The sequence below is a fragment of the Streptomyces sp. NPDC055099 genome, from assembly GCF_053607685.1.
Window position 1 is genome coordinate 143,026 of the sequence record NZ_JBSGUA010000001.1, and the last position, 55,348, is coordinate 198,373.

The 55,348-nt window shown below is 71.2% G+C and carries 56 protein-coding genes (2 of these 56 running past the window's edge); 23 read left to right on the plus strand and 33 right to left on the minus strand.

The features are described from left to right. The 7 genes in view from ACWFRU_RS00600 to ACWFRU_RS00630 are tightly spaced (at most 20 nt apart) and all read left to right on the plus strand, a layout consistent with a single transcriptional unit that may run on beyond the window. Positions 1-54, plus strand: partial view of an ADP-ribosylglycohydrolase family protein gene (locus ACWFRU_RS00600; protein ID WP_453683576.1) — the 3' end only. Its footprint begins 936 nt before the window's first position; the window shows 54 of its 990 coding nt (coding positions 937-990); its start codon lies beyond the left edge, outside the window; its stop codon occupies positions 52-54. Continuing rightward, positions 51-1,295 carry an ADP-ribosylglycohydrolase family protein gene (locus ACWFRU_RS00605; protein WP_453683577.1) on the plus strand — a complete coding sequence of 415 codons (1,245 nt, stop codon included), beginning with the start codon at positions 51-53 and terminating at the stop codon, positions 1,293-1,295. The genes ACWFRU_RS00600 and ACWFRU_RS00605 overlap by 4 nt, the downstream gene beginning before the upstream one ends. Further along, the gene (locus tag ACWFRU_RS00610) at positions 1,252-2,448 is read left to right on the plus strand and encodes an ADP-ribosylglycohydrolase family protein (RefSeq protein ID WP_453683578.1); all 1,197 of its coding nucleotides are present in this window, start codon (positions 1,252-1,254) and stop codon (positions 2,446-2,448) included. The genes ACWFRU_RS00605 and ACWFRU_RS00610 overlap by 44 nt, the downstream gene beginning before the upstream one ends. Further along, complete coding sequence (locus ACWFRU_RS00615; RefSeq protein ID WP_453683579.1) at positions 2,445-3,884, plus strand: ADP-ribosylglycohydrolase family protein; 1,440 nt, start codon at positions 2,445-2,447, stop codon at positions 3,882-3,884. The genes ACWFRU_RS00610 and ACWFRU_RS00615 overlap by 4 nt, the downstream gene beginning before the upstream one ends. Beyond that, the gene (rbsK, locus tag ACWFRU_RS00620) at positions 3,881-4,789 is read left to right on the plus strand and encodes a ribokinase (protein WP_453683580.1); all 909 of its coding nucleotides are present in this window, start codon (positions 3,881-3,883) and stop codon (positions 4,787-4,789) included. Before ACWFRU_RS00615 ends, rbsK begins: the two co-directional genes overlap by 4 nt. Continuing rightward, positions 4,786-5,973 (plus strand): CaiB/BaiF CoA transferase family protein, encoded by a 1,188-nt coding sequence (locus ACWFRU_RS00625; RefSeq protein ID WP_453683581.1) that lies wholly within the window; start codon positions 4,786-4,788, stop codon positions 5,971-5,973. Before rbsK ends, ACWFRU_RS00625 begins: the two co-directional genes overlap by 4 nt. A 20-nt stretch (positions 5,974-5,993) precedes the next feature. Next, complete coding sequence (locus tag ACWFRU_RS00630; RefSeq protein ID WP_453684463.1) at positions 5,994-6,824, plus strand: HpcH/HpaI aldolase/citrate lyase family protein; 831 nt, start codon at positions 5,994-5,996, stop codon at positions 6,822-6,824. Positions 6,825-6,890: 66 nt separating this feature from the next. On the opposite strand, the gene lgt is transcribed toward ACWFRU_RS00630, so the two are convergent. The 10 genes from lgt to ACWFRU_RS00680 all read right to left on the minus strand — a co-directional run bounded on the left by lgt (position 6,891) and on the right by ACWFRU_RS00680 (position 15,269). Continuing rightward, positions 6,891-7,829 carry a prolipoprotein diacylglyceryl transferase gene (lgt, locus tag ACWFRU_RS00635; protein WP_453683582.1) on the minus strand — a complete coding sequence of 313 codons (939 nt, stop codon included), beginning with the start codon at positions 7,827-7,829 and terminating at the stop codon, positions 6,891-6,893. Between the two features lie 111 nt (positions 7,830-7,940). Then, positions 7,941-8,717 (minus strand): DsbA family protein, encoded by a 777-nt coding sequence (locus ACWFRU_RS00640; RefSeq protein ID WP_453683583.1) that lies wholly within the window; start codon positions 8,715-8,717, stop codon positions 7,941-7,943. Positions 8,718-8,781: 64 nt separating this feature from the next. Further along, positions 8,782-9,606 (minus strand): tryptophan synthase subunit alpha, encoded by an 825-nt coding sequence (trpA, locus tag ACWFRU_RS00645; RefSeq protein WP_453683584.1) that lies wholly within the window; start codon positions 9,604-9,606, stop codon positions 8,782-8,784. After that, positions 9,603-10,889, minus strand: coding sequence for a tryptophan synthase subunit beta (trpB, locus tag ACWFRU_RS00650; RefSeq protein ID WP_453683585.1), 1,287 nt, complete (start codon positions 10,887-10,889; stop codon positions 9,603-9,605). The genes trpA and trpB overlap by 4 nt, the downstream gene beginning before the upstream one ends. Positions 10,890-11,041: 152 nt before the next feature. Beyond that, entirely contained in the window at positions 11,042-11,206 is a 165-nt protein-coding gene (gene trpM / locus ACWFRU_RS00655; protein WP_453683586.1) for a tryptophan biosynthesis modulator TrpM, read from the minus strand. Between the two features lie 8 nt (positions 11,207-11,214). Beyond that, the gene (gene trpC, locus ACWFRU_RS00660; protein WP_365822628.1) at positions 11,215-12,024 is read right to left on the minus strand and encodes an indole-3-glycerol phosphate synthase TrpC; all 810 of its coding nucleotides are present in this window, start codon (positions 12,022-12,024) and stop codon (positions 11,215-11,217) included. A 184-nt stretch (positions 12,025-12,208) separates the two neighbouring features. Continuing rightward, positions 12,209-12,652 carry a DUF2752 domain-containing protein gene (locus ACWFRU_RS00665; protein ID WP_453683587.1) on the minus strand — a complete coding sequence of 148 codons (444 nt, stop codon included), beginning with the start codon at positions 12,650-12,652 and terminating at the stop codon, positions 12,209-12,211. 96 nt (positions 12,653-12,748) lie between these two features. Continuing rightward, positions 12,749-12,988 carry an HGxxPAAW family protein gene (locus ACWFRU_RS00670; RefSeq protein ID WP_453683588.1) on the minus strand — a complete coding sequence of 80 codons (240 nt, stop codon included), beginning with the start codon at positions 12,986-12,988 and terminating at the stop codon, positions 12,749-12,751. A 102-nt stretch (positions 12,989-13,090) separates the two neighbouring features. After that, positions 13,091-13,759: a TIGR02234 family membrane protein gene (locus ACWFRU_RS00675; protein WP_453683589.1), complete on the minus strand. Its 669-nt coding sequence runs from the start codon at positions 13,757-13,759 to the stop codon at positions 13,091-13,093. Positions 13,760-13,766: 7 nt separating this feature from the next. After that, positions 13,767-15,269 carry an anthranilate synthase component I gene (locus ACWFRU_RS00680; RefSeq protein ID WP_453683590.1) on the minus strand — a complete coding sequence of 501 codons (1,503 nt, stop codon included), beginning with the start codon at positions 15,267-15,269 and terminating at the stop codon, positions 13,767-13,769. 78 nt (positions 15,270-15,347) lie between these two features. Here ACWFRU_RS00680 and ACWFRU_RS00685 point away from each other — a divergent pair, with 78 nt between their 5' ends. Then, complete coding sequence (locus ACWFRU_RS00685) at positions 15,348-15,818, plus strand: hypothetical protein (RefSeq protein ID WP_453683591.1); 471 nt, start codon at positions 15,348-15,350, stop codon at positions 15,816-15,818. Here ACWFRU_RS00685 and hisI read toward each other — a convergent pair. Continuing rightward, positions 15,799-16,179: a phosphoribosyl-AMP cyclohydrolase gene (hisI, locus tag ACWFRU_RS00690; RefSeq protein WP_453683592.1), complete on the minus strand. Its 381-nt coding sequence runs from the start codon at positions 16,177-16,179 to the stop codon at positions 15,799-15,801. The two genes, ACWFRU_RS00685 and hisI, sit on opposite strands and share 20 nt — an antisense overlap. Before the next feature lie 82 nt (positions 16,180-16,261). Here hisI and ACWFRU_RS00695 point away from each other — a divergent pair, with 82 nt between their 5' ends. Then, the gene (locus tag ACWFRU_RS00695; protein ID WP_453683593.1) at positions 16,262-16,897 is read left to right on the plus strand and encodes a TIGR03085 family metal-binding protein; all 636 of its coding nucleotides are present in this window, start codon (positions 16,262-16,264) and stop codon (positions 16,895-16,897) included. After that, entirely contained in the window at positions 16,897-17,292 is a 396-nt protein-coding gene (locus tag ACWFRU_RS00700) for a VOC family protein (protein WP_453683594.1), read from the plus strand. Before ACWFRU_RS00695 ends, ACWFRU_RS00700 begins: the two co-directional genes overlap by 1 nt. A 13-nt stretch (positions 17,293-17,305) precedes the next feature. Here the strand turns inward: ACWFRU_RS00700 and ACWFRU_RS00705 are convergent, their stop codons facing one another. From ACWFRU_RS00705 to hisD, 10 genes are all read right to left on the minus strand, one after another. After that, positions 17,306-18,550, minus strand: coding sequence for an MFS transporter (locus tag ACWFRU_RS00705; RefSeq protein ID WP_453683595.1), 1,245 nt, complete (start codon positions 18,548-18,550; stop codon positions 17,306-17,308). Positions 18,551-18,564: 14 nt separating this feature from the next. Then, the gene (locus ACWFRU_RS00710; RefSeq protein WP_453683596.1) at positions 18,565-19,164 is read right to left on the minus strand and encodes an ArsR/SmtB family transcription factor; all 600 of its coding nucleotides are present in this window, start codon (positions 19,162-19,164) and stop codon (positions 18,565-18,567) included. A gap of 122 nt (positions 19,165-19,286) precedes the next feature. Continuing rightward, positions 19,287-20,042 carry an imidazole glycerol phosphate synthase subunit HisF gene (hisF, locus tag ACWFRU_RS00715; protein ID WP_453683597.1) on the minus strand — a complete coding sequence of 252 codons (756 nt, stop codon included), beginning with the start codon at positions 20,040-20,042 and terminating at the stop codon, positions 19,287-19,289. Next, positions 20,039-20,449, minus strand: coding sequence for a RidA family protein (locus ACWFRU_RS00720; RefSeq protein WP_453683598.1), 411 nt, complete (start codon positions 20,447-20,449; stop codon positions 20,039-20,041). Before ACWFRU_RS00720 ends, hisF begins: the two co-directional genes overlap by 4 nt. Continuing rightward, positions 20,446-21,174: a bifunctional 1-(5-phosphoribosyl)-5-((5-phosphoribosylamino)methylideneamino)imidazole-4-carboxamide isomerase/phosphoribosylanthranilate isomerase PriA gene (gene priA, locus ACWFRU_RS00725; protein WP_453684465.1), complete on the minus strand. Its 729-nt coding sequence runs from the start codon at positions 21,172-21,174 to the stop codon at positions 20,446-20,448. Before priA ends, ACWFRU_RS00720 begins: the two co-directional genes overlap by 4 nt. Before the next feature lie 17 nt (positions 21,175-21,191). Next, positions 21,192-21,845 (minus strand): imidazole glycerol phosphate synthase subunit HisH, encoded by a 654-nt coding sequence (gene hisH, locus ACWFRU_RS00730; RefSeq protein WP_453683599.1) that lies wholly within the window; start codon positions 21,843-21,845, stop codon positions 21,192-21,194. A gap of 14 nt (positions 21,846-21,859) precedes the next feature. Further along, positions 21,860-22,024 (minus strand): hypothetical protein, encoded by a 165-nt coding sequence (locus ACWFRU_RS00735; protein ID WP_453683600.1) that lies wholly within the window; start codon positions 22,022-22,024, stop codon positions 21,860-21,862. Between the two features lie 4 nt (positions 22,025-22,028). After that, positions 22,029-22,622 (minus strand): imidazoleglycerol-phosphate dehydratase HisB, encoded by a 594-nt coding sequence (gene hisB / locus ACWFRU_RS00740; RefSeq protein ID WP_135330188.1) that lies wholly within the window; start codon positions 22,620-22,622, stop codon positions 22,029-22,031. Further along, the gene (locus ACWFRU_RS00745) at positions 22,619-23,734 is read right to left on the minus strand and encodes a histidinol-phosphate transaminase (RefSeq protein WP_453684467.1); all 1,116 of its coding nucleotides are present in this window, start codon (positions 23,732-23,734) and stop codon (positions 22,619-22,621) included. Before ACWFRU_RS00745 ends, hisB begins: the two co-directional genes overlap by 4 nt. Before the next feature lie 14 nt (positions 23,735-23,748). After that, the gene (hisD, locus tag ACWFRU_RS00750) at positions 23,749-25,074 is read right to left on the minus strand and encodes a histidinol dehydrogenase (RefSeq protein ID WP_453683601.1); all 1,326 of its coding nucleotides are present in this window, start codon (positions 25,072-25,074) and stop codon (positions 23,749-23,751) included. Between the two features lie 265 nt (positions 25,075-25,339). Here hisD and ACWFRU_RS00755 point away from each other — a divergent pair, with 265 nt between their 5' ends. From ACWFRU_RS00755 to ybaK, 4 genes are all read left to right on the plus strand, one after another. After that, on the plus strand, positions 25,340-26,854 hold the full coding sequence (locus tag ACWFRU_RS00755) for an oxidoreductase (RefSeq protein WP_453684469.1): 1,515 nt from the start codon (positions 25,340-25,342) through the stop codon (positions 26,852-26,854). 136 nt (positions 26,855-26,990) lie between these two features. After that, on the plus strand, positions 26,991-27,998 hold the full coding sequence (locus ACWFRU_RS00760; protein ID WP_453683602.1) for a hypothetical protein: 1,008 nt from the start codon (positions 26,991-26,993) through the stop codon (positions 27,996-27,998). An 11-nt stretch (positions 27,999-28,009) separates the two neighbouring features. Then, positions 28,010-28,750, plus strand: a complete 741-nt coding sequence (locus tag ACWFRU_RS00765) for an LON peptidase substrate-binding domain-containing protein (RefSeq protein ID WP_453683603.1) — start codon at positions 28,010-28,012, stop codon at positions 28,748-28,750. Positions 28,751-28,767: 17 nt separating this feature from the next. Next, complete coding sequence (gene ybaK / locus ACWFRU_RS00770; RefSeq protein ID WP_453683604.1) at positions 28,768-29,280, plus strand: Cys-tRNA(Pro) deacylase; 513 nt, start codon at positions 28,768-28,770, stop codon at positions 29,278-29,280. A gap of 160 nt (positions 29,281-29,440) precedes the next feature. On the opposite strand, the gene ACWFRU_RS00775 is transcribed toward ybaK, so the two are convergent. From ACWFRU_RS00775 to ACWFRU_RS00790, 4 genes are all read right to left on the minus strand, one after another. Continuing rightward, complete coding sequence (locus ACWFRU_RS00775; protein WP_453683605.1) at positions 29,441-30,115, minus strand: DUF2567 domain-containing protein; 675 nt, start codon at positions 30,113-30,115, stop codon at positions 29,441-29,443. A gap of 56 nt (positions 30,116-30,171) precedes the next feature. Then, positions 30,172-30,975, minus strand: coding sequence for an ABC transporter permease (locus ACWFRU_RS00780; RefSeq protein ID WP_363208679.1), 804 nt, complete (start codon positions 30,973-30,975; stop codon positions 30,172-30,174). A 58-nt stretch (positions 30,976-31,033) separates the two neighbouring features. Next, on the minus strand, positions 31,034-32,068 hold the full coding sequence (locus ACWFRU_RS00785) for an ABC transporter ATP-binding protein (RefSeq protein WP_453683606.1): 1,035 nt from the start codon (positions 32,066-32,068) through the stop codon (positions 31,034-31,036). Positions 32,069-32,179: 111 nt separating this feature from the next. Further along, positions 32,180-33,451 carry an NYN domain-containing protein gene (locus tag ACWFRU_RS00790; protein ID WP_453683607.1) on the minus strand — a complete coding sequence of 424 codons (1,272 nt, stop codon included), beginning with the start codon at positions 33,449-33,451 and terminating at the stop codon, positions 32,180-32,182. A 248-nt stretch (positions 33,452-33,699) separates the two neighbouring features. On the opposite strand from ACWFRU_RS00790, the gene ACWFRU_RS00795 reads away from it, so the two are divergent. Then, on the plus strand, positions 33,700-33,885 hold the full coding sequence (locus ACWFRU_RS00795; protein WP_365822676.1) for a hypothetical protein: 186 nt from the start codon (positions 33,700-33,702) through the stop codon (positions 33,883-33,885). Positions 33,886-34,009: 124 nt separating this feature from the next. On the opposite strand, the gene dnaE is transcribed toward ACWFRU_RS00795, so the two are convergent. Beyond that, complete coding sequence (gene dnaE, locus ACWFRU_RS00800) at positions 34,010-37,546, minus strand: DNA polymerase III subunit alpha (protein ID WP_453683608.1); 3,537 nt, start codon at positions 37,544-37,546, stop codon at positions 34,010-34,012. 190 nt (positions 37,547-37,736) lie between these two features. Between dnaE and ACWFRU_RS00805 the strand changes: the two genes are divergently transcribed. The 5 genes from ACWFRU_RS00805 to ACWFRU_RS00825 all read left to right on the plus strand — a co-directional run bounded on the left by ACWFRU_RS00805 (position 37,737) and on the right by ACWFRU_RS00825 (position 43,972). Beyond that, positions 37,737-39,065: a DUF2252 domain-containing protein gene (locus tag ACWFRU_RS00805; protein WP_453683609.1), complete on the plus strand. Its 1,329-nt coding sequence runs from the start codon at positions 37,737-37,739 to the stop codon at positions 39,063-39,065. 79 nt (positions 39,066-39,144) lie between these two features. Further along, positions 39,145-39,831, plus strand: coding sequence for a hypothetical protein (locus tag ACWFRU_RS00810; protein WP_453683610.1), 687 nt, complete (start codon positions 39,145-39,147; stop codon positions 39,829-39,831). Positions 39,832-39,877: 46 nt separating this feature from the next. Next, positions 39,878-40,696, plus strand: a complete 819-nt coding sequence (locus ACWFRU_RS00815) for a thioredoxin domain-containing protein (protein ID WP_453683611.1) — start codon at positions 39,878-39,880, stop codon at positions 40,694-40,696. 104 nt (positions 40,697-40,800) lie between these two features. Further along, the gene (locus ACWFRU_RS00820) at positions 40,801-42,480 is read left to right on the plus strand and encodes an alkaline phosphatase D family protein (RefSeq protein WP_453683612.1); all 1,680 of its coding nucleotides are present in this window, start codon (positions 40,801-40,803) and stop codon (positions 42,478-42,480) included. Positions 42,481-42,526: 46 nt separating this feature from the next. Beyond that, the gene (locus ACWFRU_RS00825; protein WP_453683613.1) at positions 42,527-43,972 is read left to right on the plus strand and encodes a serine/threonine-protein kinase; all 1,446 of its coding nucleotides are present in this window, start codon (positions 42,527-42,529) and stop codon (positions 43,970-43,972) included. A gap of 19 nt (positions 43,973-43,991) precedes the next feature. Here ACWFRU_RS00825 and ACWFRU_RS00830 read toward each other — a convergent pair whose 3' ends face one another. After that, entirely contained in the window at positions 43,992-44,561 is a 570-nt protein-coding gene (locus tag ACWFRU_RS00830) for a dienelactone hydrolase family protein (RefSeq protein WP_453683614.1), read from the minus strand. A 30-nt stretch (positions 44,562-44,591) separates the two neighbouring features. Here ACWFRU_RS00830 and ACWFRU_RS00835 point away from each other — a divergent pair, with 30 nt between their 5' ends. Continuing rightward, positions 44,592-45,683: a mechanosensitive ion channel family protein gene (locus ACWFRU_RS00835; protein ID WP_453683615.1), complete on the plus strand. Its 1,092-nt coding sequence runs from the start codon at positions 44,592-44,594 to the stop codon at positions 45,681-45,683. 13 nt (positions 45,684-45,696) lie between these two features. On the opposite strand, the gene ACWFRU_RS00840 is transcribed toward ACWFRU_RS00835, so the two are convergent. From ACWFRU_RS00840 to ACWFRU_RS00860, 5 genes are all read right to left on the minus strand, one after another. Next, positions 45,697-47,286: a Na+/H+ antiporter gene (locus ACWFRU_RS00840; protein ID WP_453683616.1), complete on the minus strand. Its 1,590-nt coding sequence runs from the start codon at positions 47,284-47,286 to the stop codon at positions 45,697-45,699. A 141-nt stretch (positions 47,287-47,427) separates the two neighbouring features. Then, on the minus strand, positions 47,428-47,898 hold the full coding sequence (locus tag ACWFRU_RS00845; RefSeq protein ID WP_453683617.1) for a GNAT family N-acetyltransferase: 471 nt from the start codon (positions 47,896-47,898) through the stop codon (positions 47,428-47,430). Beyond that, positions 47,895-48,836, minus strand: a complete 942-nt coding sequence (locus tag ACWFRU_RS00850) for an RluA family pseudouridine synthase (protein WP_249590444.1) — start codon at positions 48,834-48,836, stop codon at positions 47,895-47,897. Before ACWFRU_RS00850 ends, ACWFRU_RS00845 begins: the two co-directional genes overlap by 4 nt. Before the next feature lie 60 nt (positions 48,837-48,896). Continuing rightward, the gene (gene lspA / locus ACWFRU_RS00855) at positions 48,897-49,526 is read right to left on the minus strand and encodes a signal peptidase II (RefSeq protein WP_453683618.1); all 630 of its coding nucleotides are present in this window, start codon (positions 49,524-49,526) and stop codon (positions 48,897-48,899) included. Between the two features lie 78 nt (positions 49,527-49,604). Continuing rightward, a complete protein-coding gene (locus ACWFRU_RS00860) occupies positions 49,605-50,465 on the minus strand; it encodes a TraR/DksA family transcriptional regulator (RefSeq protein ID WP_453683619.1) in 861 nt (286 codons plus the stop codon). A gap of 316 nt (positions 50,466-50,781) precedes the next feature. Between ACWFRU_RS00860 and ACWFRU_RS00865 the strand changes: the two genes are divergently transcribed. Together ACWFRU_RS00865 and ileS are read left to right on the plus strand one after the other, a co-directional pair. Then, a complete protein-coding gene (locus ACWFRU_RS00865) occupies positions 50,782-50,973 on the plus strand; it encodes a DUF1059 domain-containing protein (RefSeq protein WP_363208222.1) in 192 nt (63 codons plus the stop codon). A gap of 349 nt (positions 50,974-51,322) precedes the next feature. Further along, on the plus strand, positions 51,323-54,463 hold the full coding sequence (ileS, locus tag ACWFRU_RS00870) for an isoleucine--tRNA ligase (RefSeq protein ID WP_453684471.1): 3,141 nt from the start codon (positions 51,323-51,325) through the stop codon (positions 54,461-54,463). Positions 54,464-54,631: 168 nt separating this feature from the next. On the opposite strand, the gene ACWFRU_RS00875 is transcribed toward ileS, so the two are convergent. Further along, positions 54,632-55,348: the 3' portion of a DivIVA domain-containing protein gene (locus tag ACWFRU_RS00875; protein WP_365822703.1), read on the minus strand. The gene runs 378 nt beyond the window's last position; the window shows 717 of its 1,095 coding nt (coding positions 379-1,095); the start codon falls outside the window, past its right edge — the gene reads right to left on this strand; its stop codon occupies positions 54,632-54,634.

Consider the following 55,348-nt stretch of genomic DNA (forward strand, 5'->3'; position numbering starts at 1 on the left):
CATCACGTACTGGACGTGGCGGAGTTGCTTGTCTCTGACCTGGGGGTCTCATGACGGAGGACAAGCCCGCCGCTTCGCGGCGGATCTTTCCCACCCACCCACCCGTCTACCCCGCAGCCGTCTCCGCCACGGAGATCGAGGGACTTCTCCTCGGCCTCGCGGCAGGCGACGCCGCAGGTTGGCCCGCGGCCAGGCATCGCGCCGCCCGCATGCCCGAGTGGACACGGCGACTCACCCGTGAACTGGACACCTTCGCCGAGCAGAACGCCACCACCACCCTCCCCGTCCCCATCGCGCTCAACCAGCCCCCGGAACCCCTCCGCCTCGGCCCCTCCGACGACGCCGAATGGGCGGCCTTCGCCGCCGAGTCGCTGCTCCGCGCGGCGGACGGGACGCTCGGCCCCCAGCTGTCCCCGGACCGCCGGGTCCGCGCGGCCCTCGACCTCGCCTGGAACACCCTCGCCAGCGAGATCGCCGCCGCGGCGGCCCGAGCCCCCGAGGTCGAGTCAGCGGTACTCCCCCTCCGCGCCCGCATCTCCGTACGCGCGGGCCTCGGCAACCTCGCCACCGGCCTGCGCCCACCCGCCACCGGCCACGACAACCCCCACTTCTTCGACGACGCCGCCTGCGTACGCTCCTGCGTCCTCGCCCTCGTCCACCCCGGCGAGCCCGAACAGGCCGCCGCCCTGGCCGAGTTCGACGCCCGCTACTCCCAGGACGGGGACGGCGTGCACGGAGCCCGCGCCATGGCCGCGGCCATCGCCGCGGCACTCGGCGGCGCGGACGTCGACGCCACCGTGGACGCCGCTCTCGCCCAGCTCCCTGAGCACACCGAGATCGGCCGCAACGCCTGGCACGCCGTCAAACTCGCCCGCAGCCAGCCCGAGGACGGCGCGTTCGGCCTCGTCCCGCTCCTGGAGCACCAGATCGTCGACCACGTCTACAGCTACGGCATCGCCGCCGCCGAGACCGTCCCCGTCGCCCTCGCCCTGACCACCGCCGCCCGCGGCCGCATCCGTGACGCGGTCCCCGCCGCCGCCTGCCTCTCCCGCGTCGCCGACTCCGCCCCCGCCCTGGCCGGCGCCCTGACCGGGGTCCTCGGCACGGCCGCCGCCATCCCCGAGGCCTGGCGCGACGCCTGCCGCACCCTCTCCGGCTGCGCGCTCCCCCGCCTCGCGGGCACCGACCTGGTGGAACTCGCCGGGCACCTCGCAGCCACGGAACTGACCGTCCCGGGAGGACAATTCCGACATGACGTCATCAACAGCCCCAACGCCCCGGACCCCGGCCACTGAACTGCTCCCCACCGACCTGCCCCTCTCCGAGCGGATCACCGCCTGTCTGGTCGGTGCGGCGGTGGGCGACGCCCTCGGCGGCCCCGTCGAGGGCTACTCCCCCGAGCAGATCGTCGAACGCCACGGTGGCCGCGTACACGGCATCGTCGGCCCCTGGAACGGCGACCAATGGCGCACCGCCCGCCCCATCGCCCCGTACCACAAGGGCGACGGGCACGTCACCGACGACACCCTGATGACGCACGCGCTCATCCGCGTGTACGCCGCCGTCCGCGACCACCTGGACGCCTACGCGGTCGCCGACCACCTGGTCCCCGACCTCATGACGCACCCCCGCTGGATCCCCGAACTGGAGACGGAGGCCATCCCGCTCCACCGCGTCTTCCTCGCCGAGAAGTGGATCGTCGCCCGCATCCACTACGGCCACGTCGACCCGCGCGAGGCGGGCACGGGAAACATCGTCAACTGCGGCGCCGCGATGTACATGGCCCCGGTCGGCCTGGTCAACGCGGCGAACCCGGCGGGTGCGTACGCCGAGGCCCTCGATGTCGCGGGCGCCCACCAGTCGTCGTACGGACGTGAGGCGGCCGCGGTCTTCGCGGCGGCGGTCGCGGCGGCCTGCGCGCCGGGCGCGACGCCGACCTCCGTCATCGACACCGCCCTCTCCCTCGCCAAGGACGGCACGCGGGCCGCGATCGAGTCGGCGGCCGAAGTGGCGGCCCACTACACGGACTTCGAGTCGGCGCTCGTCCCCCTCCGCACCGCCGTCGCCCCCTTCGACACCGTCGGCCAGGACTACCGCGCGCCCTCGCTCGGGGCCCGCCGCCCCTCCCGCCTGCACGCCATCGAGGAACTCCCGGTCGCCCTCGGCATGCTCCTGGTGGGCGACGGCGACTACCGCCATACGGTGCTCGGCTCGGTCAACTACGGCCGTGACTGCGACTCCATCGCCACCATGAGCGGCGCGATCGCCGGCGCGCTCGGCTCGGAGGCACCGGCCGAATGGTCGAAGACGGTCGCGGAGGCGAGCCGCCTGGACCTGCACGCCCCCGCGGCGACGCTCGCGGAGGTCACCCAGGAGATCTTCACCCGCGACGTACGCCGCCGCCGCACCCACGAGTCGGCGTACGCGGCCCTGACGGCCACCCCATGATCCGCCTCACCTGGGTCCAGCCGGAGGACTTGATCGGCCACGAACTCCGCCAGTCGGAGGAGGAGGGCAAGGACGTAGGTTCAGCACGCACACGCTGGCTGAAAGCGGGCGGCCACGAGGCCCCACCAAGAGCAGGCGCGTCCCCTACACCCCCCGCGCCCCACCTACGGGCTCTGGCGGAGGAACTCCTGACCGAACTGTCCCAGCTGCCTTCGTTGTGGGCAGGCGTTCCGCAGGGCGATGGGGGTCCCCCCGCTCGAACGGAGTTGAGAGTGGGGGAGGGTGGGCACAACACCACGAACCGGCCCGCACCAGAGATCAGAGCCCCGCGGCAGGCGGTTTCGGGAAGGGGTGGGATTGGGGACAAAGAAGCCCTATACCACCGCCTCAACGCCGCCTGGCTAGGCAGAGCCGCAGGCTGCCTCCTGGGCAAGCCAGTGGAAAAGCTCCCACTGGAAGGCATCAGAAGCCTCGCCCAGGCAACAGGCAACTGGCCCCTAACCACCTGGTTCACAGAAAAGGGCCTCCCCCGGGAGCTAAAAGAAGCCCACCCCTGGAACAAACGCTCCGCCCCCACCTCCCTCGCCGAGAACATCGACGGCATGCCCGAGGACGACGACCTCAACTACCCCCTCCTCAACCTCCGCCTCCTCCAACGCCACGGCAGGAACTTCACCACCACGGACGTGGCGAGGCTCTGGCTGGACGAGCTCCCCGCGGCCCGCACCTTCACCGCCGAACGCATCGCCTACCGCAACCTCCTCAACGGCATCGAGCCCCCGCACACCGCCACCCACCACAACCCCTTCCGGGAGTGGATCGGCGCCCTGATCCGCGCCGACGTGCACGGCTGGACCAACCCGGGCGCGCCCGAGGCCGCCGCCGACCAAGCCCGCCGCGACGCGACCCTCACCCACACCGCCAACGGCGTGTACGGCGCGATGTTCGCGGCGGCCACCATCGCCGAGGCGGCGGCAGGCACCGGAGACGTCCACCACTGCCTGCGCACGGGCCTCACCGTCGTACCGCACGACTCACGTCTGTCCCACGCGATCAGCCACGGCATCCAACTGGCGCGTACGACAAGGGACTTCGGCGACATCGTGGACGCCCTGCACACCACCCACGCCCGCCTCCACTGGGTCCACGTCATCCCCAACGCCGCCCTCCTCGCCGCCGCCCTCACCCACGCCGACGGCGACTTCACCGGCTCCATCACGCGCGCGGTGTCCGGCGGCTGGGACACCGACTCGAACGGCGCCACCGCCGGCTCGATCGCGGGCCTGCTCGCGGGCCACCCGGACGCGCTCCCGGACCGCTGGACCGCCCCGCTCAAGAACCGCCTCGCCACCTCGATCACCGGCTTCGACGGCACCGGCTTCGACACGCTCGCCGACCTCACCACCGAACTCGCCCAGGAGAGGCCCCACCCATGACCCACATCGCCGTGCTCGGCAGCACGAACATGGACCTCGTCGCGTACGTAGCCAAGGCACCGCAGCGCGGAGAGACCGTCACCGGGCGCGAGTTCCGTACGCTCCCCGGCGGCAAGGGCGCCAACCAGGCCGTCGCGGCGGCCCGTGCGGGCGCCGACGCCGTGTCGATGATCGGCGCGGTCGGCGCCGACGCCTTCGGCACCCAGCTGCGTACCGCGCTCGAACACTCCGGCGTCGACACCGACCTGCTGCGCACCGTGGACACCGCCCCCACCGGCACCGCGCACATCGTGGTCGACGACGAGGGCGGCAACGCGATCGTCGTCATCCCCGGCGCCAACGCCACGCTCACCGCGCTCGCCCCGGGCGACGAGGGCCTGATCACCTCCGCCAACACCCTCCTGCTCCAGTTGGAGATCCCCGTGGAGGGGGTGCTCGCCGCCGCGCAGGCCGCCCGCAGGCACGGCGTACGCACCATCCTCACCCCGGCGCCCGCCCAGCCCCTGCCTCCCGAACTCCTGGATTCCATCGACCTGTTGGTGCCGAACGAGTACGAGGCGGCCACCCTCACCGGCCTGACCGATCCGCACGACGCCGCCCGTTCGCTCCTCTCCCAGGTCCCCGAGGTCGTCGTCACGCTCGGCTCGCGCGGCAGCCTGTACGCGGCCAGGGGCGCCGAGCCGGTCATGGTCGAGGCTCCGCACGTCACCGCCGTGGACACGACCGGCGCGGGCGACACCTTCGTCGGCACCCTCGCGGTGGCGCTCGCCGAGGGCGGCTCCGTGCGGGACGCGCTCACCTGGGCGTCGTCGGCCGCCGCGCTCTCCGTCCAGCGTCCGGGGGCGTCGTCCTCCATGCCGTTCCGCTCCGAGATCGACACCCAGGCGAACGGCGCCACGTCATGACCGCGCCCCTCACCGGGCTCCGCGTCCTCGACCTGGCGACGCTCTTCGCGGGCCCGCTCGCCGCCACGATGCTCGGCGACTTCGGCGCGGAGGTCATCAAGGTCGAGCACCCGCGCAAGCCCGACCCGTCCCGCGGGCACGGCCCGTCCAAGGACGGCGTCGGCCTCTGGTGGAAGATCCTGGGCCGCAACAAGCGCACGATGACCCTCGATCTCTCCACACCCGGAGGCCGCGCCACCCTGCTGCGCCTCGCCGCCACGGCGGACGTGGTCGTCGAGAACTTCCGTCCGGGAACGCTGGAGAAGTGGGACCTGGGCTGGGAGGAGCTGAGCGAGGTGAACCCCCGCCTCGTCCTGACCCGCGTCACGGGCTTCGGCCAGTTCGGCCCGTACTCCCGCCGCCCCGGCTTCGGCACCCTCGCCGAGGCGATGAGCGGTTTCGCGGCGATCACCGGCGAGCCCGACGGGCCGCCGACCCTGCCGCCCTTCGGCCTCGCCGACTCGATCGCGGGCCTCGCCACGGCGTACGCGGTGATGACGGCGCTCGCGGCCCGTGACCGGACGGGCAAGGGCCAGGTGGTGGACATGGCGATCATCGAGCCGCTCCTCACGGTCCTCGGCCCGCAGCCGCTCTGGTACGACCAGCTCGGCCACGTACAGGCCCGCACCGGCAACCGCTCCACCAACAACGCGCCCCGCAACACCTACCGCACGGCGGACGGCAGTTGGGTCGCCGTCTCCACCTCCGCCCAGTCGATCGCGGAGCGCGTCATGCGCCTGGTGGGCCGCCCCGAACTGATCGCCGAGCCCTGGTTCGCGACGGGCGCGGACCGCGCGGCGCATGCGGACGAGCTCGACGGTGCGGTCGGCGGCTGGATCGCCCAGCACACCCGCGCCGAGGTGATCGAGGCCTTCGAGAAGGCGGAGGCAGCGGTCGCCCCCATCCAGGACGTACGCGACGTGATGACCGATCCCCAGTACGCGGCCCTGGACACCGTCACCACGGTCGACGACCCGGAGCTCGGCCCGCTGCGCATGCAGAACGTCCTCTTCCGCCTCTCCGAGACCCCCGGCTCGATCGGCTGGGCGGGCCGCCCGCACGGAGCGGACACAGAGGATGTCCTGACCGAACTGGGCCTGACGGAGAGCGAGATCGCGGGGCTGCGCAAGGAGGGCGCACTGTGAGCAACGCGGCGAGGGACACGGTGAGGCAGACCCCCTTGACCTGGCTCTACGCACCCGGAGATCGGCCCGCCGTGGTGGCGAAGGCGCTCCTCGCGGGCGCCGACGTCGTCATCGTCGACCTGGAGGACGCGGTCGCCCCCGACCGCAAGGAGTACGCGCGGGCGGCGACGGCCGAGCTGCTCTCCGAGCCCCCCGCCGTCCCGGTCCACGTCCGCGTGAACGCCCTGGACGGCCCGCTCGCCGCGGCCGACCTCGGAGCGATCGCGCACCTGCCCGGCGTCTCGGGTCTCCGCCTGCCGAAGGTGACCTGCCCCGCCGACGTCGTGCGCGTCGCGGAGCGGTCGGCTCCGGCGGACGGCGGCGCCCCCGCCCTGCACGCCCTGATCGAGTCAGCCGTGGGCCTGGAGCACGCCTTCGCCATCGCCACCGCGCATCCGGCCCTGCACGGTCTCTCCCTCGGCGAGGCCGACCTCCGCGCGGACCTCGGCGTACGTGAGGAGGCGGGGCTCGACTGGCCTCGCGCGCGCGTGGTGGTGGCGGCCAGGGCCGCGGGCCTCGCACCGCCCGCGCAGTCGGTGTACGCCGACATCCGTGACATCCAGGGCTTGGCGGCGTCCTGCGCGCACGGCCGAGCCCTGGGGTTCCTGGGCCGCGCCGCGATCCATCCCCGCCAGCTCCCGGCCATCGAACGCGCCTACCTCCCGACGCAGGAGGAGATCGACCACGCCGAGCAGATCGTCAAGGCGTCCACGACGGAGGCGGGCGCCCTGGCGCTCCCGGACGGCACGTTCGTGGACAAGGCCGTGGTGGACGGCGCCCGGCGGGTCCTGGACCTGGCCCGGCGTTCATAGCGACGGGGCCGCCGGATCAGTGATCCGGCGGCCCCGTCGACGTACCAAGCAGAGAGCGTCAGCGCGTCAGCCCTTTTTGGCGGACTCGGCCCCGTCCTTGTCCTTGTCCGCGTCCTTGGAAAGCTCGGGCTTGTCCTCGGCCTTGTCCTCGGCCTTGGGCGACTCGTCGTCCGAGGTCTCCTCGCCCTCCGGCACGGGCTCGACGATCTCCTCGCGCCCGGGGTGCTTCTTCGCGGAGAGCACGAAGTACACGACGGCGAGCACGAACACCGCGATGGCGGTCCACACGTTCAGCCGCAGGCCGAGCACGTGGTGCGCGTCATCGACCCGCATGTACTCGATCCAGCCGCGCCCGGCGCAGTACGAGGCGACGTACAGGGCGAACGCCCGGCCGTGGCCCAGCTTGAAGCGGCGGTCGGCCCAGATGACCAGGAAGCCGACGCCGATGCACCAGAGGGATTCGTAGAGGAACGTCGGGTGGTACGTGCCGGGCACCCGGCCGTCCTCCGCCGACGTGATCTTCAGGGCCCACGGCAGATCCGTGGCCTTGCCGTACAGCTCCTGGTTGAACCAGTTGCCCCAGCGGCCGATCGCCTGGGCGAAGGCGATGCCGGGGGCGAGGGCGTCGGCCCAGGCCGGCAGCGGGATGCCGCGCCGGCGGCAGCCGATCCAGGCGCCGACCGCGCCGAACGCGATCGCGCCCCAGATCCCGAGGCCGCCCTCCCAGATCTTGAAGGCGTCCACCCAGTCACGGCCCTCGCTGAAGTACAGCTGGTAGTCCGTGATCACGTGGTAGAGACGCCCGCCGACGAGGCCGAACGGCACGGCCCAGACGGAGATGTCGGCCACGGTGCCTGGGCGGCCCCCGCGAGCGATCCACCGTTTGTTGCCGAGCCAGACGGCGACGAAGACGCCGATGATGATGCAGAACGCGTAGGCGCGCAGCGGGATGGGTCCGAGATCGACCACACCGCGTGACGGGCTGGGAATGAAGGCAAGGTCCATGGCAGGTCCGACGCTACCGTGCCGGGTGGTGCCCGGGGCAACCTGCCCGGCTACGTCTCCATAACAGGACCGGCGGGCGGGGCCCCACAAGAGCCCCGCTCCGGGAGCCGGTCAGCCCCTGTTGGCCGCCTCGACCTTCGCCTTCAGCTTCGCGGGGGTCAGCGGGTTCTTCTGGTCGCTGAAGATGTTCTTGCCGTCGAGCAGCACGCTGGGCGTGCCCTGGAGGCCCGCTTCCTGGAAGGCCTTGTTCGACTTCTGGGCCCAGCTGTCGTGCTTGCCGTCGTCCACGCACTTCTCGAAGGTGTCGTTCACGAGCCCGTCCACCTTGCCCGCGAGCTCGATCAGCTTGCTGTTCTTGCTGAACGCGTCGTCCGTCTCCGGGGGTTGGTTCGTGAACAGCACGTCGTGGTACGGGGTGAACTTCCCGGCGTCCTGGGCGCAGGCGGCCGCGTTGGCCGCGCGCAGGGAGCCGCTGCCGCCCATGTTCCCGTCGATGATCGTCGCCAGGTGGTACTCGACCTTGAGCTGGCCCTTGTCGGTGAGTTCGTGGATCGTCTTGCGGTACATCTCCTCGAACTGCTTGCAGGCCGGGCAGCGGAAGTCCTCCCAGATGGTGAGGGTGGACTTGGCGCTGTCCTTGCCGACCGGGATCGCGAGCTGATTCTCGCCGACCGCCCCCTTGGGGACCGACAACGGACCCGAAGTGTCCTTGTCGTCACCCGAGTTGGCGGCGACCAGACCCGCCACGGCGGCGAGCGCGAGGACGCCCACGACGGCGGCACTCACGATCAACACCCTGCGCTGCTTGTCCCGCGACTTCTGCCGCTCTCGCTCTTCCGCCAGCCGGTCGCGGGCCGCGCGCTTTCCCTCACGGTTCTTCTCGCTCACACCCCGGCCAACGAACCGGGGAGGCACGAGCATGCCTCCCCGGTCCCAGGTCCACCCGTACGAGTTACGCGTTGCCGCGAACTCCCTGGGCGAGATCACTCGCGAGCGTGCGGACGGCGGCGAGTCCGGCGGCTCTGTCGTTGGCGTTCTCGGCGTCCAGCATCCGCTGGACGAAGGCCGAGCCGACGATCACGCCGTCGGCGAAGCCCGCGACCTCGGCGGCCTGGCGGGCGTTGGAGACCCCAAGGCCGACGCAGACCGGCAGGTCGGTGGTGGCCTTGGTGCGCCGCACCAGTTCCTGCGCCTGCTCGCCCACGGACTCACGGGTGCCCGTGACGCCCATCAGGGACGCCGCGTAGACGAAGCCCGAGCCGGCCGCGGTGATGGTGGCGAGCCGCTCGTCCTTGCTGCTCGGCGCGACGACGAAGACGGTGGCGAGGCCGTGCTTCTCGGCGTGCTCCCTCCACAGGCCCGACTCCTGGACGGGCAGGTCGGGCAGGATGCAGCCCGCGCCGCCCGCCTCGGCGAGCTCGGCGGTGAAGCGCTCGACGCCGTAGCGGTCGATCGGGTTCCAGTACGTCATGACGAGCACCGGCTTGCCCGTGGCCTCGTGGGCCTCGCGCACCGTGCGCATCACGTCGGCGATCTTCAGGCCCGCCTTGAGCGCGATGTCGTCGGCGGTCTGGATGACGGGACCGTCGAGGACCGGGTCGCTGTGCGGAAGACCGACCTCCACGACGTCGGCGCCGCCGTCGAAGACGGCCTTGATGGCCGCGATACCGCCGTCCACGGTCGGGAACCCGGCCGGGAGGTAGGCGATGAGGGCGGAGCGCCCCTCGGCCTTGGCGGCCGCGAGGGTGTCGTCCAGCAGACTGATGTTGCCGCTCACTTGGCGTCCCCCTCGATCTCCGCGGCGCCGTTGCCCGCGTCCGCCTCGACGGCGGCGTCCGTGTCGTACAGGCCGAAGTAGCGGGCGGCCGTGTCCATGTCCTTGTCGCCGCGCCCGGACAGGTTGATGACGATCAGCCCGTCCTTGCCCAGCTCCTTGCCGACCTCGAGGGCCCCGGCGAGCGCGTGGGCGCTCTCGATGGCCGGGATGATGCCCTCGGTGCGCGACAGGAGGCGCAGGGCCTGCATGGCGGCGTCGTCGGTGACCGCGCGGTACTCGCCGCGGCCGCTGTCCTTGAGGTAGGCGTGCTCGGGGCCGATGCCCGGGTAGTCGAGTCCGGCGGAGATCGAGTAGGGCTCGGTGATCTGCCCCTCCTCGTCCTGGAGGACGTACGACCGCGAGCCGTGCAGGATGCCCGGCTCTCCGGCGGTCAGCGTGGCCGCGTGCTCGCCCGTCTCGACGCCGTGGCCCGCGGGCTCGCACCCGATGAGCCGGACCCCGGCGTCGGGGATGAAGGCGTGGAAGAGGCCGATGGCGTTCGAGCCGCCGCCCACGCAGGCGACGGCGGCGTCGGGAAGACGGCCCGCGCGCTCGATGATCTGGCGCCGCGCCTCCACCCCGATGACGCGGTGGAAGTCACGCACCATGGCGGGGAAGGGGTGCGGGCCCGCCACGGTCCCGAAGAGGTAGTGCGTGCGGTCGACGTTGGCGACCCAGTCGCGGAACGCCTCGTTGATGGCGTCCTTCAGGGTGCGGCTGCCGGACTTCACGGCGATGACCTCGGCGCCGAGCATGCGCATGCGGGCCACGTTCAGGGCCTGGCGCTCGGTGTCGATCTCGCCCATGTAGATGGTGCACTCGAGGCCGAAGAGCGCGCAGGCAGTGGCGGTGGCGACGCCGTGCTGTCCGGCGCCGGTCTCCGCGATGACGCGGGTCTTGCCCATGCGCTTGGTGAGCAGGGCCTGGCCGAGCACGTTGTTGATCTTGTGCGAGCCGGTGTGGTTCAGGTCCTCGCGCTTGAGGAAGACCCGTGCGCCACCGGCGTGTTCGGCGAACCGGGGCACTTCGGTGAGGCTGCTGGGGCGGCCGGTGTAGTTGACCAGGAGGTCGTCGAGCTCGCGGGCGAACTCGGGGTCGCTCTTGGCCTTGTCGTACTCGACGGCGACCTCGTCCACGGCGGCGACGAGGGCCTCCGGGATGAACTTGCCGCCGAAGGCGCCGAAGTAGCCGTCGGTGCTGGGGACTTGACCCTCGGGGTCGGGGATGAAGAACTGGCTGGGCATGGCGATACCTCGCTGGGGCCGTGGTCGGCCCCGGTTCTGGGGTTGACGTCTGGCATGGCTACGCCTTCGCGCCGTTGCTGATCAGGTTCTATCGCGACTGCGGCCCGTTCTGGGCTGATCGCGCAGTTCCCCGCGCCCCTGACGGGGCGCTGTCAGCTCGCGGCGGCGATCAAGGCGCCGCCCTGCCATCGCATCCCAGGGATCTGTCCCGGCTCCGCCCCGATGTGGTACCGCACCCGCCTGCCCCGTACACGCCGCGCCGGCGCCCGGCAGCCGCGAGGGCGGCAACCGGGTGCGAGGCGGACGGCGATGGACATGGGCGGGGTCAGCTCCGTCCGTGCCGCAGGGCGGGGTGCGCGCCCGCGGCGACCAGGTCGGAGACCGCGCCCTTCGGGTCGCGGCCGGTCACCAGGGACTCACCGACGAGCACCGCGTCGGCGCCCGCGTTGGCGAACGCGATGAGGTCGTGCGGCCCGCGCACACCGGACTCGGCGATCTTGACGACGTCGTCCGGCAGCTCGGGCGCGACGCGCTCGAAGGTGGAGCGGTCGACCTTCAGGGTCTTGAGGTCGCGGTTGTTGACGCCGATGATGCGCGCGCCCGCGTCCACGGCCCGCTCGGCCTCGTCCTCGTCGTGCACCTCGACGATCGGCGAGAGGCCGATCGAGTGGGCACGCTCGATGAGCGACTCGAGGGCGGGCTGCTCCAGGGCGGCCACGATCAGCAGGGCGAGGTCGGCGCCGTACGCCCGCGCCTCCCACAGCTGGTACGAGGTGACGATGAAGTCCTTGCGGAGCACCGGGATGTCGACCTTGGCCCGGACGGCCTCCAGGTCGGCGAGCGAGCCGCCGAAGCGGCGCTCCTCGGTGAGCACGGAGATGACGGCCGCGCCGCCCGCCTCGTAGTCGGCGGCGAGCCCGGCCGGGTCGGCGATCGCGGCGAGCGCGCCCTTGGACGGGCTGGAGCGCTTGACCTCACAGATGACCTTGACGCCGTCGCCCCGCAGCGCGGCGACCCCGTCCTTCGCCGCAGGAGCCTTCGCCGCGCGCTCCTTGAGCTCGTCGAGGCTGACGCGCGCCTGCCGCTCCGCGAGGTCGGCACGGACTCCGTCGATGATCTCGTCGAGCACACTCACGCGAGCGGCCCCCTTCCCTGACGGTGAAGCTGCTGTTTGAACCTCAAGCTGTTCGGCTGCCTCATCCGGCATTCCGATGGTCACTGCGATGGTATCCGCAGGAGGGCGAAGGCCCCGCATCCGGTTGACGCCAGTCCCACGTCCTGGACACCCGCCGACCCCGCTGCCTGGGCTTTCTCGGCATTCAGGGATGCAGCCATGCCCCGAACGGCAGATTGCGCACCAGGGTGAAAAGGGCGATCAGCACCCCGATCCCGTACAACTGTGCGGACCCCAACTCGATCCGCAGGCGTCGTCCGCGCGCCGCGCGGGCCGCCCAGAGGGTCCACAGGACCGCGAAGACGCCGTACCCGACGACGGCCAGCGCGTTGGCGCCGAGTGCCGTGACGAGGTCGCCGTGGACGAAGGCGTGCGCGCTGCGCAGACCGCCGCAGCCGGGGCAGAACACGCCGGTGAGCTGCAGCAACGGGCAGGCGGGGTAGTGGCCGGGCTCGTTCGGGTCGACCGTGCCGACGTAGGCGAAGGCCGCGATCACCGAGCCGAGCACGCCGACGGGTACGGCGAGGCGCCGCAGTGCGGGGCCGGCGGCCGGTGCCGCGCTCTCGGGTTCAGCGTCCACCCGATGCATTGTGCCCCTCGGCGACGGCCGCCGCCCCCGGGGAAACGCGAGAGGAGGCGGTCCCGGCACCTGCCGGGACCGCCTCCCCACGTACGCCGGAAGGACTCAGCCCTCGGAGTGCGCGAGCTGGCCCGACTGCCGCTGGGGGCTGCGCTTGGCCTGGCCGAGGCCCGCGGCACGCATGGCCATGCCCACGACGCCGCCGAGGGCGACGATGACCATGCCGGCCCAGAAGCCCAGCGGGTTGGCCATCACCATGAAGGCACCCGAAACGCAGAAACCGATGAAGGCGATGATGACACCGGTCCAGGCGGCCGGGGTGTGTCCGTGGCTCGTGCCCGCCATGACTTGCTCCTCGTTGCTGTATGCGTGGTGGTGATGCGTGGGGTGAGCCGAACGCTCACCGCTCCATTGTCCCGTACCCGCGCACGTGCCGTGAGCGCGGGGTCATGCCTCGCGGGTCGGGTCCTCGCCGCGGTCGAGGGCCTTCCACAGGTCCTCGGGGCGGTCCGGGTCCACCTTGGGCGCCTTGCGCGGGCGCGGGGCGCCGTCGCGTTCGTAGCGTCCCGACATCGCGGGCCAGTTGCGGCCGTACGTCAGGGCGAGCAGCCCGGCGATCATGATCAGCGCGCCCGCGGCGGCAGCCGCGTACGGCCAGCCCGTGTGGCTGAGATCACCGATCGTGGCGGCGGCGTCGCCGGAGGCCTCGGCGGCCTTCTCGTCGAGCGCGCCGCTGTCGTTCGCGGCGAGGAAGGCGGCGGCCACGGTGCCCGCGCCGCTCAGCGTCAGAAGGAGCGAGACGAGCATCCGCCCGGCCTTGCGGACGGCGAAGACGGCGACGAGCGCGGCGAGGCCCACTATCGCGAGGGCCGCGGGCACGCCCGTGACATCGCTGCCCGTGGCGCTCAGCGGCAGTTCGCCGCCCGCGACCGAAGCGGTGCCCTTCGCCCAGGTCTGGCGGGACGCGAGCAACGCGAGGGCCGCGCCGACCGCGCCGGACAGCAGGGCGACGGCGATGCTGCGCCGGCCGCCGCGCTGGGCCCGGGTCTCGGGCTCGGCGTCGGCATCGGCGGCGTCGGCGGCCTGGGTGCGGGGCGGAGGTACGGCAGAAGTCACCCCTCCACTATCCCTCACGTCCATCGGGGCGACGCAGCCGGTTCGCCGTGTGGATGGCCCGCAGGACCGCCGCCGCCTTGTTGCGGCACTCGGTGTCCTCGGCGGCCGGGTCGGAGTCGGCGACGACCCCGGCTCCGGCCTGCACGTATGCCGTGCCGTCGCGCAGGAGGGCGGTCCGGATGGCGATGGCGGTGTCGGAGTCGCCCGCGAAGTCGAGATATCCGACACAGCCGCCGTACAGGCCGCGCCGGGAGGGTTCGAGCTCGTCGATGATCTGCATCGCGCGCGGCTTGGGGGCGCCGGAGAGGGTGCCCGCGGGGAAGCAGGCGGTGAGGACGTCGAAGGCGGTGCGGCCCTCGGCGACCTGGCCGGTGACCGTCGACACGATGTGCATGACGTGGGAGTACCGCTCGATGGACATGAAGTCGACGACCTCGACCGAGCCGGGCTCGCAGACGCGCCCCAGGTCGTTGCGGCCCAGGTCGACGAGCATCAGGTGCTCGGCCCGCTCCTTGGGGTCGGCGAGCAGCTCGTCGGCGAGGGCCTGGTCCTCCCGCGGGCTCGCGCCGCGCGGCCGGGTGCCCGCGATGGGGTGCACCATGGCGCGGCCGTCCTCGACCTTGACGAGGGCCTCGGGCGACGACCCGACGACGTCGAATCCTTCGAGGCGGAAGAGGTACATGTACGGCGACGGGTTGGTGGCCCGCAGCACGCGGTAGACGTCCAACGCGCTTGCCGCACAAGGGGTTTCGAAGCGCTGCGAGGGGACGACCTGGAAGGCCTCGCCCGCGCGGATGCGCTCCTTGATGTCCTCGACGGCTTCCTGGTACTGCTCGCCGCCCCACAGCGCGGTGTACTCGGGCAGCTCGGAGGGCGGCAGGGCCGCCGGGGGCTGGGAGACGGCCCGCGACAGGTCGGCCTCCATGGCGTCGAGCCGGGCCACGGCGTCGGCGTACGCCTCGTCGACGCCTGTCTCGAGGTCGTTGTGGTTGATCGCGTTGGCGATCAGGAGCACGGAGCCGTCCCAGTGGTCGAGGACGGCGAGGTCGCTGGTGAGCAGCATGGTCAGCTCGGGCAGCTTGAGGTCGTCCCGCTCGCCGGGGCCGATCTTCTCCAGGCGCCGCACGATGTCGTAGCCGAGGTAGCCGACCATCCCGCCGGTGAAGGGCGGCATCCCGGACGCCAGGTCGCGCGGGGTGTGCAGGGCCTCGACGGTGGCGCGCAGGGCGTCGAGCGGGTCGCCGGAGGTGGGGACGCCGACGGGCGGGGTGCCCAGCCAGTGGGCCTCGCCGCCACGGCTGGTGAGGGTGGCGGCGCTGCGGACTCCGACGAAGGAGTAACGAGACCAGGACCGGCCGTTCTCCGCGGACTCCAGGAGGAACGTGCCGGGCCGCTCTGCGGCGAGCTTGCGGTAGAGCCCGACCGGAGTGTCGCCGTCCGCGAGGAGCCTGCGGCTGACGGGGATCACTCGGCGGTCGCTCGCGAGCTTGCGGAAGGTCTCGAGATCCATGGGAGGAGCTTACGGCCGTGCGGGTGGCCGGCGGTGTCGCGGACCGGTCGGCGGAACGCGGGCCGCTAGAACGGGACGATGACCAACCGCCGTATGCTGCCCGCCTTCGCCCTCCTCCTCGCCTCGACCGCGTTCGCGGCCGCCGCCGCTCCCGGGCCCGTGGTGTGGCCCGCCCCCAAGAACGTGCCCGAGCGGGTGCGTGCCGCCGGCCTGGAGATGCTCGACTCCGAGGCGATGGACATGCACATCCACACGACCCTGAAGGTGTACTCGGGGGCCAGTCCCGTCACGGTCCCCGCGGACATCGGCATCGACCGCTCGGGCCCGAAGCCCCGCTACAGCCCGCTGCACACGCACGACACCAGCGGCACCCTGCACGTGGAGTCGGAGGAGTGGCGCGACTTCACCCTGGGTCAGTTCATGACGGAGTGGGGCGTGAGCGGCGTACGCGAGAAGTGCCGCGCGGATGTCGCCGGGCGCTCCGTCGCCGGCGACCCGTCCCGCATCGTGCTGCGGGACGGCGAGACGATCACGCTCCGGTGCCGGTGAAGGTGACCGGGAGGGTGTCGGCGTCGAAGCAGGTGCGGGTGCCCGTGTGACAGGCGGCGCCGATCTGGTCGACCTGGACCAGGACGGTGTCCGCGTCGCAGTCCAGGGCCACGGACTTCACGTACTGGAAGTGGCCGGACGTGTCGCCCTTGACCCAGTACTCCTGACGGCTGCGCGACCAGTACGTGCAGCGCCCCGTGGTGAGCGTGCGGTGCAGCGCCTCGTCGTCCATCCAGCCCAGCATCAGCACCTCGCCGGTGTCGTACTGCTGGGCGATCGCGGGGACGAGGCCGTCGGCGCCGCGCTTGAGGCGGGCGGCGATCTCGGGGTCGAGGCTGCTGGGCGGGGGCGTGGCGGTCATGGGGACATTGTGCCGCGATCCGGTGGTCCCGCCGGGCCACGTCCACTGGGCGGACCCTGTACCGAGTCGTACGCTGGGGCGTATGTCGACCCATGCCAAGCGTGAACGACTTCTCCTCGCCGATCTGTTGGAGGCGGAGGGCCCGGACGCCCCCACGCTCTGCGACGGCTGGAACACCCGTGACCTCGCGGCCCATGTGGTGGTCCGCGAGCGCCGCGCGGACGCCGCGGGCGGGCTTCTCATCAAGCAGCTGGCCTCGCGCCTGGAGCGGGTGCAGGCCGAGTTCGCCGCGAAGCCGTACGAGGAACTGATCCAGCTGATCAGAACGGGACCGCCGCGCTTCTCCCCCTTCTCCCTCAAGCAGATCGACGAGGCGTCGAACGCCGTCGAGTTCTACGTCCACACCGAGGACGTGCGGCGTGCCCGGCCCGACTGGACGCCGCGCGAGATCGACCCGGTCTTCTCGGACGCCCTGTGGTCCCGCCTGGAGCGGATGGCCCGCCTGGTGGGCCGCAAGGCGCCGGTGGGCGTTGTGCTGCGGCGCCCCGACGGCCAGACGGTGGTGGCGCACCGCGGCACCCCCGTGGTGACGGTGACCGGCGAGCCCTCCGAGCTGCTGATGTTCGTGCACGGGCGGCAGGACGCGGCCCATGTCGAGCTGGACGGCGACAAGGACGCGATCGCCAGGCTGCACGAGACGAAGCAACTGGGCATCTGATGATCCGGGTCGCGATGACCGGGGTGTACGTGGACGACGTGGACAGGGCCCACGCGTTCTACACGGACGTCCTGGGCTTCGAGACCCGTCATCACGTGTGGCCGGGCGGTGGCATGCCCTTCGTGACGGTCGGGGCGGCGGGCGGTCACAACGACGTGGAGCTGCTCCTGGAACCGGGCGAGGGGCCCATCGCCGAGCCCTACCGCAAGGCGCTGCACGCGGCGGGCATCCCGTGCATCGTCCTCGGGGTCGACGACGTGCGGGCCGAGCACGAACGGCTCGTCGGCCTGGGCGTGCGGTTCGCCCACGGCCCCGAGAAGCAGGGCCCGGTGATCACCGCGGTGCTCGACGACACGGTGGGGAATCTGGTGCAGCTGATGCAGGGAAGGGCGTAGCCGCTACGCGGGTTCAGCGGGGCAGTTCCGCTTCCCGCAGTCCGCGGGAGCACATCCCGAAGAGACCGGCGAGCCCGCACGCCGCCGCGCTCGCGGTGAACACCGGCGCCGTGCCCCACGCCTCCACGGCCACGCCCGTCAGCGGATACGTCAGCGGTGCCACACCCAGGCTGACCAGGCTGCCCACCGAGGTCACCCGCCCCACGTAGGCCGGGTCGGCCTCCGTCTGCGCCAGCGCCGCGCACACCGCCCCCGTCAGCCCGATCAGGAGCCCCACCAGCAGCGCCACCCCCGCGGCGGCCCAGAGGACGGGCACGTACGCCATGGCGCCCACTCCCACCGCTCCGGCGAGGCACGTCACCGACAGCACGAGCCCGGCCCTCGGCACCCTCCCCCGCAGGGTCAGGAAGAGCGCGGAGATCCCGGCGCCCGCCCCGAACCCGGCGAGGACGAGGCCGACCCCCGACGCGCCCCACCCGCGCTCGTCGGCCAGCATGGTGAGCCCGATGTTCAGCGGTCCGACGAAACCCAGGTCGGCCAGGGCGACGAGCCCCATCAGGGGCGCGAGAACGCGGTGTCCGCGGATGTACCGCAGCCCGTCCCCCAGTTCGCTCCACGCGGTCCGCCCGCCCGCCGTGCCGTCGTCCGGCAGCTCCCTCACCCGCAGGGAGATCAGCAGTGGCAGCGACACCGCGAACAGTGCCCCCGCGATGCCGAAGGCCGCCGCGGAGCCGCCGAGCGCGACCCCGAGGCCCCCGAGCGGGGCGCCCACGACGTGGGCGAGACGGACCACCAGGCCCCGCATCCCCTGCACCCGCGCCAGCTGGTCCCGTCCCGTGACGCGGGCGGGCAGCGCTCCGACGGCGGGCATGAACAGCGCGTCGACCGTCCCGAAGACCAGCCCGAGCGCGCCGAGCAGCCACACCCCGGGGCTCGCCACGACCAGCAGCCCCGCCACCGCGAACACCGCCGCGCACCGCACGGCGTCGCTGCCGATGACGACCCTGCGCGGCCCGTAGCGGTCGGCGACCACTCCCCCGCCCAGCATCAGGAGCGCACGCGGCACGGCGCTCACGGCCATCACCAGGCCTGCCTGCGCGGGACCTCCGGAGCGGACGGCGGCCCAGGACAGGGCCAGGTAGTAGACGTTGTCGCCGACCGCGGAGGCGCTGTAGGCGCCGAGCCAGCGCAGGACGTTGCCGTCCTTGTGCGCGGGTCTCTCGGGTGCGGGAGCCGTGCGTATGGCGGTGGTGGTCATGTGGGGCGGCCCTCTCAGAGACGGAAGGGGAAGCTGGCCAGGTGTACGGCGACGTTCTCGCGCCCCTCGGTGTCGCCCGCCGCCTCGGCGGCCTTGCCCCGCTCCTCGTACGTTTTGACCAAGGCGTGGATCTCGGCGTTGAGGCGGGTGAGTTCGGCGGGGTTGAGGCGGGCGAGGAAGTCGGACTGGTCGGCTGCGATGCGCCACTCGGCGCCCCAGGCCTCCTGCTGGTCGAGATAGGTCTCGTACTGCTCCCGGCGATACGAGATCAGGCTGCGCACGACGGCCGCGTGCGTGGCTGCCCCTTCGGGTGAGTCCCTGAAGTCCTCGTGCCGGAAGCTCAGGTTGTCCTGGGCCGCCTGCCACCACCTCTCGCGCGCGTCCTCGCTCTGTACCTCGGCCTCCTCGATGAGGCCGTGCTCCGCGAGCTTGCGCAGGTGGTAGCTGACGAGGGAGACCGCCTCATCGACCTGCGAGGCGAGCTGGGACGCCGTCGACGGGCCCGACACCCGCAGCGCTCCGTACACCCTCAGACGCAGCGGATGTCCCAGCGCCTTGAGCGTGCCGAGGTCGGTGATGCGGCGTGGCTCGCCTGATTTTTGCTGGTCTTCCATACACCGACCGTAGATACAAAAGAAAACTTGCGCAATATAAATTGCGCAACTTTTCTTTCGCATCAGGTCAGCGAAAAGCCCTGGCCACCCGGTGACCAGGGCTCGTCGCGCAGCGGTACGCCTCAGCGCACGGGGTGTCCGGCCTCCCGCAGTGTGTCCTTGACCTCGCCGATCCGCAGATCCCCGAAGTGGAAGACCGAAGCGGCGAGGACCGCGTCCGCGCCCGCCCCGATCGCGGGCGGGAAGTGGTCGAGGCGGCCCGCGCCGCCGGACGCGATGACGGGGACGGTGACGTGACGGCGCACCGCCGCGATCATCTCGATGTCGTAGCCGTCCTTGGTGCCGTCCGCGTCCATCGAGTTGAGCAGGATCTCCCCCGCACCGAGCTCGGCGGCCTGGTGGGCCCACTCGACGGCGTCGATCCCGGCGGACTCGCGGCCGCCGTGGGTCGTCACCTCGAAGCTGCCGGACGCGGTGCGCCGCGCGTCCACCGAGAGGACGAGCACCTGGCGGCCGAACCGCTCCGCGATCTCGCGGATCAGCTCCGGGCGGGCGATGGCGGCCGTGTTCACGCCCACCTTGTCCGCGCCGGCCCGCAGGAGCTTGTCGACGTCCCCGGCCGTGCGGACACCGCCGCCCACCGTGAGCGGGATGAAGACCTGCTCGGCGGTGCGCCGGACCACGTCGTACGTGGTCTCGCGGTTGCCCGAGGAGGCCGTGATGTCCAGGAAGGTCAGCTCGTCGGCGCCCTCGGCGTCGTACACCTTGGCCATCTCGACGGGGTCGCCCGCGTCGCGCAGGTTCTGGAAGTTGACGCCCTTGACGACCCGGCCGTTGTCCACGTCCAGGCAGGGGATGACACGTACGGAGAGGGTCATTCGGCACCTGCCCTCGCGCGCGGACCGTACGCCTCGACCTCGACCTCGACGACCAGGCTCGGGTCGATGAAGCCGGAGACGATGAGCATCGACGCGGCGGGGCGGACGTCGTCGAAGAGCTCCTTGTGGGCCCGGCCGACCTCCTCCACGTCACGTGCGTGGGTCAGGTACATGCGGGTGCGCACGACGTGCTCCCGGCCCAGGCCCAGCTTCTTCAGGGCCTCGACGGCGACGTGGAAGGCGTTGGCCGCCTGCTCGTAGGGGGTCCCGGCGTCTATGACGCCGTCCACCACCGACGTGCAGCCCGACACCAGGACGAGGCCGTTGGGCAGCTCGACGGCGCGCGAGTAGCCGATGGCCTCTTCCCACGGACCGCCCGAGCTCACCCGGCGGACGATGTCACTCATGACGTCGCCACCGCGGCGAGGGCCTCTTCGAGGGTGAAGGCCTTCGCGTACAGCGCCTTGCCGACGATGGAGCCCTCGACGCCCTGCGGGACGAGCTCGGCGATCGCGCGCAGGTCGTCGAGCGAGGAGACGCCGCCGGAGGCGACGACCGGGCGGTCCGTGGCCGCGCAGACGTTGCGCAGGAGCTCCAGGTTGGGGCCCTGCAGCGTGCCGTCCTTGGCGATGTCGGTGACGACGTAGCGGGAGCAGCCCTCGGAGTTGAGGCGCTCCAGGGTCTCGTACAGGTCGCCGCCGTCGCGGGTCCAGCCGCGGCCGCGCAAGGTCGTGCCGCGCACGTCGAGGCCGACCGCGATCTTGTCGCCGTGCTCGGCGATGACCTTGGCGACCCACTCCGGGGTCTCCAGGGCCGCGGTGCCGAGGTTCACGCGGGTGCAGCCGGTGGCGAGGGCGGCGGCGAGCGTGTCGTCGTCGCGGATGCCGCCGGACAGCTCGACCTTGATGTCCATGGCGCCCGCCACCTCGGCGATGAGCGCGCGGTTGTCGCCGGTGCCGAACGCGGCGTCCAGGTCGACCAGGTGCAGCCACTCGGCGCCCGACCGCTGCCAGGAGAGGGCGGCCTCCAGCGGGGAGCCGTAGGAGGTCTCAGAGCCGGACTCGCCATGGACGAGGCGTACGGCCTGGCCGTCGCGGACGTCGACGGCGGGAAGGAGTTCGAGCTTGCTCACAGAGGTCCCTGACATTCCTAGAGGGTTCCGATCCAGTTGGTGAGGAGCTGGGCGCCGGCGTCGCCGGACTTCTCGGGGTGGAACTGCGTGGCCCACAGCGCGCCGTTCTCGACGGCGGCCACGAAGGGCTCGCCGTGCGTGGTCCAGGCGACCTTGGGCGCGCGGAAGGAGGGGTTGCCGACCTCGAAGTCCCAGTGGTGCACGGCGTACGAGTGCACGAAGTAGTAGCGGGCGTCGGCGTCGAGGCCCGCGAAGAGCTGGGAGTCGTCCGGCGCCTGGACCGTGTTCCAGCCCATGTGCGGGACGATGTCGGCCTTCAGCGGCTCGACGGTGCCGGGCCACTCGTCGAGGCCCTCGGCCTCCACGTCGTGCTCGATGCCGCGCGCGAAGAGGATCTGCATGCCGACGCAGATGCCCATCACCGGGCGGCCGCCCGCGAGCCTGCGGCCCACGATCCAGTCGCCGCGTGCCTCCTTGAGCCCCTGCATGCAGGCGGCGAAGGCGCCGACGCCGGGGACGAGGAGGCCGTCGGCGGCCATGGCCTTGTCGTAGTCACGGGTGATCTCGACGTCCGCGCCGGCCCGCGCGAGGGCGCGCTCGGCGGAACGGACGTTCCCGAAGCCGTAGTCGAAGACGACGACCTTCTTGCGGGGATTCTGGGGAGAGCTCATGTCGCGTACGCCCCTCAGTTCCAGTAGTCGAGCCGCATGATCCCCGCCGTCAGGCACATCGCCGCGGCGATGGAGAGCAGCGTGATCAGGCTTTTGGGCATCCCCTGCTTGACGAAGGAGATGATGCCGCCGATCAGGAAGAGACCGACGACGATCAGGATGGTGGTCAGACCGGTCATGGCTTTACAGCGCGCCCTTCGTGGAGGGAAGGATGCCTGCGGCGCGCGGGTCACGTTCGGAGGCGTAACGCAGCGCGCGGGCCAGGGCCTTGAACTGGCACTCCACGATGTGGTGGGCGTTGCGGCCGTACGGCACGTGGACGTGCAGGGCGATCTGGGCCTGCGCGACGAAGGACTCCAGGATGTGCCGGGTCATCGTCGTGTCGTACGTGCCGATCATCGGCGCCATCGTCTCGGGCTCGGTGTGCACGAGGTACGGACGGCCGCTGAGGTCGACGGTCACCTGGGCGAGCGACTCGTCGAGCGGGACCGTGCAGTTGCCGAAGCGGTAGATGCCCACCTTGTCGCCGAGCGCCTGCTTGAAGGCGGCGCCCAGCGCGAGGGCGGTGTCCTCAATGGTGTGGTGGGTGTCGATGTGCAGGTCGCCCTCGGTCTTGACCGTGAGGTCGAAGAGGCCGTGGCGGCCGAGCTGGTCGAGCATGTGGTCGTAGAAACCGACACCCGTCGACACCTCGACCTTGCCGGTGCCGTCGAGATCGATCTCGACGAGGACCGACGTCTCCTTCGTGGTCCGTTCGACCCGTCCAACCCGGCTCATGCCTGCTGCTCCTTCTTCAGTTCGCGTACCGCATCGAGGAACGCGTCGTTCTCTTCGGGGGTTCCCGCGCTGACCCGCAGCCAGCCCGGCACTCCGTTGTCCCGGACCAGGACGCCCCGGTCGAGGATCCGCTGCCAGACCGCGTGGGCGGCCCCTTCGCCGTCGAACCGCCCGAACTGCACGAAGTTGGCGTCGGAGTCGGTCACCTCATAGCCGATCGCACGCAGCTCGCCGACCAGCCGGTCGCGCTCCTGCTTGAGCTGCTCGACGTACTTCAGGAGCGTGTCGGTGTGCTCCAGGGCAGCGAGCGCGGTGGCCTGCGTGACGGCCGACAGGTGGTACGGCAGCCGTACGAGCTGTACGGCGTCGACGACCGCAGGGTCCGCGGCCAGATAGCCCAGGCGCAGCCCGGCCGCGCCGAAGGCCTTCGACATCGTGCGGGAGACGACCAGGTTCGGGCGCCCCGCGAGCAGCGGGAGCAGCGAGTCGCCGTGGCTGAACTCCACGTACGCCTCGTCGATCACGACCATCGACGGCTTGGCGGCCTGCGCGGCTTCGTAGAGCGCGAGGACCGTGTCGGCCGAGACGGCGTTGCCCGTGGGGTTGTTGGGCGTGGTGATGAAGACGACGTCGGGCTGGTTCTCGGCGATGGCCTTCGTGGCCGCCTCGACGTCGATCGTGAAGTCGTCGCCGCGGGGGCCCGAGATCCAGCCCGTGCCGGTGCCGCGCGCGATGAGGCCGTGCATCGAGTACGAGGGCTCGAAGCCGATGGCGGTGCGGCCGGGCCCGCCGAACGTCTGCAGGAGCTGCTGGATGACTTCGTTCGAGCCGTTGGCCGCCCAGACGTTGGCGAGGGTGACCTCGTGGCCGCCGGTCCTCGTGAGGTAGCGCGCTAGCTCGGTGCGCAGCTCGACCGCGTCGCGGTCGGGGTAGCGGTTGAGGTCGCGGGCCGCCTCGCGGACACGCTCGGCGATGCGCTCGACGAGCGGTTCGGGAAGCGGGTACGGGTTCTCGTTCGTGTTCAGGCGTACGGGTACGTCGAGCTGGGGCGCGCCATAAGGGGACTTGCCGCGCAGTTCGTCGCGGATGGGGAGTTCGTCCCAGGGGGACAAAGAGGCGTTGTCGGTCACTTGGTCTGAGGCACCTTCCATCCGAACCGCGCCTTGATCGCCGCGCCGTGCGCGGGCAGATCCTCGGCCTCGGCGAGCGTCACCACGTGCTGGGCCACATCGGCGAGGGCGTCGCGCGTGTAGTCGACGATGTGGATGCCGCGCAGGAACGACTGGACGGACAGGCCCGAGGAGTGGCAGGCGCAGCCGCCGGTCGGCAGGACGTGGTTGGAGCCCGCGCAGTAGTCGCCGAGCGAGACCGGGGCCCAGGGGCCCACGAAGATCGCGCCCGCGTTCTTGACGCGGTCCGCGACGGCCGCGGCGTCCGCGGTCTGGATCTCCAGGTGCTCGGCGCCGTACGCGTCGACGACGCGCAGGCCCTCGTCCAGGCCGTCGACCAGGACGATCGCGGACTGGCGGCCTTCCAGGGCCGGGACGATCCGGTCCTGGACGTGCTTGGTCGCCGCGACCTGCGGCTCCAGCTCCTTGGCGACCGCGTCGGCCAGGGCGACGGAGTCGGTGACGAGCACGGCGGCGGCGAGCGGGTCGTGCTCGGCCTGGCTGATCAGGTCGGACGCTACGTGCACGGCGTCGGCCGTGTCGTCGGCGAGGACCGCGATCTCGGTGGGGCCCGCTTCGGTGTCGATGCCGATGCGGCCGGTGAAGTAGCGCTTGGCCGCGGCGACCCAGATGTTGCCGGGGCCCGTGACCATGTTGGCGGGCGCGCAGGTCTCGGTGCCGTACGCGAACATCGCGACGGCCTGGGCGCCGCCCACGGCGTACACCTCGTCGATGCCGAGGAGCGCGCAGGCGGCGAGGATCGTGGGGTGCGGAAGGCCGTCGAAGTCGCTCTGCGGCGGGGACGCGAGCGCCATCGACTCGACGCCCGCCTCCTGCGCCGGGACCGCGTTCATGATCACGGAGGACGGGTAGACGGACCGGCCGCCCGGGGCGTAGAGCCCGACGCGCTCGACCGGCACCCACTTCTCGGTGACCGAGCCGCCGGGCACGACCTGGGTGGTGTGCGGGGCGCGGCGCTGCTCGCGGTGGACGATGCGGGCGCGGCGGATCGACTCCTCCAGCGCCTCGCGCACGACCGGGTCGAGGCCGGCCAGGGCCTCGGCGATGGCGGTCGCGGGGACACGGACCTGCGTCAGCCGTACCCCGTCGAACTTCTCCGCGTATTCGATCAGCGCCGCGTCGCCACGATGATGCACGTCCTCGCAGATGGGCCGCACCTTCTCCAGGGCGGCCGCGACGTCGAAGTCGGCACGGGGCAGCAGGGCGCGCAGGGCGGGGCCCTCGGGGAGGGCGTCGCCGCGCAGATCGATTCGGGAGATCACATGGCCAATTCTCTCAGACCCTGATTCCCGGCCGAACGCCGTATCACTGGCTGATATGGAACCCGGAAGGCGACGTTCACCACTAGCGTTCAGCCCGTCACTGAGCGGGCATGAAACAGGTGTACGAGACCAGGGCGCATCGCAGGACCGGAAAGCGGCACGGGGATCGCGGTACATCGCAGGACATCGCAGTACGGGGAGGACAACAGCAGTGGTCGACGACACCGGTGATCCGCCGGACGGACTGACCGCCGCCGAGATCGGCATGTGGCAGGCCTTTCGCAACGGCAGCGTGTACGACCTCCGGTCGGGGGACGCGATGGCGGACGATCCGCACGGCGGCCACCCGTGGGGCCCGGAGCGCAGCGTGCGCGCCCGCATCGTGTGCTGGCTGCTTTTGGAGGGGCCGCCCGCGCTCTCCGGCCGGGTCTCGTCGCTGAAGCTCTCGGGCCTCCAGATCACGGACGTGCTCGACCTGGCGGGCGGCGAGATCGTCCCCTACGCCGAGCTGAAGCACTGCCGCTTCGAGAAGGAGGTCCTGGTCCCCGAGGCCAAGTTCACCACCCTGCGGCTCGTCAACTGCTCGATCCCGCGCGTCGAGGCGGCCCGCCTGCACACGGAGGGCGACCTGCATCTGCCGCGCTGCCGGATCCACAACGGCATGCGTCTCACGGACGCCCAGATCGGCACCGACCTGCTGATCAACCAGGCCGTGATCTACCGCGACCGGCGCGGCAACTCGATCATGGGCGACGGGCTCTCGGTCGGGCAGGACCTCCAAGCCGAGATGATGGAGTCGCACGGCCAGCTGAGCCTGCGCGGCGCGAAGGTCGGCGTCTCCTTCAGCCTGCGCGGCAGCAAGCTCGCCAATCCGTACGGCCAGCGGGCGCTGAACGCCCCGCAGATGACCGTGGAACGCACCCTCTACATGACGCCCGCCGCCCTCGGCGATCCCCCCATGACCAGCGGCACCACTCCCCCGCGCGGCACTCGCGTCCAGCGCTTCGAGTGCCAGGGCGGCATCCGGCTCGACGACGGGCGCTTCGGGGACGCCGTCGACCTGGCCCAGGCGCGCTTCACCCTGGAGAACGACCAGGAGGTGTCGCTGCGCCGCGTCCAGACCCCCGAGCTGCGCTTCCTCGGCGAGGCCCCGCAGCGCGGCAAGATCATTCTGTCCGGCGCCAAGGTCGTCAACCTCATCGACAAGTCGACCAGCTGGCCGGGCCCCGGCGGCCTCCAGATGGGCGGCTTCAGCTACGAGAACCTCGTGCCGCAGGGCAGCTTCCCGCTCGCCCGGCGCCTGGCCTGGGTGGCGGCCGCGACCGCCGAGTACAACCCCGAACCGTACGAGAAGCTGGCCGCCGTCCTGCGCAACGGCGGCGAGGATGCCGACGCCCGCGAGGTCCTGCTCGCCAAGCAGCGCCGACGCCGCGAGACCCTGCCGCTCGCGGCGAAGCTCTGGGGCTTCGCCCAGGACTGGACGGTGGCCTACGGCTACCGGCCAGGGCGTGCCGCCCTGTGGATGGCGGTGCTCTGGGCGGTGAGCGCGGTGGCCTTCACCCGCGCCGACCACCCGGCGATCAAACCGGGCGAGCACCCGAACTGGAACCCCGCGCTCTTCTCCCTCGACCTGCTGCTCCCGGTCATCAACCTCGGCCAGGACAGCTACTGGCAGCTGCGCGGCGGCTGGCAGTGGTTCGCGGCCATCCTGATCCTGCTCGGCTGGGTGCTCGCGACGACGGTCGCGGCGGGGGCGACCAGGCTGCTGCGAAGGAACTGACGAGCCTGCCGGGCCGCCCGGGAGCAGAGATTTTGCCAGCCCTTGACCATGTGTCAGGCAACCTAACGACTGATGCCAAAGCTTCACCGGCCTCCCTCTGGCACTGCCCCGACCTGCGGATTTCAATACCCACACGATGGCACTCCTGCGCGCCCTGATCCGCACCGCACGAATGGTCAGGAACACCCCGCTCCTCGCCTCCGGTCTGACCCCCGACGACGAGGTGCTCCTCGACGCGCCCGACGACCGGCTCGGCCCCGCTCTGGTCGCCGCCGGCCGTGGCGATTACGGGCCCGCCGCCAAACTGCTCGCCATGACGCGCGAGGGCAACGAATGGGAGAACCGCGACCGCTATACGACGCGTCTCGCCGCCTTCGCCCGCTCCCGCCCCGAGTGGTTCGACGACTGGCGGTCCGCGTCGCCGCACGACCCGGACGCGCTGCTCGTCAAGGCCGAGCTCGCCGTCGTCCGCGGCTGGGAATCGCCCGCCCGCGCCGAGCTGCTGCGCGAGACGGCGCCCCTGATCACTGCCGCGGCCGAAGCCGACCCGCGCGACCCCGTGCCGTGGCGGATCGCCCTGGACCACGCGCGCGGCACCCATGCCCCGCACTCGGTGTTCGACGAGATCCGGGCCGAGGCGGTGCACCGTTCCTCGCATCACTACGGCTGCCACGCCTCGGCCCTGCAGTACCTCTCCGCGTCCTGGTACGGCTCGCACAGCCAGTGCTTCGACTTCGCGGAGCGGGCCGCCCGCGACGCCCTGCCCGGTTCACTGATCCAGGCGCTGCCCGCGCGGGCCGCTTTCGCGTATCTCACCAGCGCCTCGGGGAGCGTGCCGCGCGAGCGCCTGGACGCGGCGGCCGACCTGGGGATCGCGGTCTCCGCGGAGTACGAGGCCGGGGACCCCTGGCCCGCCGAGGTCCGCAACGTCCTCGCGTTCGTCCTCGTACGCCTGGAGCGGTGGAGCGACGCCCTGGAACAGATGCGCCTCATCGGGCCCTATGCCACGTCCTTCCCCTGGGACCGCATGTCCGACGATCCGCTCGGCCAGTTCCTGGAACTGCGCGACGGCATACGCATCGAGGTGGCCTCCGGGACCCCGCTGCGCACCGGGGGCGGACGAGCGGGCTCCGGCGACCATTAGGCTTGCAGCTCGTGACCACCGTCCGGCTTCCGCTCTTCCCGCTCAACTCGGTGCTGTTCCCGGGACTCGTGCTCCCGCTGAACGTGTTCGAGGAGCGTTATCGCGCCATGATGCGCGATCTGCTCAAGACCCCCGACGAGGAGCAGCGCCTCTTCGCGGTCGTCGCCATCCGTGACGGCCTCGAGGTCGCCCCGAGCGCCCCGGGCCTCCCGGACCCCACCGCACAGCCCGAGCAGGGCCCGACCGCCGGCTTCGGCGAGGACCCGCTCAAGGCCTTCCACGCGGTGGGCTGCATCGCGGACGCGGCGACGATCAGGGAGCGCGCCGACGGCGGCTTCGAGGTCCTCGCCACCGGCACCACCCGCGTACGCCTGCACTCGGTGGACGCGTCGGGAGCCTTCCTGACCGCGGAGGTCGAGGAGCTGCCCGAGGAACCGGGCGAGGAGGCCGGCGCCCTCGCCGAGGGCGTCCTGCGGGCGTTCCGCGCCTATCAGAAGCGGCTGGCGGGGGCGCGCGAGCGGTCCCTGTCCACGGGCGCCGAGCTGCCGGACGACCCGTCCGTGGTGTCGTATCTGGTCGCCGCCGCAGCCGTCCTCGACACCCCCACGAAGCAGCGGCTCCTGGAGGCACCGGACACGGCGTCGCGCCTGCACGAGGAGCTGAAAGTCCTTCGCGCCGAGACCGCGATCATCCGTAATCTGCCGTCGTTGCCCGCGACGGACCTCACGCGCGGCACCACGAGCCTCAACTGACGTAAGGCGCGAGCGCTTTGGCGAAGAAGCAGAAGAAGAAGCAGAAGCAGTCGGGCACGGGCGGCACCCCGGCGACGGTGGCCCTCACCGCGGCGAACGCCGACTACACGGTCCACGCCTACGAACACGACCCCGCGCACCCCTCGTACGGCGAGGAGGCGGCGCAGGCCATGGGCGTCTCCCCCGACCGGGTCTACAAGACCCTGGTCGCGGAGGTCGACGGCGAGCTGACGGTGGCCGTGGTCCCGGTGGCGGGCACCCTGAACCTCAAGGCCCTGGCCTCGGCGGTCTCCGGCAAGCGCGCGGTGATGGCGGACCCCGCCGCCGCCGAACGCACCACGGGGTACGTACGGGGCGGCATCTCACCCCTCGGCCAGCGCAAGAAGCTCCGCACCGTCCTGGACGACTCGGCCTCCTCGCACGCCACGATCTGCGTGTCGGCGGGCCGCCGGGGCCTCGAGGTCGAACTGGCCCCCGGTGACCTGGCGCGTCTCACGGACGCGGTCCTGGCCCCGATCGGGCGTGAATAGGCCCTCGACGGGGGCCGCGGGCTCGACTAGTACCACCCTCATGTCGAAGAAGACGCGCAAGAGGAAGTGGCGGGTGCGCAAGGGCAAGGCGAACCACGGAAAGCGCCCCGCCTGACCCGTCCGGCCCGCCTGACGTCCACGAGCGGCCCGAGGGGCGGTCTCACGCCCCGGTGTGGTCCGAGCCGCCCTCTGCCCGCCCGGGGTCCCCGTAGGGCAGGGGGTACGGCTCGGGGTCCCGCGGCCCGAAGAGCCCGGTCAGACCCAGGTGCACGAGCAGCGCGGCCACGGGCCAGGCGAGCAGCGCGCCCTTGGCCTTGAGCTCCATCGGGGCGTCGAACGCCACGCCCTTGCCCACGGACTTCGCATGGGCCACGACATCCGTCTCGGGCCCGAGGAAGATCCCCAGACGCCAGGCGAGCACGGCCCCCAGCAGGCTCCCGGCCGTCAGCCCGACGACCAGCGGAATGCCGCCCCGCCTGCGCAGCAGGAACACCACGGCGCCGCTCACCGCGCCGAACGCGAGCGCGAGCAGGGTGAACGTTCCGTCGACGCCGATGGCCTGCTCCCCCTCGGTGTCCTTGAGGTACACCGTCTCGCTGTCGGCGATCAACGGCACACGAGGCGCGAGCCACAGCCACAGCAGGCCGAGCAGCACGCCGCAGACAGCCACCACGACCGCGATCACCGCGGCCTGCCGCACTTCGGTCTTCATGCCAGGACCGTCCTCCTCGTCCGCCGGCAGGGGAACGGCTCCGGACGGCTGAGCGGCTTGCTGCCAGGGATCGTGCGGGGGCCGGTCGTGGGGCGGCTGGGAGGGCGTCAGCGGTGCAGTCACCCACACATGGTGCCAGTACTACCTGAGGACCGCTTCACCGCACGGCGAGGACCGCGTCAACGCACGGCCGCACGGCGGTACGCCCAGGTGGCGATCGCGAGCGAGGCGACGCCGACCCCCGCGCAGACGGCGAGATCGAGGACGACGGTCGCCCAGTCCGGGTGCGGCCCGAAGGTACGGGCGAACGCCTCGACCCCGTACGTCGAGGGCAGCAGGTCACGCGCGTACTGCAGGAACCCGGGCATCCGCTCGGCCGGGAGCACGCCGAGGAGCAGTGCCGCCGACATGCCCAACTGGCCGAGCAGCGTGGCCAGTTCGGGGCGCGGCGCGAGCAGCCCGAGGGCGGCGCCGAGACCCGCGAGCGCGGCACCGGCCAACGGGATGACCGCGGCGAGCACCCAGAGGTTCGCCATCGGGAGCCCGAAGAGACCGCAGCCGACGACCGCGGTGACGAGGGTGCCCGGCACGGTGAACGAGGCGTAGGCGGCCGCGGCGCCGAGGACCACCGCGGCGGGCGGCACGGGCAGCGTGGCGTAGTGGTCGAGGCCGCCGTCGGCCCGCAGCTGCCCGAAGTACTGCGCGAGCAGGTTGAGCGCGACGAACGCGACGACGAGCACGGAGGACCCGGCGACGACGGCACGCGCCTCGCCGCCCCCGTCCACGACGCCCCGCATCAGGATCATGATCCCGACGGACTGGAAGGTGGCCACGAAGAGCAGCGGGATGCGTGCGACGCGGGCCCGGGACAACTGCGCCCGGTAGACGGCCGCGAGCGCGGGGAACAGCCGCGCACGGGGCCCCAGGGGCTCGGCGGCCTCGGCCTGCCACTCTCGGTCGTCGGCCCGTACGGCCGCTTCCAGGGGAACGGCACTCACCGAACGGCCCTCCTGCTGTCGCTGTTCATCCGTCCGGCGAAGGTCACGCCTTCACCAGCCCTTCCCCGTTCCCGCCCAGGGCGAGATACACGTCCTCCAGACTCGGTGTGGCCAGGGTGAAGTCGTCGAGCGCGGCGAAGGCGGCCCCGCCGGTGACCGCCGCGACGGCGGCCCGCGCCTCGTCGGGGGCCAGCCGCAGGGACCAGCGCCGGCCGGACTCCACCGCGGACGAGCGCAGCGCGGCGACCTCGGGGACGTCGAGCGGCGCGCGCTCCCGCCAGACCAGCTCGACCCGCACCTCGCCGGCGACCTGCTCCTTCAGCCCCACGGGGCTGTCGCAGGCGATGACCTTGCCGTGATCGAGGACGGCCACGCGGTCCAGGACCGTCTCGGCCTCGATGACGTTGTGCGTGACGAGCAGCACCGTCGTGCCGTGCTCGGCCCTGCGCCGGTCGACCGCGCCCCAGACCGCGCGGCGCGCGATGGGGTCCATGCCGGTCGTCGGCTCGTCCAGGACGAGCAGCGGCCGCTGCCCCACCAGCGCGGTGGCGAAGCAGGCGAGCCTGCGCTGCCCGCCGGAAAGCTTCTTCAGGGGCCGTGTGGCGAGCGGGGTGAGCGCGAGCTCTTCGAGTACGCCGTCCCGCTCGGCCCGCGCCGCGCGGACGTCGAGGCCGCGCAGCCGCGCGGTCGTCTCGACGGCGAGCGAGACGGTCAGCTCGTCGAGCGCGGTGGATTCCTGGCCCAGGTACGCGAGGATGCGTGCGGCCCGCTCGGGGTGGCGCAGGATGTCGTGCCCGAGGATCTCGACGCTCCCGCTGTCGGGCCGCATCAGGCCGGTCAGCTGCCGTACGAGGGTGGACTTGCCCGCGCCGTTGGGCCCGAGCAGGCCGAAGATCTCGCCGCGCCTGACCTCGAGGCTGATGCCGTCGGTGGCGCGCACCTCGGGCGTCGCGGGCGTGCCGCGCCTGCCGCGGGCGGCGGGATAGGTCTTGACGAGGTCGCGCACCGCGCAGACGGCATCACTGCCGTGACCCTGTCGGAGTCCCTGTCGGACTGCCTGTGCCGAGCGCGTACTCACGAAGGACGAGGGTACGGGGTCCCGCGCCCGGTACGTCGCCCGGGGCGCCCAGTACGCCCCGTATCAGTCATCTGCGGACGTGTTCCGTCACTCGTTCGCGTGCCTGTTCGGTCACTCGCCGGAGCGGTCGCCCACCGGTGCGTGCTCCACCGCCGTGTGCACGTCGATCTCGCGCCAGAAGCCGGCCCGGATCGCGTACCGGTCGTGTTCGTCGATCTGGTCGTCCTTGTGGGCGAGCAGGCCGAAGCGGGCCGCGTACCGCAGGAGCTCGCCGTCGACGCGGTGCGGGATGCGCGGGTACATCGTCGAGAGCTTCTGCAGGTTGTGCTGTTCCGGCAGGCGGGCCATCCAGCGGCGCGCGAAGACCTGCCCGACCTCGAAGGGGTCACCGCCGACGGTGGTGATGTCCTCCTCGCGGTCCGCCCAGCGCTGCTCGGCCGTCGTCAGCTGGGCGAGCGTCGGCAGGGCGGCGATCTCCGGGCTCTCCGCGGCGCCGCCGGGCCGCTCGACCCAGCCCTTGTCGGAGGACCAGCGCAGCGTGGCGTTGGTGGGGTGCTGGGCGGCCTGGGTGCCGGGGCCGCGCAGGGCGGCCAGGTCCTTGGGGGTGGGCACGCCCTTGCCCGGCGGGATGTGGTGGGCGCCGCCGCTGTCGCCGTTGGCCCCGGCCCCTGCCCCTGTTTCGGCGTGCTGGCCGTGCTGTGCGTGCTGGACCCCGGCGGCCTCGTCGGCGGCCCGCTGGGCGCTTGCCGCGAGCGCGGACTCCGGCAGCGGCGCGGAGAGGATGGCGGCGATCTCGGGGCGCGGGACGGGAGAGGGCGCGCAGACGCCGGTGAGCTCCTTGGGGCGTACGGCCTTGGTGATCCAGGCACGGTCCAGGACGCGCCGCTCGTCGGCCTCGGCCACCAGGTCCTCGGACTGGTTGTAGTCCCCGTCGGCGGCCTGGACGGCCCACAGGTGGACGGCGACGCCGTGCTCCTTGGCGGCCATCATGCCGGGCAGCAGGTCCCCGTCGCCGGTGACGAGCACGATGTCCGAGCAGGCGCGGTTGCGGGCCAGCTCCGTCAGCTCGGCGTGCATGGCGGCGTCGACGCCCTTCTGGGCCCACCGCCCGTCGCTGCGGGTCAGGGCGCCGAGCCGGACCGTCACGCGGGGCATGACGCGCAGCCTGCGGTGCTCGGGCTGGGGCACGCGGTCGGGGGCTCCGTCGAACCAGTAGATCCGGAGCAGGGGGCGCTCGGTGTCGGATTCGGCGCGCTCACGGATGCCCTGGATGAGAGCGGTGTGATCGACGGTGATCCGGGACCGGGACGGCTCGCCCGCGAGGAGACTCGCGGCGGCGCCCAGCAGATACCCGGCGTCCACCAGGACGATGCAGCGGTCCACGCGATCCACCCTCTTTCCCTGGAGCTTTCCCTGGAGATTCCCTGGAAGTAATGGTTCGGGTTTCCTTCGAGTCTGCCCGACCCGGCGGAGGTTAACGGCCGGAACTCGATCTTCGGCGTGGCGTATCGCGACTTCACTCTCCGACAGGGCTTATTACGCACGGTAATTCTCTGAAATGCGCAGCTTGTCGCCGTATGTGAATCTGGTCGCGTCCTGGCCCCCAGATCCCCCTCAGGAGGAAGATCACCATGGCCAAGAACAAGAACCGCAAGCAGGGTGGCGACCAGAACCGCGCCTCGGCCGCCGAGCAGGCCCAGGAGCAGGCCAAGTCGTCCGCGGAGCAGGCCGAGCAGCGCGTGCAGTCCAACGTGCAGGCACAGGGCAGCCCGTCCGAGGTGGCGCGCAAGCACCAGCGCCGCTTCGGCCACAACTGACGTCTGACTGACGCCCACACGGGCGGATAAGCGTGAAGGGGCGCACCCGGAATTGCGGGTGCGCCCCTTCATATGGTTCTGGTTCACATGGAACTGGCCTCTACCTGGCTATGCGGCTACCCGGCTACCCGGCCAGGCAGGACGGGCCGAGCAGCACCTTCAGGTCGCCGAAAAGGGCGGGATCGGGCTGTACCCGGTGGCGGTCGAGCCGCAGCACCGTCGTCTTCTGGGCCCCCTGGAGCTTGATCCGCACCTCGCTGTTGCCTCGGTGGTGGCTGAGGATCTCGCCGAGGCGGCTGACCATCGGCGGGGTCACCTTCACCGTCGGGATGGTGATCAGGACGGGCGCGTTGGTGCCCGCGTTCGACAGGTCGGGGACCTGCATCTCCATCGCGACCAGGCGCGGCACGTCCTCGCGCTTGTCGAGGCGGCCCTTGACGAACACCACGGCGTCCTCGACGAGTTGGGTCGACACCAGCTGATAGGTCGCCGGGAAGAACATGCACTCGATGGAGCCCGCGAGGTCCTCGACGGTCGCGATCGCCCAGGCGTTGCCCTGCTTGGTCATCTTGCGCTGGAGGCCGGAGATGATGCCGCCGATGGTGACGATCGAGCCGTCCGAGTAGTCACCGCCGGTGAGCTGTCCGATGCCCGCGTCGGCCTTGTCGGAGAGCACGTGCTCCAGGCCGAACAGGGGGTGGTCGGAGACGTACAGACCGAGCATCTCCCGTTCCTGGGCGAGGAGATACGTCTTCTCCCACTCGTCGGTGGAGAACTCCACGTCGAGCCCGAAGCCCGGCTCGCCGCCGGTCTCCTCGCCCCCTCCGAAGAGGTCGAACTGCCCTTCCGCCTCCTTGCGCTTGACCTGCACCACGTTGTCGATCATGGGCTCGTACTGCGCGGTCAGGCCCTTGCGGGTGTGCCCCATGGTGTCGAAGGCGCCCGCCTTGATCAGCGACTCCGTGGTGCGCTTGTTGCAGGCGGCGGCCTCGACCTTGTCGAGGTAGTCGGGGAAGGAGGCGAACTTCCCCTTGGCCTTGCGGGAGCGGACGATCGACTCGACCACGTTCGTGCCGACGTTGCGGACGGCCTCCAGGCCGAAGAGGATCACGTCGTCGCCCTGGGCGGCGAAGTTGTGCACGGACTCGTTCACGTTGGGCGGCAGGACCTTGATGCCCATGCGCCGGCACTCGTTCAGGTAGATGGCCGACTTGTCCTTGTCGTCCTTCACCGAGGTGAGCAGCGCCGCCATGTACTCGGCGGGGTAGTTCGCCTTGAGGTAGGCGGTCCAGTACGTGACGAGGCCGTACGCGGAGGAGTGCGCCTTGTTGAACGCGTATCCGGCGAAGGGGACCAGGACGTCCCACAGGGCCTGGATCGCGGCGTCCGAGTAGCCGTTCTTCTTCGCGCCCTCCTGGAACAGGACGAAGTTCTTCGCCAGTTCGTCGGGCTTCTTCTTGCCCATCACGCGGCGCAGGATGTCGGCTTCGCCGAGGGAGTAGCCGGCGACGATCTGCGCGGCCTTCTGCACCTGCTCCTGGTACACGATGAGGCCGTAGGTGAGGCCGAGCGTCTCCTTCAGGGGCTCTTCGAGCTCCGGGTGGATCGGCGTGATCTCCTGGCGGCCGTTCTTGCGCTCCGCGTAGTTGATGTGCGAGTTCATGCCCATCGGGCCCGGCCGGTACAGGGCCGAGACGGCGGAAATGTCCTCGAAGTTGTCGGGCTGCATCTGGCGCAGCAGCGAACGCATCGGGCCGCCGTCGAACTGGAAGACGCCGAGCGTCTCACCGCGGCAGAGCAGTTCGAAGGTCTTCGGGTCGTCGAGCGGGAGCGAGAGCATCTCCAGGTCGATGCCCTTGTCGTTGCGCACCATCTTGACGGCGTCGTCCATGATGGTGAGGTTGCGCAGGCCCAGGAAGTCCATCTTGAGCAGGCCGAGCGACTCGCACTGGGGGTAGTCCCACTGCGTGATGGTCACGCCGTCGGTGTGCCGCACCCAGATCGGCGCGTGGTCCACGATCGGCTCGCTGGACATGATCACGCCGGCCGCGTGCACGCCCATCTGCCGGACCAGGCCCTCGACGCCCTTGGCGGTGTCGATGACCTTCTTGACGTCCGGTTCGTTCTCGTACATCCCCCGGATCTCGCCCGCCTCGCTGTAGCGCGGGTGCTTGGGGTCGGTGATGCCGGAGAGGTCGATGCCCTTGCCGAGGACGTCGGCGGGCATCGCCTTGGTGAGGCGGTCGCCCATCGCGTACGGATATCCGAGCACGCGCGCGGAGTCCTTGATGGCGTTCTTCGCCTTGATCTTTCCGTACGTGCCGATCATGGCGACCTTGTCGGCGCCGTACTTCTCCGTCACGTACCTGATCACCTCGACGCGCCTGCGCTCGTCGAAGTCGATGTCGACATCGGGCATGGACACGCGCTCGGGGTTGAGGAACCGCTCGAAGATCAGACCGTGCGTGATGGGGTCGAGGTCGGTGATGCCCATGGCGTACGCGACGATCGAGCCGGCCGCGGAGCCTCGGCCGGGGCCGACCGCGATGCCGTTGTTCTTGGCCCACATGATGAAGTCGGCGACCACGAGGAAGTACCCCGGGAACCCCATCTGGATGATGATGTCCATCTCGTACTCGGCCTGCTTCTGCCGGTCCTCGGGGACACCGCCCGGGTAGCGGCGCTCCATGCCGCGGCGGACCTCCTCCTGGAACCAGGTGACCTCGGTGAAGCCCTCCGGGATGTCGAACTTCGGCATGAGGTCGCGCTTTTCGAACATGCCGGTGGTGTCGATCTGCTCGGCCACCAGGAGCGTGTTGCGGCAGCCCTCCTGCCAGGCGTCCGAGGAGTCGATGGCGTACATCTCGTCCGTGGACTTCAGGTAGTAGCCGGTGCCGTCGAAGCGGAAGCGGTCCGGGTCCGAGAGGTTCTTGCCGGTCTGGATGCAGAGCAGGGCGTCGTGCGCGGCGGACTCGTGCGCGTACGTGTAGTGCGAGTCGTTCGTCACCAGGGGCGGGATGCCGAGCTTTTTGCCGACCCGGAGCAGGTCGTCGCGGACCCGGCGCTCGATGTCGATGCCGTGGTCCATCAGCTCCAGGAAGTACCGGTCCTTGCCGAAGATGTCCTGGTACTCGGCGGCGGCCTTCACGGCCTCGTCGAACTGGCCGAGGCGCAGCCGGGTCTGGAGCTCTCCGGAGGGGCAGCCGGTGGAGGCGATCAGGCCCTCCGACCACTGGGAGATCGTCTCCTTGTCCATGCGCGGCCACTTCTGCAGCCAGCCCTCGGCGTACGCGTCCGAGGACAGCCGGAAGAGGTTGTGCAGGCCGGTGTTGTTCGCAGCCCAGATCGTCTTGTGGGTGTAACCACCGGAACCGGACACGTCGTCACGCTTCTGATGCGGCTGGCCCCACTTGATCTTCCGCTTGTTGCGCCGGGACTCGGGCGCCACATACGCCTCGATGCCGATGATCGGCGTCACGCCCGCCTTCTGCGCCGAGTGGAAGAAGTCGTACGCCCCGTGGAGGTTGCCGTGGTCGGACATGGCGACGTGCGTCATGCCCATCTCATTACAGGCGTTGAACATGTCCTTGAGCCGCGCGGCACCGTCCAGCAGCGAGTACTGGGTGTGGACGTGGAGGTGCGTAAAGGGCGGCTTGGTCACGGCGGGAGGCCTCCGGAGAACAGTCGGTGACAGGCTGCGGGCAGTCTGGGGGGACAGCGGGGAAGTCTAATCCGGAGGACTGACAAGCGGCGGGCACTCGGGGGTACCGTCGTGCGTTGGACAGGTCGGGACACCTGTCCAAAATGTCATGCACGACCTTGCACCACCCGTTACCTGGAGGCACCCCGCGATGTCGGAACCGCAGCCCACCGCTGAGCAGCGCGGCGAGCAGATCCTCTCCGTCTTCGACACCGCGTTCGGCGAGCTGCTCGCCGCGGACCCCGCCGCGTTCCGGGTGAAGTTCCGGAAGATGGCCGGCTCCGCCTTCGCGTTCTACCGCGGCACGGCCTGCCTCTTCTACGGGGACCTGGAGCGCGAGCAGCACGGCGGTCCCTACCTGGACGAGCGCACGGGACGGGTGTGGATCCACGGCGACCTGCACGCGGAGAACTTCGGCACGTACATGGACGCCCAGGGCCGCCTGATCTTCAACGTGAACGACTTCGACGAGGCGTACGTCGGCCCCTTCACCTGGGACCTGAAGCGCTTCGCCGCCTCCGTGGCCCTCATCGGGTACACGAAGGCACTCAGCGACGAGCAGATCACCGACCTGGTCCGGATCTACGCGGCGGCGTACCGCGAGCGCATCCACGACCTGGCGACCGGCGCCAAGAGCGACGAGGTGCCGCCCTTCACCCTGGACACCGCCCAGGGCCCGCTCCTGGACGCGCTGCGCGACGCCCGTTCGCTGACCCGCTTCGGTCTCCTGGAGTCCATGACGGAGATCCGTGACTTCGAGCGCCGCTTCGCCCCGGGCGGCGGCTCCATCGAGCTCGACGCGGCCACGCGCTACAAGGTGCTCGCCGCCTTCGACGGCTATCTGGAGACACTGCCCGAGTCCTCGCTGACCCGCCCCGACTCGTACCGCGTCAAGGACGTCGTCGGCCGGCGCGGCATCGGCATCGGCTCCGCGGGACTGCCCTCGTACAACATCCTCCTCGAGGGCAACAGCGACGCCCTGGAGAACGACGTCGTGATCTACCTCAAGCAGGCGCAGACCCCGGCCGTCTCGCGGCACATCACCGACGGCGCGGCCCGCGACTACTTCCGGCACGAGGGCCACCGCACGGTCATCTCGCAGCGCGCGCTGCAGGCGCACGCCGACCCGTGGCTGGGCTGGACCGAGCTGGACGGCGCGGGACAGCTCGTCGCCGAGGTCTCTCCGTACGCGGTGGACCTGGACTGGTCGGACATCGACGACTGGGAGGAGATCGCCGCGGTCATCGCCGACCTGGGCCGCGCCACCGCCACGATGCACTCCGCGGCGGACGACGAGAGCGGGCACTCGGACCTGGTGCCGTTCTCCACGGAGCGCGCGATCGACGCCGCCATCGCGGCGGACGAGGAGGGCTTCGGAGACCTGCTCGTGGACTTCGCGCACGAGTACGGCGCGCGGGCCCGCAGGGACCACCAGATCTTCGTCGACCTGTTCCGCAACGGCCGGATTCCCGGTCTGTAGGCACGAAGGCGGCGCCGTGCGACTCATAGGCACCCTTTAGGGCTGCCTTACGGGAACACATGGCACACTCGCTTGCGCGATGGACATATCCGGGACCCAGCTCAGAGCCGTGCGTGCGGCGCTCTTCACGGCGCTCGTCGTGACGCTCTCCGCCGCGTCGCACGTGCTGCTGTCCCGCGCCCCGCTGCCGCCGGCCACCGTCGCGGTGATCTCCGGCGCGGTCTTCGTCATCGCGTACGCACTGGCGGGGCGCGAGCGTGGCTACGGCCGCATCGCCGCCCTGCTGATCCCCCTCGAACTGGCCGCCGACACGGTGTTCACCGCCGGGCAGCACGTCTGTTACGGCCAGGCGGGCGGCCCCGTAGCGGGCCCGCTGCGCTCCGTCGGCTTCGACGTGCTGTGCGGGGGCGCCGACGTCGGCACCCCGCTGGCCCAGATGACCGGCGGCGACGGACACCGTGCCGCCGTGCTGCTCGCCGACGCCGAGCCCGGCGCCGCCTGGCTGCTGCTCGGCGCGCACATCGCGGTCGGCCTGCTCGCGGCTGCCTGGCTGCGGCACGGGGAACGCGCCCTGGCGCAGGTGCTGCGCGCGGTGGCCGCCTCCACCTTCCGGCCGCTGCTCGTCGCGGTCGCCGCGGCGGGCATCCGCCCGCGGCCCGTTCTGCGGGCCCCGCGTCCCGCGCGCCGGGTGCGTACCGCGCGTACGCGGCTTCTCGTGCACTTCGTGGGACGGCGTGGACCGCCGTGCTCGGCCGCCTTCGCCTGAGCACCACCGTCCCCACACGCACGTCATTCCTACGGAGAACACCATCATGAGCAAGCGCAACAGCCAGGCGGCGAAGTCGGCGGCCCGCGAGCGGATCCGCGCCCAGCAGGAAGCCGAGCGCAAGCGCCAGAAGCGCAAGCGGTCGATGATCGTCGGCGTCTCCGTCGTCGCGGTCCTGGCGATCGCGGGCGGCGTCGGCTACGCCGTCATGCAGGCCAACAAGCCCGACCACTGGGAAGCCGCCAAGGACGAGAAGCTGGTCAAGCCGGCCAACTCCGCGGGCACGGACGGCACGACCGTCGTCATCGGCAAGGACAGCGCCAAGAAGACCCTCAAGGTCTACGAGGACCCGCGCTGCCCGGTCTGCGCCAGCTTCGAGCAGACCGTGGGCCCGACGGTCGAGAAGGACCTGGAGGACGGCAAGTACAAGATCCAGTTCGTCGGCGCCTCGTTCCTCGACCGCAACCTCACGGGTGAGGGCTCCAAGAACGCGCTCAGCGCGATGGGTGCCGCCCTGAACGTGAGCGACCAGGCCTTCCTCGACTACAAGAAGGCGCTGTTCTCCAAGGAGAACCACCCCGAGGAGACCACCGACAAGTTCGCGGACGACGCGTACCTGACCAAGATCGCGAATCAGGTCCCGGAGCTCAAGAAGAGCAAGACCTTCGCCAAGGACGTCAAGGACGGCACGTACGACCGCTGGGCCCTGGAGATGTCGAAGAAGTTCGACGACAACAAGGACGGCGTCGACGGCACCCCCTCCTTCGTCATGGACGGCAAGAAGCTGACCGGCGCCGACAAGAAGAACGCGCCTTCGACGGTCGAGGAGTACAAGACGGCCATCGACGCGGCACTGAAGGGCTGAACCGGCGGTAGAGCCGTGCGCTGAGCGGCACTTGGCGAAAGAGCGGGCGAACGTTTCACAATTCGCCCGCTCTTGGCGATTACTGATCAGTAAGGTAATCGCTCGTGACCAGTCGAATCAGCGCACACAGACCGCTCAACTCACCTGCCCCGAGCCGCCGTACGGTGGTCAAGGCCGCGGCCGCCACCGCGGCCCTCGCCCCGCTCGCCGCCGCTCCCCTCGCCCACGCCGCCGCGGGACCCGCGTTCAACCACGGCGTCGCGTCGGGAGACCCGCTGCCCGACGGCGTCCTGCTGTGGACCCGAGTGACGCCGACACCCGAGGCCACGCCGGGCTCCGGCAAGGGCCCCGACACCGAAGTGCGCTGGGAGATAGCCAAGGACAAGGGCTTCACCCAGGTCGTCGGCCACGGCAGCACGACCGCGCGGGCCACGGCCGACCACACGGTCAAGGCCGACGTAAGGGGCTTGAGTCCTGCGACCACCTATTACTTCCGCTTCTCCGTGGGCGGCTCCGGGTCCGACGGAACCCCGGTGCACTCCCCCGTGGGCCGCACCCGCACCACCCCCGCGCACGAGTCGGCGGCCCCGGGTGTCCGGTTCGGGGTGGTGTCCTGCGCCAACTGGGAGGCGGGCTACTTCTCCGCGTACCGCCATCTCGCGGCCCGCACCGAACTCGACGCCGTACTGCACATCGGCGACTACATCTACGAGTACCAGAGCGGCGAGTACCCGGCCGCCGAGTACGGGGTGCGGCAGCACGAGCCGCGGCACGAGATCGTCAGCCTCGCCGACTACCGCACCCGGCACGGCGCCCACAAGACGGACCCGGACGCGCAGGCGATGCACGCGGCGCACCCCCTGATCGCGATCTGGGACGACCACGAGTTCGCCGACAACACCTGGTCGGGCGGCGCGGTGAACCACTCCCCGGACTCCGAGGGCGGCTGGGCACAGCGCATGGCGGCGGCCAAGCAGGCGTACTTCGAGTGGATGCCCGTACGCCCTTCCACCGAAGGCACCGTCTACCGTCGCCTGCGCTTCGGCAAGCTGGCCGATCTGCACCTGCTCGACCTGCGCTCCTTCCGCTCCGAGCAGGCGGGCTTCGGCAGCGGTGACGTGGACGACCCGGACCGTACGATCACGGGCCGCGCCCAGCTCGACTGGCTGAAGGCGGGCCTGGCCTCATCCGACGCCTCCTGGAAGCTGGTCGGCACGTCGGTGATGATCTCGCCGGTGGCCTTCGGCTCCGTGCCGGCCCATTTGCTCGAACCCATCGCGGAGTTGCTCGGGCTGCCCAAGGAAGGCCTCGCCGTCAACGGCGACCAGTGGGACGGCTACACCGACGACCGCAAGGAACTCATCTCCCACCTGGTCGACCAGGCGATCCGGAACACGGTCTTCCTCACCGGGGACATCCACATGGCCTGGGCGAACGACGTACCGGTCAAGGCCGCCACGTACCCCGGATCGCCCTCCGCGGCCACGGAGTTCGTGGTCACGTCCGTGACCTCCGACAACGTGGACGACATGCTGCACGTCGCCCCGCACACCCTCTCGCTGGTCGCCGTCGGCGCGGTGAAGGCGGCCAACCGCCACGTGAAGTGGCTGGACATGGACTCACACGGCTACGGCGTCCTCGACGTCACCGCCGAGCGCTCGCAGATGGACTACTACGTCCTCTCCGACCGCAAGGACCCCGAGGCGACGTCCAGGTGGGCCCGCTCGTACCGCACCCTCAGCGGCACCCAGCGGGTCGAGCGGGCGTACGCGCCGGTGCGCTGACCGGGTCACGTGCGTCGCTGCCGAAGCCGCCCCTTACTCTGACGGCATGAGTGACCCGGGGGACGTGGTGGACGGTCGTTTCGAGCTCGTCGAGCGGCTCGGCAGCGGAGGCATGGGCACGGTGTGGCGGGCGCGCGACACCGTGCTGCACCGAGAGGTGGCCGTCAAGGAAGTGCGCCCCGCGCTGCACGAACTGACGGACGAACAGTCGCGCGTCCTGCGGGAGCGCGTGCTGCGCGAGGCGAGGGCGCTGGCCCGCCTCAACCACCCCCATGTAGTGACGATCCACCACATCGTGGACACGGGCCCGCACCCCTGGCTGGTGATGGAGCTGCTGCCGGGCCGCACACTCCAGGACCTCCTGGAGCAGGGCACCTTGCCGCCCCAGGAAGCGGCCCGCATCGGCCGCCAGCTGCTCTCGGCGCTGCGCGTCGCCCACGCGGCGGGCATCCTGCACCGGGACGTGAAGCCCGCCAACATCCTGCTGCGGGAAGAGGCCCCCGGCACCGGCGTCTCCGTGGTCCTCACCGACTTCGGCATCGCCTCGCTCCAGGGCTCCACGCAGCTCACCGCGACCGGCGACCTGATCGGCTCGCCGGAGTACATCGCGCCCGAGCGCATCCGCGGCACGGACCGGGGCCCGGCGGGCGACCTCTGGTCACTGGGCGTCGTCCTCTACGTCGCCGTGGAGGGCGTCAGCCCGCTGCGCCGCGCCACGACCCTCGCCACGCTCGCCGCCGTGCTCGACGAACCGGTGCCGCCGCCGGTGCGCTCGCAGGCGCTCACCCCGGTCCTGACCGCCCTTCTGGTGCGGGACCCGGCGCTGCGCCCGGACGCGGAGCGCCTCGACGCGATGCTCGCCGACGTGGCGAACGGCGTCAGCCGGCCGCCGACGCTGGTCTCGGAGCAGGCGGCAGCCGTGGTGGAGCCGCGGTCTGCCGCACCCCGAAGACGTATGTCTGTGCTCGTCACGGCGGTCTCGGTGGCGCTCGCCCTGGTGGCCGGCGCCGCCCTGGTGCTGGCGCTGAAGGACGGGACCAAGACGGACAGGGCGCAGGGCAAGGGCGGTGCGCGCGCCTCCGGGGAGGCTTCGACCGAGGCGTCGCCGAAGCCCGGCGAGACGCCCGGACGCGCGGAGTCCTCTCCCGGCGTCCCGCCCGCGTCGGGCAGCTGGATCGCCCAGCTCCACTCCGAGCCCGTCGGCTCCAGCACGGAGGACCGCGACCGCAGGCTGGCGGCCGTGCGCGAGGACGTGCCGGAGGCGCGCTACCTGCGCAGCGACGACTACGCGTCGCTGCGGCCGGGGTTCTGGGTGATCTACGCTCCCGGGCCCTTCGCGGACGGCCGGGCCGCGCTGCGGTTCTGCGCCGAGCGCGGCAGGACCACCGACACGGACTGCGCGGGGCGCTACCTCAGCTCCAGCGACGCCGACTTCGGCATCATGTGCAAGCCGCCCGCGAGCGCCCCGGTGGGACGCTGCACGCGCGCGTGAAGGACCCGGGGGCGCCCGGCTAGAGCGTCTCCAGGAAACCGATCGCCGTCCGCCACGTCGCCTCCGCCGCCTCGGCGTCGTAATCGTCCAGGTCGGGGTCGGTGAAGAGGTGGCCGGCTCCCGCGTAGCGGTAGACCTCGACGTCGGCGCCCGTGCGGCCCATCTGGAGGTACCACGCGCTCAGCCAGTCGTCCGTCTCGAACGGATCGGGCTCGGCGACGTGCAGCTGCACCGGCAGCTCGTCCACCGTCGTGTTCTCGGCGATGTCGGACGTGCCGTGCAGGAGCAGCAGCCCGCGCGCCTTGTCGTCGCCGAGGGCAAGGGTCTGCGCGGTGGCGGCGCCGAACGAGAACCCGGCGTAGACGAGGCCCCGCTCGGAGTAGGGCGCGGCGGCCAGGATCGCCCTCTTCAGGAGCTCGTCCTTGCCGAGCTCGTCCTTGAAGGCCATGCCCTCCTCGACCGTGTCGAAGGTGCGCCCGTCGAACAGATCGGGCGTCCACACCTCGTGGCCCTCCGCGCGCAGCCGGTCGGCCGCCGCGTGCACCGCGGGCCGCAGCCCGTACGTCGAGTGGAAAAGCATGATGTTCATGAGGCCATCGTGCCACCTACCCTCGGGGGCATGGAGAACGTACTGCGTCCGTTGATCGTGGTCGGCGGCTCGGTCGTGCTCACGCTGGCCGTGGTTTGGCTGGCCGATGTACTGCTGCGCCGGGCCGATGACCGCCGCCCCGACAACCCACTGTGGGGTCTGCTGCGCCGCTGCCGACTGCCACTGCAACTGTCCCTGTGTGCCGCCCTGCTGCGCGGCTCATTCGAACAAGCGGAGATCGGAAAGGACCATTCCGCGGGGATCGCGCAGATCCTGACCCTGATGCTCATCGGGTCGGTGGCCTGGCTCCTCGTCCGTATCGCGACCGCGATAGTCGAGGCCACCTACGCCCAGTACGCCAACGCGCACCGCGATCCCGCCCGCGTCCGGCGGGTGCGTACGCAGGTCACCCTCATCCAGCGGGTGGTCAGCGCGATCGTCGGCGTCGTGGCCGTCGGAGCGATGTTGCTCACTTTCCCCGCCATGCAGGCGGCCGGGACGTCGCTGCTCGCGTCGGCCGGTGTACTGGGCATCGTGGCGGGCGTCGCCGCCCAGTCCACGCTGTCGAATCTCTTCGCGGGGCTGCAGATCGCCTTCGGCGACATGGTGCGGATCGGCGACACGGTCGTCGTGGACGGCGAGTGGGGCACGATCGACGAGATCACCCTGACCTTCCTGGCCGTACGCACCTGGGACGAGCGCCGGATCACGATGCCGGTGTCCTACTTCGTCTCGAAGCCCTTCGAGAACTGGTCGCGCGGCGGGGCCCAGATGACCGGCACGGTCTTCTTCCAGCTCGACCACACCGCGCCCATCACCGAGATGAGGGAGAAGCTCCAGGACATCCTGCGCGAGTGCGCGGCCTGGGACGGCAGGGACTGGGGCCTCGCGGTCACGGACACGACGCCGAACACGATCCAGGTCCGCGCCCTGGTCACCGCCAAGGACGCGGACGACATCTGGACGGTGCGGGTCACCGTGCGCGAGCACCTGATCCGCTGGCTGACCGAACACCACGCGTACGCGCTGCCCAAGGTCAGCACGGCCTGGGCCGAACTGCCGCCGGACGACGACGGGCCGCACCCGCCGCCGCCGATAGTGCCCCGCACGGGCCGGGGCTGAGCCCCGGGCGCTCTCAGGACCGCAGGCTGCGTACGTCGAGCTGGTGCAGGACCCGGTCGACGATCTCCGGATCGGCGCCGGGTTCACTGCGCGCGGCGAGGATCTCGTGGCGCGCGGCCGACATCATGTCGCGCTGGATGCGCTGGACCGCCTTGAGACGGTCGGCGCGCTTGGAGTACCGCTCGCGCCGCTCGTCGTCGACGATGTCGGGGCTGATCCTGGCCCCGATGTCGAAGGCGCCCCGCAGCAGCCGCTCCGAGAGGTCCTCCGGCAGCTCCTCGACCTCCTCGATCTCCTTCAGGCGGCGCTTGGCCGCCTTGGCCGCCCGGACGGCGAGATCACGCTCGACGGCCCGCTCGGCGTCCGTGTCCGCGCGCACCCCGAGCTTCTTCACCAGCCAGGGCAGGGTGAGCCCCTGCACGACGAGCGTGGCCATGATCACGCAGAAGGCGATGAAGATGATCTCGTCGCGGGCCGGGAAGGGGTCGCCGTTCTCCGTCTTGAGCGGAATGGCCAAGGCGAGGGCGACCGAGGCCACACCGCGCATCCCGGACCACCACATGACGACGGTCTCGCGCCAGGTCGTCGGGATGTCCTCGTCGTAGTCCCGCAGCTTGTGCAGCCGCTTGGCCAGCCAGGTCGCGGGCAGCAGCCACAGCAGCCGTACGCCGATGACGACGGCGACGACCGCCGCGCCCCAGCCGATCATCTGCAGCTCACGGCCGTTCGCCGTGCCGAAGACGTTGTGCAGTTCGAGCCCGATGAGCCCGAAGGCCACGCCGGTGACCAAGGTGTCGACGATCTGCCAGAACGTCTGCCCGGTGATCCGGCCCAGCACGTCGTCCGCGTCGGCGCCGTGCTCCGCCAGATAGAGCGCGGTGGTCAGCACGGCGAGCACGCCGGAGCCGAGCAGCTCCTCGGCGAGGACGTAGCTCACGAACGGCACGAGCAGCGTCAGGCCGGTCTGCAGGGTGGCCTCGCCGAGCACCCCCATGAGCTTGTTGGTCAGCCAGCCGAGCGCGACGCCCACGGCGACGGCGACCACTCCGGAGAGCACCAACTGCCCCACCGCCGACGGCCAGGAGAACGTCCCGCTGATCGCCGCCGCGATCGCCACGTGGTAGAGCACGATCGCCGTGACGTCGTTGAAGAGGCCCTCCCCCTCCAGGATCGACACGAGCCGCCGCGGCAGCCCGAGCGACCCGGCGACGGCGGTCGCGGCGACCGGGTCGGGCGGCGCCACGAGCGCGCCGAGGGCCACGGCCGCGGCGATCGGAAGCCCCGGGACCACCGAGTTGGCGATGGCGGCGACCGCGGCGGTCGTCACGAAGACGAGGGCCACGGCGAGCAGGAAGATGGGGCGTCTGTTGGCCGCGAACTGCCGCCAGGAGGTGCGCTGGACGGCCGCGTACAGCAGGGGCGGAAGGACCAGCGGCAGGATGTAGTCGGGCGGGATCTCGACGTTCGGGACCCAGCTGACGAAGGCGAGCACGATCCCGGCCAGCGTCATGAGGACGGGCGCGGGCAGCCCGAGCCGCTCCCCCAACGGCACCGTCACGACGGCACCGAGCAACAGAATGAGCAGCAGCGCCAGTTGGTCCACGGTGCGCCCTCCGGCGGTTCGAGACGGTTCGAGGCAGCTCGCCGGCCCGGGACGGCCCGAGACTCAGACGATCAAGACCTCAACCCTGCCACGCGTTCCCCGCGAACCGGCCGATGCCCCTCCGGACGCCCGCCCGGCTCGCTAGTCCAGCGCCTTGCGCATCGCCCGGTGCGGGATTCCCGCGTCCGGGAACTCGGGGCCGTAGACCTCGTACCCCAAGCGCTCGTAGAACCCGAGGGCGTGCGTCTGCGCGTGCAGGTCGACGGCGGTGAGGCCACGCGCGCGTGCCGCGTCCTCTATCGCCCGCACCAGGGCCGCGCCCACGCCGAGGCCGCGCGCCGCCTTGGTCACCGCGAGCCGGCCGAGCGCGCCCACCTCGGCGTCCCCGCCGTTCTTCGCGGCGGCCGCCGCACCGGTCAGCAGGCGGCCCGTGCCCAGCGGAAGGCCGTCGTCGCGGACGGCGACGACGTGCACCGCGTCGGCGTCGTACGCGTCGTACTCAAGGTCCTCGGGGACCTGCTGCTCCACGACGAAGACTTCCTTGCGGACCGCGAAGCAGGCCTCCAGGTCATCGGCCTCGACCGCGACCCGGCAGGTGACCGCGGAGCTCACGAGCTCTCCGCCCGGACGCGGTCCAGCGCCTGCTGGAGGTCGTCCGGGTAGGTGCTCTCGAACTCCACCCACTGCCCGTCGCCGGGGTGCTCGAAGCCCAGGCGCACCGCGTGCAGCCACTGGCGGGTGAGACCGAGGCGCTTGGCGAGGGTCGGGTCGGCGCCGTACGTCAGGTCGCCCACGCACGGGTGGCGGTGGGCCGCCATGTGCACGCGGATCTGGTGCGTGCGGCCCGTCTCCAGCTTGATGTCGAGCAGGGAGGCCGCGCGAAACGCCTCGATGAGGTCGTAGTGCGTGACGGAGGGCTTGCCCTCGGCCGTGACCGCCCACTTGTAGTCGTGGTTCGGGTGGCGGCCGATGGGGGCGTCGATCGTGCCGCTCATCGGGTCGGGGTGGCCCTGCACGAGCGCGTTGTAACGCTTGTCGACCGTGCGCTCCTTGAACTGCCGCTTCAGGGAGGTGTACGCGCGCTCCGACTTGGCGACCGCCATCAGACCGGAGGTGCCCACGTCCAGGCGGTGCACGATGCCCTGGCGCTCGGCGGCACCGGAGGTCGAGATGCGGTACCCGGCGGCCGCGAGGCCGCCGATCACCGTGGTGCCGGTCCAGCCGGGGCTCGGGTGCGCGGCCACGCCCACCGGCTTGACGATCACGAGGATGTCGTCGTCGTCATGGATGATCTCCATGCCCTCGACGGGCTCGGCGACGATCTGCACCGGAGCGGGCGCCTGCGGCATCTCCACCTCCAGCCAGGCGCCGCCGTGCACACGCTCGGACTTGCCGACCACGCTGCCGTCGACCATCACCTTGCCTGCCGCCGCCAGCTCGGCGGCCTTCGTGCGGGAAAAACCGAACATGCGGGAGATGGCGGCGTCGACGCGCTCGCCCTCCAGGCCGTCCGGCACGGGCAGGGTACGGATCTCGGGAATCGTGCTCACCCATTGAGTATGCAGGAGGCCGCCGACACTCCCGCACCGCGAGCCCCTCGCCCCGGGCGCTCAGTCCTTGTGGACGGTGCCGTCCGGGTCCAAGCCGCGGAAGGACAGGATCACGATCAGGAAGCCGCCGCACACGATCGCCGAGTCGGCGAGGTTGAACACCGCGAAGCCCTTGGGCGCGATGAAGTCGACCACCGCTCCCTCGAACACACCGGGGGAACGGAAGATCCGGTCGGTGAGGTTGCCCAGGGCGCCGCCGAGCAGCATGCCGAGCGCGATCGCCCACGGCAGGCTGTAGAGCTTGCGGGCCAGCCGGGCGATGACCACGATCACCGCCGCCGCGATGAAGGTGAAGATCACGGTGAACGCCTCGCCCATCCCGAAGGCCGCGCCCGCGTTCCGGATGGCGTTGAACTGGAGCCAGTCCCCGATGATCTCGATCGGCTCGTGGTGCTCGAGCTTCGCAACGACGATCATCTTGCTGACGAGGTCCAGGGCGTACGCGATCACGGCCACCGCGAACAGGGCCAGGAGCTTGCGCTTCCCCTTGCCCCCGGGGCCCTGCTCGTCCGGCGACGCCGGCTCGTCCTGCCCCTTCGCCTCGCCGGAGCCCGAGGCGGACTGCTCCGGCTCGGCCCCGTCGGCCTCAGGGATATCCGGCGTACCGATGATGCGCTCCGCCTCTGCCACGTGAGTCCCTCAACCTAGGTACCTGACTGGGGACGAGGGTACGGCACACACGTACGGCACCAGGTGGTGAGGCCGTGTTCAGTAGCGCCGTTCCTGCTTCTGCTTGCAGTCCATGCACAGGGTCGCGCGGGGGAAGGCCTGCATCCGCGCCTTGCCGATGGGACTACCGCAGTTCTCGCAGATGCCGTACGTCCCCGCGTCAAGGCGCTCCAGGGCGCGCTCCGTCTGTTCGAGCATCTCGCGCGCGTTGGCGGCCAGCGACATCTCATGTTCCCGCGTGATGTTCTTCGTGCCGGTGTCCGCGTCGTCGTCGCCCGCGCCGTCCCCGGAGTCACGCATCAGGCCCGCGAGGGCGTCCTCGGACGAGGTGATCTCGCTGCCGAGCCGCAGTGCCTCGCTCTGCAGCTCCGCGCGCGCCTCCTCGACCTCCTCCGGGGTCCAGGGGTCCTCGCCGGGGCGGACCGCGAGCTCACCGGGCTCCGCGGCGGCGACGCGCGCCTTGGGCACCGCCGTCGGCTTCTTGGCTGCCGTCGCCGTGCCCGGAGTCTTCTTCGTGACCACTGTCGTGGCTCCCGTCGTCTCCGCGGCCTGAGCCGCACCCTCGGCCGCTGTCGCGGCCGTCTTCTTGGCCGTGCTCTTCTCGGCAGCCGTCTTCTTGGCCGCGGGCGTCTTCTTCGCCGTGGCCGCCTTCTTCGCGGCGGGCTCCTTGGCCGCGCCCTCGTCGGCGGCCGTCTTCTTGCCGATGTCGGCGACCTTGGCGACCGCCTTCTTGGCGACGGCCTTCTTGACGGCCGCCTTCTTCGCCACGGCTTCCTTGGCGGCTGTCTTCTTCGTCGCGGTCTTCTTCGTGGCGGTCGTCTCGGCGGCGGTCTTCTTCGTGGCCGCGGCCGTGGATCTGCCCGACGCCGGATGCTGTACGGCGGTCTTCTTCGCCACCATGGCCGCGGCCCCTTCACATATTGTGATCTTGCTCGCGATTCGTGCTGGGACGATAAATCGACTCAGAGCCCGCGGCAACGGGGCACGCCGCCTGATGCGCCCGCCCCGCGGGTGCCGCGCGGCGAGCATGCATGCGTTGTGCCCAGCTCCCGGCCGGGTAATCCGCCCGGCGGGGCGGGCCGGGATCCGCACTTCCCGCGTGTCGCCATTCGGGTCAGTCCCGGCGCCCTGGACGGCATCGGGCCCGAGCTCGCATCAAGGGCGGAAAGAGACCGGAAACGGGAATAAACTGGTGCATAACCGAAGAAGGTGCGCCATGCGGAAAACAGCCGACTGCAGAGAATTCCCGAGCGAGACCAACTGCACCCTCGCCATCTCCGGCGAGGAGGAGGAAGTGGTCCGTGCCGCCAGTGAGCACGCCGTGTCGGTCCACGGCCACACCGACAGCGCGGAGCTGCGCAAGATGGTCCGCGAATCCCTCAGGGACGAGGTCCCCCAGCACGCCTGAGGCCCCGCGAAAACCGGTCGGCCGCGTTCGCCCGGGGCCCTTACACTGGGCGGAGCGAGAAGCGTGGATGGGGACGAGTAGCGGCGTACGCGGCCATGAGCGACCCGGGGACGGTGTGAGCCCGGGGGCAGGCGCGACGTGAAGATCACCCCGGAGCCGCCGGAAGAAAGCCGAAGCCCAGGCAGCGGCCAGTAGACCCGGCATCGCGACCCCAATGAGGGGGCTTTTCCGTGCGCCACACGCGCAGGGAGGGCCAAGGAGGGTGGTACCGCGGGAGCACGACAAGGGCTCTCGTCCCTCCGACGGAACGGAATCGTCCGCCGGAGGAAGCGCGTTGAACACGCAGCCGTTGCATACGCAGCCGCAGTACCGCCAGGTGCCCGCCCAGGTCGACCTGCCCGCCCTTGAGCACGCCGTGCTCGACTTCTGGCGCGAGCAGAAGATCTTCGCCAAGAGCCTTGAGCAGTCCGAGGGCCGCCCCGAGTGGGTGTTCTACGAGGGCCCGCCCACCGCGAACGGCATGCCGGGTGCCCACCACATCGAGGCCCGCGTCTTCAAGGACGTCTTCCCGCGCTTCCGCACCATGCGGGGCTACCACGTCGCCCGCAAGGCCGGCTGGGACTGCCACGGCCTCCCCGTCGAGCTCGCGGTCGAGAAGGAGCTCGGGTTCAACGGCAAGAAGGACATCGAGGCGTACGGCATCGCCGAGTTCAACGCCAAGTGCCGCGAGTCCGTGACGAGGCACACCGACGCCTTCGCCGAGCTCACTACGCGCATGGGCTACTGGGTCGACCTCGACGACGCGTACCGGACGATGAACCCCGAGTACGTCGACTCGGTCTGGTGGTCCTTGAAGGAGATCTTCAACAAGGACCTCCTCGTCCAGGACCACCGTGTCGCCCCCTGGTGCCCGCGCTGCGGCACGGGCCTGTCCGACCACGAGCTGGCGCAGGGATACGAGACGGTCGTCGACCCCTCCGTCTTCGTCCGCTTCCCGCTCACCGGCGGCCCGCTGGCGGGCGAGGCGGCCCTCCTGGTGTGGACGACCACTCCGTGGACCCTCGTCTCCAACACCGCGGTCGCCGCGCACCCGGACGTCACGTACGTCGTCGCGACGAACGGTGAAGAGAAGCTCGTCGTCGCCGAGCCGCTCGTCGAGAAGGCCCTCGGCGAGGGCTGGGAGACCACCGGACAGACCTTCACCGGCGCCGAGATGGAGCGCTGGACCTACCAGCGCCCCTTCGAGCTGGTCGAGTTCCCGGCTCCCGCGCACTTCGTGGTCAACGCCGAGTACGTGACCACCGAGGACGGCACCGGTCTGGTCCACCAGTCCCCCGCCTTCGGTGAGGACGACCTCAAGGTCTGCCGCTCGTACGGCCTCCCGGTCGTGAACCCGGTGCGCCCCGACGGCACCTTCGAGGAGGACGTCCCGCTCGTGGGCGGCGTCTTCTTCAAGAAGGCCGACGAAAAGCTCACCGAGGACCTCCAGGACCGCGGCCTGCTCTTCAAGCACATCCCGTACGAGCACAGCTATCCGCACTGCTGGCGCTGCCACACCGCGCTCCTCTACTACGCGCAGCCGTCCTGGTACATCCGCACCACGGCCATCAAGGACCGTCTCCTCCAGGAGAACGAGAAGACCAACTGGTTCCCCGACTCGGTCAAGCACGGCCGCTTCGGCGACTGGCTGAACAACAACGTCGACTGGGCGCTGTCCCGCAACCGCTACTGGGGCACCCCGCTGCCCATCTGGCGCTGCGAGGAAGGCCACTTGACGTGCGTGGGCTCGCGCGCGGAGCTCTCCGACCTGACGGGCACCGACCAGTCGGAGCTCGACCCGCACCGCCCGTACATCGACGCGGTCACCTTCCCCTGCCCGACCTGCCAGGAGACCGCGACCCGCGTCCCCGAGGTCATCGACGCCTGGTACGACTCCGGTTCGATGCCCTTCGCGCAGTGGGGATACCCGTACAAGAACAAGGAGCTCTTCGAGAGCCGGTACCCCGCACAGTTCATCTCGGAGGCCATCGACCAGACGCGCGGCTGGTTCTACACGCTGATGGCGGTGGGCACGCTCGTCTTCGACAAGTCGAGTTACGAGAACGTGGTCTGCCTGGGCCACATCCTCGCCGAGGACGGCCGCAAGATGTCCAAGCACCTGGGCAACATCCTGCAGCCGATCCCGCTCATGGACCAGCACGGCGCCGACGCCGTGCGCTGGTTCATGGCGGCCGGCGGCTCCCCGTGGGCGGCCCGCCGCGTGGGCCACGGCACCATCCAGGAAGTCGTCCGCAAGACCCTCCTCACGTACTGGAACACGGTCGCCTTCCAGGCCCTGTACGCCCGTACGTCGAAGTGGGCCCCCAGCGACGCCGACCCGGCGCCCGCGGAGCGCCCGCTGCTTGACCGCTGGCTGCTCAGCGAGCTGCACGCGCTGACCGACCAGGTCACGCAGGCCCTCGAGGGCTATGACACCCAGCGCGCGGGCAAGCTCCTGTCCACGTTCGTCGACAACCTCTCGAACTGGTACGTACGCCGTTCCCGCCGCCGCTTCTGGCAGGGCGACAAGGCGGCTCTGCGCACCCTGCACGAGGTCCTGGAGACGGTCACGCGCCTGATGGCCCCGCTGACGCCCTTCATCACGGAGCGCGTCTGGCAGGACCTGGTGGTGCCGGTCACCCCGGACGCCCCGGAGTCGGTCCACCTGACCTCCTGGCCCGAGGCCGACCTGTCGGCGATCGACCCGGAGCTGTCGAAGCAGATGGTGCTCGTACGTCGCCTGGTGGAGCTGGGCCGCGCCACGCGCGCGGAGTCGGGCGTCAAGACCCGTCAGCCGCTGTCCCGCGCCCTGGTGGCGGCCACGGGCTTCGACTCCCTCAACCCGGAGCTGCACGCCCAGATCACCGAGGAGCTCAACGTCTCCTCGCTCGCGTCGCTCTCCGAAGTCGGCGGCTCACTCGTCGACACGACCGCCAAGGCCAACTTCCGCGCGCTCGGCAAGCGGTTCGGCAAGGGCGTCCAGGCGGTCGCCAAGGCCGTCGCGGACGCCGACGCTGCCGCGCTGTCCCTGGCCCTGCGCGAGGGCACCGCGTCGGTCGAGGTGGACGGCGAGACGGTGACGCTCGCCCCGGACGAGGTCATCATCACGGAGACCCCGCGCGAGGGCTGGTCCGTGGCGTCCGACTCCGGCGCCACGGTCGCCCTCGATCTGGAGATCACCGAGGAGCTGCGCAGGGCCGGACTGGCCCGTGACGCGATCCGCCTGATCCAGGAGGCCCGCAAGAACAGCGGCCTGGACGTCGCGGACCGGATCGCCCTGCGCTGGACCTCCACGGACCCGGTCGTGCTCACGGCCCTGGCCGACCACGCCGAGCTCATCGCGGACGAGGTCCTCGCCACGGACTTCGAGCAGGGCGAGGCCGACGAGGCGTACGGCGAGACGTTCACGGACGAGTCACTGTCGCTCACGTTCCGTCTGCGCAAGGCGTAGTCACCGGCGACAAGCGAAGGCCCGGCCCGCCAGAGATCCTGGCGGGCCGGGCCTTCGGCGTTGTGTGCAAGCGCACACCAGTGCGCGGCACACAAAAGGGCGAGGCCCCCAGAAGATCTGGGGGCCTCGCCCTGAACGCTGCCGACGCCTAAGGCGTGGAAACGGCCGTCAGTTGTCGTCCTCGTCGATGAGGAAGCCACGCATCGGCGACGGAGCCTGCTGCATGGGCTGCGGGGCCTGCGGCCGCACCGGCGCCATCGGCTGGGTCATCGCCGGCGACATCTGCTGCTGGCCGCCGTAGGACGGACCGGCGGTGGGCTGGTTGCCGCCCATCGACTGGTTGCCGCCGTACGACGGGGCGCCCGCGCCGGCCGGTGCCATGGAAGGCGCCGGGGACGGCGGAAGGGAAGCCGTCGCCGGGGTCCGCGGCGGGGCCAGCGAGTCGTCGGCCTGGGTCTCCAGCTGACGGAGCTGCGACTCCAGGTAGGACTTCAGACGCGTGCGGTACTCGCGCTCGAAGCCGCGCAGGTCCTCGACCTTGCGCTCCAGCGTGGCGCGGGCGGACTCCAGGGAGCCCATCGCGACGCGGTGCTTCTCCTGCGCGTCCCGCTCCAGGGCGTCAGCCTTGGCACGGGCGTCGCGCTCGAGGCCCTCGGCGCGCGAACGAGCCTCGCCGACGATCTTGTTGGCCTCGGAACGGGCCTCCGCGATCGCCTGGTCAGCGGTCTGCTGGGCGAGGGAGAGCACGCGCGCGGCACTGTCGCCGCCGGGGCCCTGACCGGGCTGGGGCATCTGCGGACCGTGGCCGCCCATGGGACCACCCATGGGGCCGCCCATCGGACCCTGACCCATCGGGCCGGGACCCTGCGGACCGCCCTGCGGGCC

Coding starts and splice junctions, on each gene's coding strand:
- ACWFRU_RS00830 (WP_453683614.1), bottom strand. CDS start 44,561: ATGAACATCATGCTTTTCCACTCGACGTACGGGCTGCGGCCCGCGGTG.
- ACWFRU_RS00860 (WP_453683619.1), bottom strand. CDS start 50,465: ATGGTGGCGAAGAAGACCGCCGTACAGCATCCGGCGTCGGGCAGATCC.
- ACWFRU_RS00665 (WP_453683587.1), bottom strand. CDS start 12,652: ATGCATCGGGTGGACGCTGAACCCGAGAGCGCGGCACCGGCCGCCGGC.
- lgt (WP_453683582.1), bottom strand. CDS start 7,829: ATGGACCTTGCCTTCATTCCCAGCCCGTCACGCGGTGTGGTCGATCTC.
- hisI (WP_453683592.1), bottom strand. CDS start 16,179: ATGACCGCCACGCCCCCGCCCAGCAGCCTCGACCCCGAGATCGCCGCC.
- ACWFRU_RS00610 (WP_453683578.1), top strand. CDS start 1,252: ATGACGTCATCAACAGCCCCAACGCCCCGGACCCCGGCCACTGAACTG.
- ACWFRU_RS00835 (WP_453683615.1), top strand. CDS start 44,592: ATGGAGAACGTACTGCGTCCGTTGATCGTGGTCGGCGGCTCGGTCGTG.
- hisF (WP_453683597.1), bottom strand. CDS start 20,042: ATGACCCTCTCCGTACGTGTCATCCCCTGCCTGGACGTGGACAACGGC.
- ACWFRU_RS00605 (WP_453683577.1), top strand. CDS start 51: ATGACGGAGGACAAGCCCGCCGCTTCGCGGCGGATCTTTCCCACCCAC.
- ACWFRU_RS00615 (WP_453683579.1), top strand. CDS start 2,445: ATGATCCGCCTCACCTGGGTCCAGCCGGAGGACTTGATCGGCCACGAA.
- ACWFRU_RS00815 (WP_453683611.1), top strand. CDS start 39,878: ATGAGCAAGCGCAACAGCCAGGCGGCGAAGTCGGCGGCCCGCGAGCGG.
- ACWFRU_RS00670 (WP_453683588.1), bottom strand. CDS start 12,988: ATGGCGGGCACGAGCCACGGACACACCCCGGCCGCCTGGACCGGTGTC.
- ACWFRU_RS00720 (WP_453683598.1), bottom strand. CDS start 20,449: ATGAGTGACATCGTCCGCCGGGTGAGCTCGGGCGGTCCGTGGGAAGAG.
- rbsK (WP_453683580.1), top strand. CDS start 3,881: ATGACCCACATCGCCGTGCTCGGCAGCACGAACATGGACCTCGTCGCG.
- ACWFRU_RS00810 (WP_453683610.1), top strand. CDS start 39,145: ATGGACATATCCGGGACCCAGCTCAGAGCCGTGCGTGCGGCGCTCTTC.
- ACWFRU_RS00735 (WP_453683600.1), bottom strand. CDS start 22,024: ATGACCGGTCTGACCACCATCCTGATCGTCGTCGGTCTCTTCCTGATC.
- ACWFRU_RS00700 (WP_453683594.1), top strand. CDS start 16,897: ATGATCCGGGTCGCGATGACCGGGGTGTACGTGGACGACGTGGACAGG.
- ACWFRU_RS00760 (WP_453683602.1), top strand. CDS start 26,991: ATGGCACTCCTGCGCGCCCTGATCCGCACCGCACGAATGGTCAGGAAC.
- ACWFRU_RS00705 (WP_453683595.1), bottom strand. CDS start 18,550: ATGACCACCACCGCCATACGCACGGCTCCCGCACCCGAGAGACCCGCG.
- ACWFRU_RS00625 (WP_453683581.1), top strand. CDS start 4,786: ATGACCGCGCCCCTCACCGGGCTCCGCGTCCTCGACCTGGCGACGCTC.
- trpB (WP_453683585.1), bottom strand. CDS start 10,889: ATGCCCAGCCAGTTCTTCATCCCCGACCCCGAGGGTCAAGTCCCCAGC.
- trpM (WP_453683586.1), bottom strand. CDS start 11,206: ATGTCCATCGCCGTCCGCCTCGCACCCGGTTGCCGCCCTCGCGGCTGC.
- ACWFRU_RS00755 (WP_453684469.1), top strand. CDS start 25,340: ATGTGGCAGGCCTTTCGCAACGGCAGCGTGTACGACCTCCGGTCGGGG.
- ACWFRU_RS00865 (WP_363208222.1), top strand. CDS start 50,782: ATGCGGAAAACAGCCGACTGCAGAGAATTCCCGAGCGAGACCAACTGC.
- ACWFRU_RS00795 (WP_365822676.1), top strand. CDS start 33,700: ATGGCCAAGAACAAGAACCGCAAGCAGGGTGGCGACCAGAACCGCGCC.
- ACWFRU_RS00805 (WP_453683609.1), top strand. CDS start 37,737: ATGTCGGAACCGCAGCCCACCGCTGAGCAGCGCGGCGAGCAGATCCTC.
- ACWFRU_RS00695 (WP_453683593.1), top strand. CDS start 16,262: ATGTCGACCCATGCCAAGCGTGAACGACTTCTCCTCGCCGATCTGTTG.
- ACWFRU_RS00710 (WP_453683596.1), bottom strand. CDS start 19,164: ATGGAAGACCAGCAAAAATCAGGCGAGCCACGCCGCATCACCGACCTC.
- ACWFRU_RS00825 (WP_453683613.1), top strand. CDS start 42,527: ATGAGTGACCCGGGGGACGTGGTGGACGGTCGTTTCGAGCTCGTCGAG.
- hisH (WP_453683599.1), bottom strand. CDS start 21,845: ATGAGCTCTCCCCAGAATCCCCGCAAGAAGGTCGTCGTCTTCGACTAC.
- ACWFRU_RS00685 (WP_453683591.1), top strand. CDS start 15,348: ATGACCAACCGCCGTATGCTGCCCGCCTTCGCCCTCCTCCTCGCCTCG.
- ACWFRU_RS00680 (WP_453683590.1), bottom strand. CDS start 15,269: ATGGATCTCGAGACCTTCCGCAAGCTCGCGAGCGACCGCCGAGTGATC.
- hisB (WP_135330188.1), bottom strand. CDS start 22,622: ATGAGCCGGGTTGGACGGGTCGAACGGACCACGAAGGAGACGTCGGTC.